Source organism: Micromonospora sp. NPDC049240, from assembly GCF_040647835.1.
GTDB lineage: Bacteria > Actinomycetota > Actinomycetes > Mycobacteriales > Micromonosporaceae > Micromonospora.
The window spans coordinates 283,127-340,797 of the sequence record NZ_JBEZCX010000003.1 but is presented as its reverse complement, the minus strand read 5'-3'; the positions used below and the strand labels follow the sequence as shown (position 1 = coordinate 340,797).

Annotated in this window: 46 protein-coding genes, 1 pseudogene and 1 riboswitch; of the genes and pseudogenes, 19 read left to right on the top strand and 28 right to left on the bottom strand. The window is 73.4% G+C overall.

The features are described 5' to 3' along the window. Positions 1-251 precede the first annotated feature (251 nt). Genes AB0B02_RS06810 through AB0B02_RS06800 form a run of 3 tightly spaced genes read left to right on the top strand, consistent with a single transcriptional unit; the run spans position 252 to position 2,522 of the window. Complete coding sequence (locus tag AB0B02_RS06810; RefSeq protein WP_357297527.1) at positions 252-1,118, top strand: ABC transporter permease; 867 nt, start codon at positions 252-254, stop codon at positions 1,116-1,118. Then, positions 1,111-2,244, top strand: a complete 1,134-nt coding sequence (locus AB0B02_RS06805) for an asparagine synthase-related protein (protein ID WP_357297524.1) — start codon at positions 1,111-1,113, stop codon at positions 2,242-2,244. Before AB0B02_RS06810 ends, AB0B02_RS06805 begins: the two co-directional genes overlap by 8 nt. Beyond that, a complete protein-coding gene (locus tag AB0B02_RS06800) occupies positions 2,241-2,522 on the top strand; it encodes a PqqD family protein (RefSeq protein WP_281942081.1) in 282 nt (93 codons plus the stop codon). The genes AB0B02_RS06805 and AB0B02_RS06800 overlap by 4 nt, the downstream gene beginning before the upstream one ends. A 6-nt stretch (positions 2,523-2,528) precedes the next feature. Here the strand turns inward: AB0B02_RS06800 and AB0B02_RS06795 are convergent, their stop codons facing one another. Together AB0B02_RS06795 and AB0B02_RS06790 are read right to left on the bottom strand one after the other, a co-directional pair. Beyond that, positions 2,529-2,936, bottom strand: a complete 408-nt coding sequence (locus AB0B02_RS06795; RefSeq protein ID WP_281942079.1) for a lasso peptide biosynthesis protein — start codon at positions 2,934-2,936, stop codon at positions 2,529-2,531. Further along, positions 2,929-3,849 (bottom strand): nucleotidyltransferase family protein, encoded by a 921-nt coding sequence (locus AB0B02_RS06790; RefSeq protein WP_357297519.1) that lies wholly within the window; start codon positions 3,847-3,849, stop codon positions 2,929-2,931. Before AB0B02_RS06790 ends, AB0B02_RS06795 begins: the two co-directional genes overlap by 8 nt. 187 nt (positions 3,850-4,036) lie before the next feature. Between AB0B02_RS06790 and AB0B02_RS06785 the strand changes: the two genes are divergently transcribed. Then, on the top strand, positions 4,037-4,651 hold the full coding sequence (locus AB0B02_RS06785) for an ABC transporter ATP-binding protein (protein ID WP_357297516.1): 615 nt from the start codon (positions 4,037-4,039) through the stop codon (positions 4,649-4,651). 434 nt (positions 4,652-5,085) lie between these two features. On the opposite strand, the gene AB0B02_RS06780 is transcribed toward AB0B02_RS06785, so the two are convergent. The 4 genes from AB0B02_RS06780 to AB0B02_RS06765 form a co-directional block, all read right to left on the bottom strand. Continuing rightward, positions 5,086-6,864 (bottom strand): IucA/IucC family siderophore biosynthesis protein, encoded by a 1,779-nt coding sequence (locus tag AB0B02_RS06780; protein WP_357297513.1) that lies wholly within the window; start codon positions 6,862-6,864, stop codon positions 5,086-5,088. Further along, positions 6,861-7,430, bottom strand: coding sequence for a GNAT family N-acetyltransferase (locus AB0B02_RS06775; RefSeq protein ID WP_357297642.1), 570 nt, complete (start codon positions 7,428-7,430; stop codon positions 6,861-6,863). Before AB0B02_RS06775 ends, AB0B02_RS06780 begins: the two co-directional genes overlap by 4 nt. Before the next feature lie 110 nt (positions 7,431-7,540). Then, a complete protein-coding gene (locus AB0B02_RS06770; RefSeq protein ID WP_281942074.1) occupies positions 7,541-8,815 on the bottom strand; it encodes a lysine N(6)-hydroxylase/L-ornithine N(5)-oxygenase family protein in 1,275 nt (424 codons plus the stop codon). An 8-nt stretch (positions 8,816-8,823) separates the two neighbouring features. Beyond that, on the bottom strand, positions 8,824-10,329 hold the full coding sequence (locus AB0B02_RS06765) for an aspartate aminotransferase family protein (RefSeq protein WP_357297510.1): 1,506 nt from the start codon (positions 10,327-10,329) through the stop codon (positions 8,824-8,826). 97 nt (positions 10,330-10,426) lie between these two features. On the opposite strand from AB0B02_RS06765, the pseudogene AB0B02_RS06760 reads away from it, so the two are divergent. Both AB0B02_RS06760 and AB0B02_RS06755 read left to right on the top strand, forming a co-directional pair. Beyond that, positions 10,427-12,427: pseudogene (locus AB0B02_RS06760) on the top strand (penicillin acylase family protein); the annotation flags it as partial. Between the two features lie 33 nt (positions 12,428-12,460). Then, entirely contained in the window at positions 12,461-13,039 is a 579-nt protein-coding gene (locus AB0B02_RS06755; RefSeq protein ID WP_281942701.1) for a GNAT family N-acetyltransferase, read from the top strand. Here the strand turns inward: AB0B02_RS06755 and AB0B02_RS06750 are convergent. From AB0B02_RS06750 to AB0B02_RS06730, 5 genes are all read right to left on the bottom strand, one after another. Further along, positions 13,026-13,991, bottom strand: coding sequence for an N-acetylmuramoyl-L-alanine amidase (locus AB0B02_RS06750; protein ID WP_357297507.1), 966 nt, complete (start codon positions 13,989-13,991; stop codon positions 13,026-13,028). The two genes, AB0B02_RS06755 and AB0B02_RS06750, sit on opposite strands and share 14 nt — an antisense overlap. Next, positions 13,991-14,143, bottom strand: a complete 153-nt coding sequence (locus tag AB0B02_RS06745; RefSeq protein ID WP_281942069.1) for a hypothetical protein — start codon at positions 14,141-14,143, stop codon at positions 13,991-13,993. The genes AB0B02_RS06750 and AB0B02_RS06745 overlap by 1 nt, the downstream gene beginning before the upstream one ends. Positions 14,144-14,343: 200 nt before the next feature. Beyond that, positions 14,344-15,234, bottom strand: coding sequence for an SGNH/GDSL hydrolase family protein (locus tag AB0B02_RS06740; protein ID WP_281942067.1), 891 nt, complete (start codon positions 15,232-15,234; stop codon positions 14,344-14,346). A 147-nt stretch (positions 15,235-15,381) separates the two neighbouring features. Further along, positions 15,382-17,619 (bottom strand): ricin-type beta-trefoil lectin domain protein, encoded by a 2,238-nt coding sequence (locus AB0B02_RS06735; protein ID WP_357297504.1) that lies wholly within the window; start codon positions 17,617-17,619, stop codon positions 15,382-15,384. Positions 17,620-17,784: 165 nt separating this feature from the next. Continuing rightward, positions 17,785-18,924, bottom strand: coding sequence for a helix-turn-helix domain-containing protein (locus AB0B02_RS06730; RefSeq protein ID WP_357297502.1), 1,140 nt, complete (start codon positions 18,922-18,924; stop codon positions 17,785-17,787). A 274-nt stretch (positions 18,925-19,198) separates the two neighbouring features. Between AB0B02_RS06730 and AB0B02_RS06725 the strand changes: the two genes are divergently transcribed. Next, entirely contained in the window at positions 19,199-20,602 is a 1,404-nt protein-coding gene (locus tag AB0B02_RS06725) for a Tat pathway signal protein (protein WP_281942061.1), read from the top strand. Next, positions 20,592-20,777, top strand: a complete 186-nt coding sequence (locus AB0B02_RS06720) for a DUF397 domain-containing protein (protein WP_357297499.1) — start codon at positions 20,592-20,594, stop codon at positions 20,775-20,777. The genes AB0B02_RS06725 and AB0B02_RS06720 overlap by 11 nt, the downstream gene beginning before the upstream one ends. Positions 20,778-20,894: 117 nt before the next feature. Here the strand turns inward: AB0B02_RS06720 and coaD are convergent, their stop codons facing one another. Then, entirely contained in the window at positions 20,895-21,386 is a 492-nt protein-coding gene (gene coaD, locus AB0B02_RS06715) for a pantetheine-phosphate adenylyltransferase (RefSeq protein WP_357297494.1), read from the bottom strand. A 396-nt stretch (positions 21,387-21,782) separates the two neighbouring features. On the opposite strand from coaD, the gene AB0B02_RS06710 reads away from it, so the two are divergent. The 10 genes from AB0B02_RS06710 (at position 21,783) to AB0B02_RS06665 (ending at position 33,364) form a co-directional block, all read left to right on the top strand. Next, positions 21,783-22,946 (top strand): ROK family protein, encoded by a 1,164-nt coding sequence (locus AB0B02_RS06710; protein WP_281942055.1) that lies wholly within the window; start codon positions 21,783-21,785, stop codon positions 22,944-22,946. 37 nt (positions 22,947-22,983) lie between these two features. Next, positions 22,984-24,033, top strand: a complete 1,050-nt coding sequence (locus AB0B02_RS06705; RefSeq protein WP_281942054.1) for an extracellular solute-binding protein — start codon at positions 22,984-22,986, stop codon at positions 24,031-24,033. Positions 24,034-24,142: 109 nt separating this feature from the next. Continuing rightward, positions 24,143-25,216: an ABC transporter ATP-binding protein gene (locus AB0B02_RS06700; protein WP_281942052.1), complete on the top strand. Its 1,074-nt coding sequence runs from the start codon at positions 24,143-24,145 to the stop codon at positions 25,214-25,216. Positions 25,217-25,271: 55 nt separating this feature from the next. Beyond that, positions 25,272-27,056: an iron ABC transporter permease gene (locus AB0B02_RS06695; protein ID WP_281942051.1), complete on the top strand. Its 1,785-nt coding sequence runs from the start codon at positions 25,272-25,274 to the stop codon at positions 27,054-27,056. Beyond that, on the top strand, positions 27,053-27,871 hold the full coding sequence (locus AB0B02_RS06690; RefSeq protein ID WP_357297485.1) for a creatininase family protein: 819 nt from the start codon (positions 27,053-27,055) through the stop codon (positions 27,869-27,871). The genes AB0B02_RS06695 and AB0B02_RS06690 overlap by 4 nt, the downstream gene beginning before the upstream one ends. Continuing rightward, positions 27,868-28,839, top strand: coding sequence for an amidohydrolase family protein (locus AB0B02_RS06685; protein ID WP_281942047.1), 972 nt, complete (start codon positions 27,868-27,870; stop codon positions 28,837-28,839). Before AB0B02_RS06690 ends, AB0B02_RS06685 begins: the two co-directional genes overlap by 4 nt. Next, positions 28,836-30,287, top strand: coding sequence for a lyase family protein (locus tag AB0B02_RS06680; protein ID WP_281942045.1), 1,452 nt, complete (start codon positions 28,836-28,838; stop codon positions 30,285-30,287). Before AB0B02_RS06685 ends, AB0B02_RS06680 begins: the two co-directional genes overlap by 4 nt. Beyond that, a complete protein-coding gene (locus AB0B02_RS06675; protein ID WP_281942043.1) occupies positions 30,284-31,204 on the top strand; it encodes an ROK family protein in 921 nt (306 codons plus the stop codon). The genes AB0B02_RS06680 and AB0B02_RS06675 overlap by 4 nt, the downstream gene beginning before the upstream one ends. Positions 31,205-31,469: 265 nt before the next feature. Further along, on the top strand, positions 31,470-32,471 hold the full coding sequence (locus tag AB0B02_RS06670) for a hypothetical protein (RefSeq protein WP_281942042.1): 1,002 nt from the start codon (positions 31,470-31,472) through the stop codon (positions 32,469-32,471). 128 nt (positions 32,472-32,599) lie between these two features. Beyond that, positions 32,600-33,364: a helix-turn-helix transcriptional regulator gene (locus AB0B02_RS06665; protein WP_281942039.1), complete on the top strand. Its 765-nt coding sequence runs from the start codon at positions 32,600-32,602 to the stop codon at positions 33,362-33,364. Here AB0B02_RS06665 and AB0B02_RS06660 read toward each other — a convergent pair. From AB0B02_RS06660 to AB0B02_RS06625, 8 genes are all read right to left on the bottom strand, one after another. Then, positions 33,361-33,888: a hypothetical protein gene (locus AB0B02_RS06660; RefSeq protein WP_281942037.1), complete on the bottom strand. Its 528-nt coding sequence runs from the start codon at positions 33,886-33,888 to the stop codon at positions 33,361-33,363. The genes AB0B02_RS06665 and AB0B02_RS06660 overlap by 4 nt on opposite strands. Further along, entirely contained in the window at positions 33,882-36,116 is a 2,235-nt protein-coding gene (locus AB0B02_RS06655) for a hypothetical protein (protein WP_357297476.1), read from the bottom strand. The genes AB0B02_RS06660 and AB0B02_RS06655 overlap by 7 nt, the downstream gene beginning before the upstream one ends. Before the next feature lie 151 nt (positions 36,117-36,267). After that, on the bottom strand, positions 36,268-37,263 hold the full coding sequence (locus AB0B02_RS06650; protein ID WP_357297638.1) for a ribonucleotide-diphosphate reductase subunit beta: 996 nt from the start codon (positions 37,261-37,263) through the stop codon (positions 36,268-36,270). A gap of 23 nt (positions 37,264-37,286) precedes the next feature. Continuing rightward, entirely contained in the window at positions 37,287-39,668 is a 2,382-nt protein-coding gene (locus AB0B02_RS06645) for a ribonucleoside-diphosphate reductase subunit alpha (protein WP_357297473.1), read from the bottom strand. 121 nt (positions 39,669-39,789) lie between these two features. Continuing rightward, positions 39,790-39,999, bottom strand: a riboswitch (cobalamin riboswitch). 146 nt (positions 40,000-40,145) lie between these two features. After that, complete coding sequence (locus AB0B02_RS06640) at positions 40,146-41,096, bottom strand: acetylhydrolase (protein WP_357297470.1); 951 nt, start codon at positions 41,094-41,096, stop codon at positions 40,146-40,148. After that, a complete protein-coding gene (locus AB0B02_RS06635) occupies positions 41,096-41,356 on the bottom strand; it encodes a hypothetical protein (protein ID WP_357297467.1) in 261 nt (86 codons plus the stop codon). Before AB0B02_RS06635 ends, AB0B02_RS06640 begins: the two co-directional genes overlap by 1 nt. 91 nt (positions 41,357-41,447) lie before the next feature. Beyond that, complete coding sequence (locus AB0B02_RS06630; RefSeq protein WP_357297464.1) at positions 41,448-42,671, bottom strand: cytochrome P450; 1,224 nt, start codon at positions 42,669-42,671, stop codon at positions 41,448-41,450. 58 nt (positions 42,672-42,729) lie between these two features. Further along, positions 42,730-43,743, bottom strand: coding sequence for a hypothetical protein (locus tag AB0B02_RS06625; RefSeq protein WP_281942029.1), 1,014 nt, complete (start codon positions 43,741-43,743; stop codon positions 42,730-42,732). A 68-nt stretch (positions 43,744-43,811) separates the two neighbouring features. Here AB0B02_RS06625 and AB0B02_RS06620 point away from each other — a divergent pair, with 68 nt between their 5' ends. Beyond that, positions 43,812-44,393, top strand: a complete 582-nt coding sequence (locus tag AB0B02_RS06620) for a TetR/AcrR family transcriptional regulator (RefSeq protein WP_281942027.1) — start codon at positions 43,812-43,814, stop codon at positions 44,391-44,393. 87 nt (positions 44,394-44,480) lie between these two features. On the opposite strand, the gene AB0B02_RS06615 is transcribed toward AB0B02_RS06620, so the two are convergent. The 8 genes from AB0B02_RS06615 to AB0B02_RS06580 all read right to left on the bottom strand — a co-directional run bounded on the left by AB0B02_RS06615 (position 44,481) and on the right by AB0B02_RS06580 (position 57,223). Beyond that, the gene (locus tag AB0B02_RS06615; RefSeq protein WP_357297457.1) at positions 44,481-45,929 is read right to left on the bottom strand and encodes a PepSY-associated TM helix domain-containing protein; all 1,449 of its coding nucleotides are present in this window, start codon (positions 45,927-45,929) and stop codon (positions 44,481-44,483) included. Between the two features lie 136 nt (positions 45,930-46,065). Continuing rightward, positions 46,066-48,012 (bottom strand): bifunctional copper resistance protein CopD/cytochrome c oxidase assembly protein, encoded by a 1,947-nt coding sequence (locus AB0B02_RS06610; protein ID WP_357297452.1) that lies wholly within the window; start codon positions 48,010-48,012, stop codon positions 46,066-46,068. A gap of 238 nt (positions 48,013-48,250) precedes the next feature. Continuing rightward, complete coding sequence (locus AB0B02_RS06605) at positions 48,251-48,802, bottom strand: copper resistance CopC family protein (protein ID WP_281942022.1); 552 nt, start codon at positions 48,800-48,802, stop codon at positions 48,251-48,253. A gap of 26 nt (positions 48,803-48,828) precedes the next feature. Then, on the bottom strand, positions 48,829-50,061 hold the full coding sequence (locus tag AB0B02_RS06600; protein WP_357297447.1) for a Dyp-type peroxidase: 1,233 nt from the start codon (positions 50,059-50,061) through the stop codon (positions 48,829-48,831). After that, positions 50,058-50,642, bottom strand: a complete 585-nt coding sequence (locus AB0B02_RS06595) for a copper chaperone PCu(A)C (RefSeq protein WP_281942018.1) — start codon at positions 50,640-50,642, stop codon at positions 50,058-50,060. The genes AB0B02_RS06600 and AB0B02_RS06595 overlap by 4 nt, the downstream gene beginning before the upstream one ends. A gap of 129 nt (positions 50,643-50,771) precedes the next feature. Further along, entirely contained in the window at positions 50,772-51,164 is a 393-nt protein-coding gene (locus tag AB0B02_RS06590; RefSeq protein ID WP_281942016.1) for an SCO5389 family protein, read from the bottom strand. A gap of 148 nt (positions 51,165-51,312) precedes the next feature. Continuing rightward, positions 51,313-56,772: a carboxyl transferase domain-containing protein gene (locus tag AB0B02_RS06585; RefSeq protein WP_357297442.1), complete on the bottom strand. Its 5,460-nt coding sequence runs from the start codon at positions 56,770-56,772 to the stop codon at positions 51,313-51,315. 220 nt (positions 56,773-56,992) lie between these two features. Beyond that, positions 56,993-57,223 (bottom strand): DUF2188 domain-containing protein, encoded by a 231-nt coding sequence (locus AB0B02_RS06580; RefSeq protein WP_089154306.1) that lies wholly within the window; start codon positions 57,221-57,223, stop codon positions 56,993-56,995. Positions 57,224-57,671 lie beyond the last annotated feature (448 nt).

The following is a 57,671-nucleotide window of genomic DNA, read 5'->3' as shown; positions in this document are numbered from 1 at the left end:
TCAGGACGGGAGAAAACGACAATGTGGTTACGCAGTGCGACGGGCGAGATTGTCGGGTAGCTGACTGTTCGGACGTTCCGGCGGGCGTCGTCGCCCGGTTCTAACGTCTGCCCTGTCCGAGCCGTTGCACCCGGCCCGGCGCAGACGGCCGGCCGATCGGAGTCACGCGACGATGCCGACCCCGGTCGGCCGGTCCCCGCCCCGCAAGGGTCGCGGTCCGGTCGGGTGCTCACCGCCGGGAGGAGATGCGGATGAGGGGCGTCGAGGCACCGGTCGCCGTACCCGGGACTCCGGCTGCCCGCGGCGTGCCGTCCCGGTGGCGGCTCGCCGGGCGCGCGGTGGCGGCGCTGCTGCGTCGGGACCTCACCGAGCGCCGTGGGCTGCGTGTGCCGTTCCTGCTGGACCTGGTGTTCGGCGTGCTGAACCTGCTGGCGTTCCTGTTCGTCTCCCGGGTGCTCGTCCCGCACCCGGGCGCCGGCTTCACCGGCCCCGGCGGCTACTTCGACTACGTCGCGGTGGGCATCGTGTTCCTGCTGGTGCTCCAGTCCGCGATCGTGCAGGTGGTCACGCGGGTGGCCGCCGAGCAGCGGGACGGGATGCTGGAGCTGTGGGCGGCGCAGCCGGCGCCGGGCTGGTCGCTGGCGCTGGGGCTGGTGGCGTACCCGTTCGCGTTCGCGCTGCTGCGCGCCGGCCTCTACCTGGGCCTGCTGGCCGGCGTCCTGGGCCTGCACGTCGCCGACACGTCCTGGCCCGGGGCGGTGGTGATGCTGGTCCTCGCCGTGCTGGGCGCGCTGCCGTTCGGAATGGCGCTGATGGGCCTCACCGTGGCGGTCGGGTACGGCGACCCGGCGGCCCGGCTGCTGGTGGTGGCGCTGTCGTTCCTGTCCGGTACCTACTTCCCGATCTCGGCGCTGCCCGGCGTCCTGCACCCGGTGTGCGCGGTGCTGCCCACCCGGGTCGCGCTGGACGGGCTGCGGGCCGCGCTCGCCGGCGGCGACTGGGGCCGGGCCGCCGGGACGCTGGCCGTCGCCGCCGCGGTGCTGCTGCCGCTCGCCGCCTGGATCTTCGACCGTGCGCTGTGGCTGGCCCGGCGCAGAGGGGTGCTCACCCGTGACTGACCTGATCCCGCGTCCCACCGCCCGCGACGTGGCGTACGGCGTCGTGCTCGGCCTGGACCCGGCCGCGCCCACGCCGGCTGCCCGGTCCGGTCCGGCGCTGTCGCCGCTGGTGGCCCTGGAACGGGCCGTGCTGCCGGCGCTGCGCCGGCCGCCCTGCCTGGTCAGCTTCTCCGGCGGGCTGGACTCCTCGCTGGTGCTGGCCATCGCCGCCCGGGTGGCGCGGCGGGAGGGGCTGCCCGACCCGGTGCCGGTCACCTGGCGGTTCACCGACGCGCCCCGTGCGCAGGAGACGCCCTGGCAAGCCAAGATCATCGCGGAGCTGGACCTGACCCGGCAGTGGCAGATCCTCCAGGCCGGTGACGACCTGGACCTGGTCGGGCTGGTCGCCCGCCGGCTGCTGACCCGGTACGGCCAGGTGCACCCGCCGAGCCGGCACCTACACCTGCCGATCGTGGAGCTGGCCCGCGGCGGCGCGCTGCTCACCGGCGTCGGCGGCGACCAGATTCTCGACGGTTGGCGGCGGCGTCCGGCCTCGCTGCGGGGCCGGCTCGGCCGGCTCCGGGCCGGGCTGCGACGCCGGCCGCCGGATCCGCTGCCCTGGCTGCGCCCGGAGGTGGCCCGGCAGGCGCGCCGCGCGTTCGTCGCCGAGCAGCGCGCCGAGCCCCACCGGCTGGCCGCCCGGATCGCCTGGCACCTGCGTCGCCGGGACCTCACCATGACCCGGGTCGGCCTGGCCGCGATCGCCGCCGACCACGACGTGCTGGCCGTGGCGCCGCTGCTGGACGAGCGGTTCGCCGCCGCGCTGGCCGCCCGCCACGGCCGGCTGCGGTCCCCGTCGCGTCGGGAGCTGCTCGCGGTGATCGCCGACGCCGCGCTGCCCCCGGTGATCATCACGCCGCGCCGCAAGGCCACCTTCGACGAGGTGTTCCTCCGGGCGGCCACCCGCGAGCTGGTGAGCGCCTGGGACGGCAGCGGTGTCGACGACTCGCTCGTCGACGTGGCGGCACTGCGTCGGGAGTGGTCGCGCTGGCGGTTCGACTCACGCACGGCGGCGCTGGTGCAGCAGGTGTGGCTGGCCGGCCTGTCGGCCACCGAGGGACGACCCGATCTGGAGGCGCCGAGATGACCAGTGAACCGTCCGTGTTGTACCGGGTCCGCGGCGACCGGGTGGCGTGGCGGACCAACGGCGACGAGACGGTGCTGCTGGACGTCGGGCAGTCCGTCTACTTCGCGCTGGACCGCGCCGCCACCGCGCTGTGGCCGTATCTCGTGGCCGGCGCCTCCACCGCCCAACTGGCCGAGGTGCTGGTCGGCCAGGCCGAGGTCGAGCGGGAGCGAGCGGTCGCCGATGTGCGCTCGTTCCTGGCCGACCTGGAGGCCGCCGGGCTGCTCGAACGGCTCTGACTCCGGTCAGGGCAGCCAGGCGGGCGGCACGGGCCGGCGCAGGATCTCCGCCAGCTCGTGCCGGTGCGGGTCGGGGTCGCCGTCCAGCCAGGCGTGCGCGTGGAAGCCGGTGCCCGGCGCGCTGACCCCGATCACCACGGTCCGCAGCACCCGCCGCCGGGCCAGGAAACGCTGGCGCACCAGCGCGCTCTCCAGGCAGTTGCCGCCGCCGCGTCGCAACGCCTGCCGGACCAGCGCGTCGGTGCCGCCGGGCGGCGGCGCGGGCAGACGCACCGCGCCCAGCCCGCCGCGGGCGAGTTGCCGGCGCACCCGTCGGCAGGCCAGCAGCGTCCACGCCACCAGCGCCAGGCCGAGCGGCCCGTGCCGGCGCGTCACCCGGGCCAGCGCGCGCAGCGCGCGTACCGGGTCAGCCATGACGCCGCCGCGCGGTCCGCAGCTCCCGCACCCCCCGGGGCAGCCACCGGACGTGCCGCCAGGTCCGGCGGGCGTACGCCCGCACCAGGCGCCACCGGCCGCCGCGCGCCGCCGGGTCGACCTGCCGGAGGTACGCCGGTGCCGGCAGCGCCAGCCGGGCGAGCAGGCGCAGCCGGCGGGGCCACGGGCCGGGCACTTCCACCGCGCCGGCCAGCCCGACCGTGGTGGGGGTGGCGCGTCGGGCGGCGAGCCACGCCGACGCCGGCTCGGCCGTGGCGGACAGACCGAGCCGGTCGGCGACCGTCGCGCCGGCCGGCCGCAGCCGCATTCCGACGGTGAACGCCGGGACGGCGTCGCAGCGGGTGGCCAGTCGACCGGCGACGGCCCAGGCGGACGGCGGCAGCACCGCCAGCGCGTGGTCCAGATCGAGCGCGGGTTTGTCGCTGCCGCCCGGGCAGGCGGCGTGCAGCGCGGCCAGCAGCGCGGTCCCGGCCTCGTCGGGGACGAGGACCCGTCCGCCGGCGAGGTCGAGCGGTTCCGCCGGGTCGCGCAGCGACCGCCACAGCGCGTCCGGGTCGCCGACGCCGGCGAAGCCGCGGTGCAGGTCCACGGTCAACGGCAGCGCGCCGGGGGCGGTGAAGGGCTGTTCGTGCCAGCGCGCCGCGACGTCGTACGGCTCGGGCGGCAGCGTCGGTCGGTAGCCGGCGGCGTGCAGGGCGTCCCGCACGGCGGGCACGGTCGCCGGCGCGACGAGCAGGTCCACGTCCCCGTAGACCCGGTCGACGCCGAGCCGGCGGGCCAGGCCGGCGCCCTTGAGCAGCAGGCAGTCGACGCCGTGCCGGCGCAGCAGGTCGCTGGTGGCCACCGCGAGGGCGTCCAGGGCCAGGCAGCGCATCGCGAGGCCGGCGGTCACGACCGCGCCCCGACGGACCCGGGGTGGCGTCCAGGCGCCGCCGGGGTGGCGCCCGGTGCGGTCCGGTCGCGGAGACGGAGCAGCGGTGACATCGAGCGCGCCTTCCGAGTCGGATTCACATAAATCGATACTGTGCTATCTCCGATATACCACTTCGGCCGGCCCGGCTCGCTAGGATCGGCAGGTCATGCTGCGACTGCACGATGCCGGGCGCGCCTTCGGACGGCGCGCGATCTTCTCGGGCCTCGATCTGGAGGTCGCGCCCGGCACCCGGCTGCTGCTCGCCGGCGGCAACGGCACGGGCAAGACCACGCTGCTGCGCTGCCTGGCCGGCGTCCTCACGCTGAGCCGCGGCCGGGCCACCGTCGCCGGTCACCCGGCCGGCTCGGCCGCCGCCCGCCGCCTGGTCGGCGTCGCGCTCGCCCCGGAGCAGACGCTCTGCGGCGGGCTCTCCGCGCACGACAACCTGATGCTGGTGGCCCGGATGCGCCTGCCCACCCGCCGTGCCGCCGACGCGGTCGCCCGGGTCGAGCAGGAGTTCGCCATCACCTCGTACGCCCGGCAGCCGGCGAGCCGCTGCTCGGCCGGTATGCGGGCCCGGGTCAGCGTCGCCCGCGCCCTGCTCGGCGACCCGCCGGTGATCCTGCTGGACGAGCCAGGCCGGTCCCTCGACGCGACGGCGCGGGCGCTGTTCTGGGCCGCGCTGGACCGCCGTCCGGAGTCGACGGTCGTGCTCGCCTCGCACCTGCCCGAGGACCGGTCCCACTGCGACCGGACCCTGGCCATGCCGATCCGCCACTGACCGCCGCACGCCACACCTCCCCGAAGGTGAACCGGAGTGCTGTCGCCACCATCGGCCCGGAGCGCGGGGTGCAGTGCAAGCGGTGGGGTGGAACGGCATGAACGTCAAACGGGCGCGGAGACAGCCATGCCGTTCCACCCACTCGGCCTGCGCGCCATGAGTGGAACGGCGTGGACGTCAAACGCCGGCCGGTCCGTTGTCGTCATCGGACCTGCCCTGCCCGCCGTGACGAGCAGAGATTTTGGCATCCGGCTAGCTGCGGGGCTCGCCGTCGACATGGCCGAGCTGCTGCACGAGGCTCGGCTGGGTCCGCCGCCTGACGGTTGACCGGCCACCGTGCCACCCCCCCCGTTTCCGGGGTGGCGGGCGAGATCTTGGAAAGGAACGGCCCCCATAGGGGCCTTTTCCTACCAAGATCTCCACGGCGGGGGCGCCTAGCGTGGCGGCGCGAAGCGGGCGATCGGGTTGGTCAGCGTGCCGGCGAACTGGAGGGCGGCGGACGGGTCGGTCAGGTCCACCATCTGCTGGTTGTTGCGGAGCTGGAGCCGGTTGAGGCAGGACAGCGGGAACTCCGGCGCGAACAGGTCGTGCCGCCGCATCCGCTCGGCCAGGTGCGGCACCGTCGCGGCGTAGCCGGCGGCGCACTCGGCGACCGTGCGCCAGAAGTCGTCCTGATCGAGCACGCCGGCGGTGTGCAGGGTGGCGCTCAGGTGCCGCAGGAAGCAGTCGAACACGTCGGTGAAGATGGCCAGGATCTTCTCGTCGTCCGGCACCGTCGCCCGTACCCGGCGGACCCGCTCCGGCAGGTCGGCGTTCGGGTCCATGACCACGATCTCCTCGGCGATGTCCTTGAACACCACCCGCTCCACGATGCCGCCGTCCAGCACCAGGATGACGTTCTCGCCGTGCGGCATGAACGCCAGGTCGTAGGCGTACAGGCTGTGCAGCAGCGGCACCAGGTAGGCGTCCAGGTAGCGGCGCAGCCAGTCCACCGGCGTCAGCCCGGAGGCCGCGATCAGCGCGCCGGCCAACGGGCGGCCGTCCCGGTCGGCGTGCAGCAGCGAGGCCATGGTGGCCAGGCGCCGGCCCGGCGCGAGGCCGGGAACCGGGCTCTCCCGCCAGAGCGCGGCCAGCATCTTCCGGTACGGCGAACCCGGCGCGGTCGCCGCCTCGTACTGCCGGTGCCGGTAGCCGATCGCGGCCCGCTCCCGCAGGATGGTCAGCCCGGCGCGGGTGAACACCGGGTCGTCGGCGACCAGCGCGGCCAGCCAGTCGTTGATGGCCGGCGTCGCCTCCATGTACGCGGCGGACAGCCCGCGCATGAAGCCCATGTTCAGCACCGACAGCGCGGTCTTGACGTAGTGCTTCGCCGGGTCGGTGACGTTGAAGAAGGTCCGGACGGACTGCTGGGCGAGATACTCGTCGGGCCCCTCGCCGAGGCAGACCAGCCGCCGCGCGGCGACCTCACCGGCGAACGTGACGGCGAGCTTGTGCCACCACTGCCACGGGTGCACCGGGACGAGCAGGTAGTCGGTCGGGTCGAGACCGAGCCCGGCCAGCGTGGCGGCGAACCGGGCGAGCGTCTCCGCGCCCAGCTCGGCCCGGACCAGCGTGTCGTAGTCCAGGTCGTCGGCGCTGGTGAACGTGGTGTGGTCGCGGTGCGCGGCGAGCCAGAGCAGCCGGACCGGTGCGGCGGCCTCCGGGGCGTACCGGTGATGGTCGTGGACGCCGAAGCCGAGCCGGCCGTTGTTGGCCACGAAGCACGGGTGTCCCTCGGTCATGCCGGTCTCGACGGCCTGGAAGTCGGCGGCGGCCAGCTCGGCGGCGGTGACCGCCGGCCGGCCCAGCTTGTACGCGGTGCCGGCCAGCGTGGAGGTGATCTCCTCCAGGTAGACCGGCAGGACCGCGTCGCTGAGGCCGAGCTGGCCGCGCAGCTCCAGGCAGAGGTCGACCGCGTCGGGAGGCAGCTCCCGGCCGTCGCGGCGCCGCGTGATGCTGGCCGCGTCGACGTGCCAGTGGTCCAGCGCGAGGCGCTGCGCCGCGAAGCGGTATTCCACCGCGTCGCCGCGCACCAGCCACCACCCGTCGCCGGCCGGCTCGGGGGTGATCAGACGTTCGTGGGCGAACTCGGCGAGCGCCTTGCGGACCAGCAGCCGGTTGGCGGTCGCCCACGCCTCGGGGGTCAGGTGGTCGACGGATGCGAGGGGGTTCACGCCGGCTTGTCTCCTTCGGTGGCGTCGCGGAACTGGTCCCGGGTGACGACGCTGAGCAGCGCGTCCTTCTCCGGCTTGCGGATCTCGCCGACGACGGTGAAGCCGACGGCGGCGTTGAGCGCGTGCACGGCGTGGTTGTGCACGTCCGGCTCCACCACCACCCGGCGGGTGGCCGGGTCGGCGAAGAGCCACGCCAGGACCGTGGTGATGACGGCGCGGGTGAAGCCGTGCGCGGGCGTGTCGGTGGGCGCGCAGAGGAAGTGCATGCCGACGTCGCCGGGCTCCGGCGGGTAGAGGCCGACCAGTTCCACCCGGGCCGGGTCGTAGCGTTCGGCCAGGAACGCCGGTCGGCCGCGCCAGGATCCGAGGTACGCGTCGTGGTGCGGGTGGGCGGCGATCCGCCGGTACTCCTCGGCGACGCCGGCCACGTCGGCGTCCTGCATCAGCCAGAACGCCGCCTTCGGGTGGGTGACCCAGCGGTGCAGCAGCGGCGCGTCGGCGTCCGGGTCCAGCGGGCGCAGCGCGAACAGTCCGAGTCGCGCGTCGATCCGCGTGAACACGCTCATGCTGTGCCGGCTGGGCATGCGCTCACGGCCCTCGCTGCGCTCGGTGCATTCGCTCATGCTGTGCCGGCTGGGCATGCGCTCACGGCCCTCGCTGCGCTCGGTGCATTCGCTCATGCCGGCACCCCGAACTCCTGGAACGCGATGGCCTTCTCGATCGGGTAGTGCTCCCGGCCGGTCAGCTCCCGGATGATCCACGAGTTGCGGTACGCGCCCATGCCCAGGTCGGGCGAGGTGATGCTGTGCGTGTGGGTGCCGCCGTTCTGGAGGAACACGCCCCGCCCGGTGCGGTCGACGCTGTAGTTGCGGGCCACGTCGAGGCGGCCGTGCGTGTCGAAGCGCAGCCGGTCGCGCACCGGCGCGAGGAAATCCGGCAGCCGGTGGCGGTAGCCGGTGGCCAGCACCAGACCTTCGGTGTCCAGCGTGAACGGGCGGTCCTGCTCGGTGTGGCGCAGCTCCAGCCGGTAGCGCCCGTCGGCGTACGCGGCGTCGACCAGTTCGGTGTTGGTGAGCAGCCGGGTCGGGGCCGGGCCGGTCAGGCTCCTGGCGTAGAGCGTGTCGTAGATGTCGTTGATCAGGTCGGCGTTGACGCCCTTGAACAGCGGCTTCTGCGCGGCCTCCAGCCGGTAGCGGGTCTCCTCCGGCAGCGCGTGGAAGTAGTCCACGTAGTCCGGTGACGTCATCTCCAGCGTCAGCTTGGTGTACTCCAGCGGGAAGAACCGCGGCGAGCGGGTCACCCAGTTGAGCTGGTAGCCGTAGGTGTCGATGTCGTTGAGCAGCTCGTGGTAGATCTCGGCGGCGCTCTGCCCGCTGCCGACGACGGTGATGCTGCGCTTGGCCCGCAACGCCGCCCGGTGCTCCCGGTACCGCGAGGTGTGGATCAGGTCGCCGCCCAGGCCCGCGCACGCCGGCGGCAGGTGCGGCGGGGTGCCGGTGCCCAGCACCAGGTGCCGGGCCCGGTGGGTGACCGGCCCGTCCGGCGTGTCCGCGTGCACCACATAGCGGTCGTCGGTGTCGTCGTACTCGACCCGGGTGACGGTGTGCCGGAAGCGCAGGTTCGCCAGCTTGGCGGCGGCCCAGCGGCAGTAGGCGCTGTACTCGGCGCGCAGCGGGAAGAAGCTCTCCCGGATGTAGAACGGGTAGAGCCGACCGGTCTCCTTGAGGTAGCTCAGGAACGAGTACGGCGAGGTCGGGTCCGCGAGCGTGACCAGGTCGGCCAGGAACGGCGTCTGCAACCGCGCCGATTCGAGCAGCATCCCGGGATGCCAGTCGACGTCGTCGCGGGTCTCCAGGAACAGCCCGTCCAGGTCGTCGATCGGCGCGGTCAGGCAGGCCAGACCGAGGTTGTACGGGCCCAGCCCGACGGCGATGAAGTCGTACGTCGACATGGTGCTCCTCAACCGACCGGGGACAGCGTGGCCGCGGTGCGGGCGTACCAGGCGGCGTGCTCGGCGATCAGGTCGCGCACCGCGAGCACGTCGTCCACGGTGGTCTCCGGGTTGAGCAGCGTCAGCTTCAGCCAGTGCGCGCCGTCCACCTTCGTGCCGGCGACAAGCGCCGCGCCGGAGGCGGCCAGCGCCTCCCGGGCGTGCAGGTTCGCCTCGTCCACCAGGTGCGGCGGCGCGTCGGGTGGCACGTACCGGAAGACCACGGTGCTCAACTGGGCGGGGGCCGCCACCTCGAAGCGGGGATCGGCGTCGAGGTGTCGCCAGGCGTCGGCGGCCAGGTCGACGACGCGGTCGAACAGCGCGCCGATCGCGTCCGGTCCCATGATCCGCAGCGTCAGCCAGAGCTTGCCCGCGTCGAAGCGTCGGGTGGTCTGGAGGCTCTTGTCCACCTGGTTCGGGATGCCCTGCTCGGCCGCGCGGGCCGGGTTGAGGTAGTCGGCGTGCCAGGTGGCGTGCCGCAGCGTCCGGCCGTCGCGCACCAGCAGCGCGCTGGAGCTGACCGGCTGGAAGAACGACTTGTGGTAGTCGACGGTCACCGAGGCGGCCCGCTCGATGCCGTCGAGCAGGTGCCGGCGGGTGGGGGAGACCAGCAACCCGCAGCCGTACGCGGCGTCCACGTGCAGCCAGACGCCGGCGGCGGTGCAGATGTCGGCGATCTCCGGCAGTGGGTCGATGGTGCCGAAGTCGGTGGTGCCGGCGGTGGCGACGACCGCCATCACCACCTGACCGTCGCGCCGGCAGCGGTCGATGGTGCGGGCCAGCTCGTCGGTGCGCATCCGCCGGCCGGCGTCGGTGGGCACGGTGAGCACCGCGTCGGCGGCGAGGCCGAGCAGCTTGGCGGCCTTCTGCACGCTGAAGTGACCGGCCGCCGAGGTGACGACGCGCAGCCGGGCCAGCACCTCCGGCCGGGCCGGCCGGGTGGCGGCCGAGCCCACCTCCCGCCGGTACGCCTCCTCCCGGGCCAGCAGCATCGCCTGGAGGTTCGACTGGGTGCCACCGCTGGTGAACACGCCGTCGGCGGTGGCGCCGAGGCCGATCCGTTCGGCCGTCCAGTCGATCAGCCGGCGTTCCATCAGCGTCGCGCCGGCGCTCTGGTCCCAGGTGTCCAGCGAGGAGTTGACGGCGCTGAGCACCGCTTCGCCGAGCAGCGCCGGGATGACCACCGGGCAGTTCAGGTGGGCCAGGTAGCGCGGGTGGTGGAACCAGATCGCGTCGCGTAGCCAGATGTCGTGCAGCTCGTCCAGGGCGGCGTCGGTGTCGCCCAGCGGCCGGTCCAGGTCGATGCCGCCGACCAGCGGCGCGAGCGCCTCGGGCCGGACGCCGGTGCCCGGTCGGTCCACTTCGGCGACCCGGCGGGCGACCCGTTCGACGCCGCGGGTCAGCACGTCCCGGTACCGCTCGACGGATCCGGTGTGGAACAGGTGGGCGCGCGCGGCGCTGACGGTCGAACTCATGCGGCTTCCCGGTGGTCGTGCGGACAGGGGCGCGGCGACGGCCACGCGGCAGTCAGATTAGGTTAGGCTCACCTAACTATCAAGGAGGGGTGGTCGGATGCGTGTCGAACGCGACCGGTGGGGCGTACCGCAGCTGTGGGCCGACGACGTGGACGCGCTCGCGTACCTCCAGGGCCGCGTCACCGCGGGCGACCGGGCCTGGCAGCTCAGCGTCGAACGGTGGCGGGCCGAGGGGCGACTCGCCGCCCACGTCGGCGCCACGGAGCTGCCGTGGGACCGGTTCGCCAGGCGCGCCCGCCTGGACGACACCGCCCGCCGCTGCCACGACCGACTCGACCCGGCCACCCGCCGGTGGGTCGCGGCGTACGTCGACGGCGTCAACGACGGGCTCGCCGAGGGTGCTGCCGCCACGCCCGAGTTCGCCGCCACCGGCAGCGCGCCGGAGCCGTGGCGGCCGTGGACGCCGCTCGGCGTGTTCCTGGTCCAGCACGCGCTGTTCTCCACGTTCCCGAACAAGCTCTGGCACGCGCACGTCGCCCGCACGCTCGGCCCCGACGCGGTCGGCCGGTTCGCGGTGGAGGGGCCGGCGTCCGCCGGCAGCAACGCCTGGGCGCTGCCCGCCGACCCGGCCACCGGACGCGGCCCGCTGATCGCCGGTGACCCGCACCGGCTGCTCGAACTACCCGGCGTCTACCAGCAGATCCGGCTCGCCTGCCCGGAGTTCGACGTGGTCGGGCTGGCCTTTCCCGGCGTACCCGGGTTGCCGCACTTCGGTCATGCCGGCGGGGTCGCCTGGGCCGTCACCAACGCGATGGCCGACTACCAGGACGTCTACCGCGAACAGCTCCGCCGCGACGGTGACCGGCTGCTGGCGCGCGACGCCGCCGGCTGGGTGCCGGTCGCGCGGCACGTCGAGGAGATCGAGGTGCGCGGCGGCCCGGTCGAACGCGTCGAGATCGTGGAGACGGCGCGCGGCCCGGTCGTCGACCACGACCGGGTCACCGGCGAGGCGCTCAGCCTGCGCACGCCGAGCCGTGTCGAGGCCCGGCTCGGGTTCGAGGCGCTGCTGCCGCTGCTGCGCGCCCGACACGCCGGCGACGTCGCGGACGCGCTGCGCGACTGGGTCGAGCCGGTCAACAGCGTGCTCGTCGCCGACGCCGGCGGCACGGTCCGTCGCCTGGTCGCCGGCCTGGTCCCGGTACGCGACGACCGCTGCCGCCGCGAGCCGGTGCCCGGCTGGGACCCGCGCCACCACTGGCGCGGCGACTACCTGCCGATGGTGGACGACAAGGTCGAAGGGGTCGCGGTCTGCGCCAACGACCGTCGCCCGGACGTCGCCGCGCACGGCGTCGACTTCGCGCCGCCGCACCGCGCCCGGCGGATCCGCGCCCTGCTCGCCGACGGCGTCGAGGCGTCCACCGTACACACCGACGTCCGCCTCCCCGCGACCCCGACGTACCGGCTGCTGCGCCGGCTCGACGCCGTCGGGCTCGGCGCGCCGGCCCGCGCGCTGTGCGACAGGCTGCTGGCCTGGGACCGCGAGATGGTGGCCGAATCGCCCGACGCCGGTGCGTACGCGGCCTGGCGTGCCGCGCTCGCCCGCCGGTTGATCACCCATCCGTCGCTGCGGGCGTTGCACGAGCCGTCCGGGTACGACGAGCTGTTCACCCCCTGGACCGACCCGGCTACCCGGATCGGCCTGGCCCTGGACCACCTCGTCGAGGAGCCCGGCGTCGACGTCGTGTCGCTCGGCGTCGACGCGCTGGTCGAGGTGGCCGCCGGGCCGCCGCCCGAGCCGTGGGGTCGCCGGCACCTGCCGCACCCACTGCACCTGGGCGTGGCCGCCGGGACCTCGGCCGCCGTCGCCGCGATGCGGGAGCGGGCGGCGCTCGGCGGGGACACCGACTGCGTGCTGGCCACGTCCGGTGTTCCCGGCGTCTTCGACACCTGCTGGCGGGGCCCGGTCGCCCGCTACGTCTGGGACCTGACCGACCGGGCGGCCAGCCGCTGGATCGTCCCGTTCGGCGCGTCCGGGCGGCCCGGCGACCCGCACTTCACCGACCAGTTTCCGCACTGGGCCGCCGGGACGCTGATCCCGGTGCCCGCCGACCCTCTTCCGAAGGACGACACCATGACGATTCCCCTGGAGCGCGACCCCGACCTCGGTGAGCTGGCGCTGGCGCCGGTGCGCCCGGACCGGCACGCCGAGCTGCTGCACGGCTGGGTCACGTTGCCCCGCAACCGGTTCTGGGGCATGGGCGCGCACACCCGCGACGAGGTGCGCGAGGTCTACGCCTTCCTGGACGGGCTGGACACCCACCACGCCTACCTGATCATGCTGGACGACGAGCCGGTCGGCCTGTTCCAGACCTACCGGCCGGAGGCGGACCCGGTGGGGGAGCGGTACCCGGTCCGGCCCGGTGACGTCGGCATGCACCTGCTGCTCAACCCGCCCCGACGGTACGCGCGCGGCCTCACCTCGGCGGTGGTGCCCGCGCTGATCCGGTTCCTGCTGCGCGACCCGGCGGCGCGGCGGGTGGTGGTCGAGCCGGACGTACGCAACGAGGCCGCACTGCGTCGTCTGCGGACCGAGGGCTTCGAGCCGGCCGCCGAGATCGACCTGCCGGGCAAGCGCGCCCAGTTGGCGTTCCTCACCCGCGAACGGTTCGAGGCCGCCGCCCCGGCAGACGACCCGGTCAGACCTCGGTGAGCCGGACCGCGTCGGCGATGACCAGGCCGGCGGCGGAACTCCACCGGCTCACCGCCACCCGGTCGGCGTCGCCGGCGGCCAGCGTGAACGTGCCGAGGGTGCGCCACTGCCCGCCGGTCGCCCGCTGGTCGACGTAGACGGTCCGGTTGCCGGTGGTGGTGGCCACGACGTACGGCGTCGAGGCGTTGTAGCCCGCGTTCGCCGGCCACCACGCCTCGACCCGGTAGTTGCCGGTGCGCGGGACGTTGAACCTGTACCAGGCGGCGTCGCTGGCGGCGACCGGGTCGGCGTAGCGGTAGTCGGCGCCGTAGCGCTGCCCGGAGAAGGACGAGACGCCCCAGTTGCCGCTGGCGGAGAAGCGGCCGGCGGTCGCGTTGTCCACGATCGAGGACCAGCCGCCGCCAGCGCCGGACATCTTCGCCGCGACGTCGGCCCGCATCGTGTTCAGGTCGATGAAGGACGGGTCGATCTTGCCGGTGGTGCTGGTCTCCCGGTGCCCACGGGCATAGCTGGAGTCCTTGCCGAGCCGGGTGAGCACGGCGGCGGTGGCGGCGATGCTGGCGGTGTACTGCGCGGTGGTCATCCGCTGGTCCACGCCGTTGTAGTCGATCTCCCACCCGATCATCAGGGTGTTGCCGTCGCCGGCCGGGATCGGCCCGCTGCCGCCGCTGACACCGGCGTGGTTGCACCGGCCGGCGGAGATCACGTGGAACACGCCGTGGTAGTCGACGAGCGCCTGGCAGAGCGGGCCGGCCAGGTCGGGGCGACCGTTGATGCAGATGTTCAACGCCGGGTGCGGGTTGGTGGCGCTGGAGGTGGCCGCGGTGTGGTGCCACAGCACGCCGATCGGGTCGAACGAGCCGGGGCGGGCCCGGTTGAGCCAGTCGCCCTCCACGACGACCTGCACGCCGGCGGCCCGCAGCACGTCCACCAGCCAGGGAATCGTGGCCATCACCGCTCCTGGAGCAGGTCGGCCAGGCACTCCGCCTTCGGCGCGGCGACGGCCGCGCCGGGACGGGCGACCACGGTCAGCGCGGCGGCCACCAGGGCCGGGATGCCGAGCAGACCTCGGCGCCGCAGACGGACGGATCGGGACGTGGGCATGGCGCTCCTTCGGCGACGACGCTCGGCATCCGATCAATCGACGGATGTGAGTGCGGGCACGCTATCCCGACGCGGGCCCCTCTGTCGATACCCTTCACCCCTACTCTTCCGAGCGAAAATATCTGCCGGCGATCGGGGTGCGCCGAACGGCGACGAGCCGGCCCCGCCGCTCGGCGGGACCGGCTCGGCCGGGAATCGACTCAGTTCAGGTGCGCCAGCAGCGCGGTGGCCATGCCCTGCTCGCCCCGGGCGTTCGGGTGGAACGGCGCGGCCGAGTTCTGCGGCACCAGGCCCTCCACCCAGCGGGTGCCGCTGCTCTTGCACGCGTCCTTGCCGATCGACGGGGTGTAGACGTCGGCGTAGCTCGCGCCGTTGGCCGCCGCGGTGTCGGCCAGCATGCTGTTCAGCGCCTTCTCCACCCCGCGCAGGTACGGCACGTCCTGGTAGGCGATCGGCACCACCGGCCAGCAGCCGTACCCGCTGTCCGGCAGGATCGCCGGGTAGCCGAGCACCACGACCCGCGCGTTCGGCGCGGCCTGCCGGACCGAGCGCAGCACGGTGGTCACCTTCGGCACGGTGGCCGCGATCCGGGCCCGGAGCTGGTCGGTGCCGCCGGCGGTGAACCGGTCCTTGCACGGCGAGCCGAGCGGGCTGCTGACGCTCGCCTCCGCGCAGTCGCTGATGATCCCGGAGAACCCGATGTCGTTGCCGCCGATCTGCACCGTCACCAGCGCCGTGGCCGAGGTGACGGCGTTGAGCTGCGGCGGCAGGTTGATGCCGAGCTGGCCGTCGCCGCCGTACAGGATGTCGTCGGTGGTGGCGCCGGAGCAGCTCACGTCCGCGAACGACGACGACCCGGCCGACGCGGCGACAAGCGTCGGGTAGTTGCGGTTGGACCGCAGGCAGTTCAGGTCGACCTGCGTGGGGATCAGCGGGCCGGCGGTGTACGAGTCGCCGAGCGCCACGTAGCGCCCGGCGGGCACGGCGGCGTTGGCGGGCGCGGTGACGGCGAGCAGCACGCCGGCGGTGGCCGCGGCGAGCGCGGCCAGTCGTGCGGCCGTACGCCTCAGCGGCAGGTGGGGACGGTTCATGGCGCCCTCCCGGGAGCGGGATCGGGGGTGGTGGTGGTCCGAGAGTCTGCCGCTGCCGGTGATATCCGTCAATATGGACGAACGCCATTAAGGGGTGGTCGGGGTGGTGGGCCGGCCCCGAGGAGGGGCCGGCCCACGCCGATCCCGTCAGGGACCGCTGACGATGCTTGTCACCTGGTGACCGCTGTCGACGGCGGCCCCGGTGTCGTTGATGACGTGGCTGATGGTGCCGACACCGCCCAGCGAGACCGTCACCATGTTGCGGAACCGCACCCCCGGGCGTGCCGGCACCTCGAACGCGCGGGCGCTCACCACGGCCGGGTTGACGTTGAAGAAGCAGTAGCTGCCCAACCCCCACGCCTGGTGGTTGGTGACCGAGTCGGCCACCTTGTACGCCGCCCAGCCCCGGGTCGACCCGTTCATCCAGGCGGCCTGGTTCGGCGGGTCGTAGGGCATCTCGTTCTGATAGAAGTAGGTCCGCCCGTTCTCGCCGTTCCAGATGGTCTGGTACTGCTGGTAGTGCTCCACGAACAGGCCGTAGAACGTGACGTCGTCGCCGTCGACGACCAGCCCGTTGCGGCCGGTGTTGACGGTCCAGCCGACCGTGCCGCTGTTGCCGTGGTCGGCCCGCCAGATCCAGGCGTGGTCACCGATCACGTCGTCGCTGTTGATCTGCATGCTCACGGTCGCCCGGCCGGCGATCGCGCCGCCGACCCGGACGAAGACGTCGGAGAGCACGGTCGGGTCGGCGGCGTGGTCGGCGCTCGACCCGGGCGGACCGACCTGGAGCAGCACGTTCGAGTTCGTGGTGCCGGCGTCGAAGAGCACGCCGGCCAGCCGTACCCCGTCGACGTCGGCGATCGTCATCGCGGTGACCCCGTTACGCGGCACGAACGTGGCCAGGCCCAGGCCGAGCACGACGGTGCCCGGCCGGGTCACGTTCAGCGTCTGGTCGAGCTGGTAGACGCCGGGGGTGACCAGCAGGTGCCGCCCGGCGGCCAGCGCCGCGTTGATGCTCGCCGCGGTGTCGCCGGGCCGCACGATCTGGAACTGGCTCAGCGAGATCGACCGGCCGGCCGGGGTGCCGGCGGCCCAGGTGGTGCCGGCGGTGTCGGTGCGCTTCGCGGGCACGAACACGCGGTACGCGCCGGCCGCGTCCACGTACAGGTAGGGCTTCTCGGCCACCACCGGCGCGGTGCCGATCGTGGTGTACGGCGGGGTCGGGAAGCTGTTGCCCGGCGCGCCCTGCACCCCCACGAAGACCTGGTTCCAGTTGGACCCGGTCCAGCCGCCGATCTGCGAGCTGCGGGTGATCCACTGCTGCTGCGAGCCGGACTGGATCTGCCCGTCGACCTTGGTGTCGGAGATCCAACCCCCGGAGGACCAGCCGCCGTCGGAGAGCGCCAGGTTGCCGCGCACGTGCATCCGGCGGTACGGCGCGGCCTGCGACACCGACCACCGCTCCAGCCCACCGGTCGGGTTGACGGTCAGCCCCTCCGCCGAGCGCCAGAAGTTCTGGGTGGCGTTCTGCGAGCCGTCCGGCCACCAGTCCGCCTCGACGTGCACCCGGCCGTTGACGGTGGTCTGGCCGGGGGTGAGGCCCAGGCCGGCGACCTGGGTGAAGAAGCCGACGTTGGCGTCCACCGCGTAGCTGCCGGGCTTGAACAGCAACGCGTACCGGGCGTTGCCGAACTGGTTGGTCTCCTGCTGGGCGAAGACCGTGTTCAGCCGGTTCTGGATGGTCGAGGTCGACATCGACGGGTCGAAGACGCTGACGTTCGGGCCGAGGTCCGGATTGGTCACCGGCGTGTCCGAGGGGGGTGGCCCGGCGGGAGTGACGGTCGGCGGCGGGGTGGTCGGGGTGCTCACGCCGGTGAGTGTCCACTTCTGGTTGGCCGAGCCGGCGCACGACCAGATCTGCATGGTCGCGCCGTCGGCCTGGTTGTTGTCGCGGATGTCGAGGCACTTGCCGGACGCGGCGTTGACCAGGTCCCCGGCGGCGGTGAGCGTCCAGCGCTGGGTGGTGACCGTGGCGTAGCAGGTCCAGATGTGCACGGCGGCGCCGTTGGCGGTTCCGTTGTTCGCGACGTCCAGGCACTTGCCCTGGGACCGCACCGAGCCGTCGTCGGCGAGCGTCCACTTCTGGCTGGCGACGGTCGGGTAGCAGGTCCACATGTGCACGGTCGCGCCGTCGGCGGTGGAGTTGTCCGCCACGTCGAGGCACTTGCCGTTCGCGGCGCTCACCAGCGAGCCGGTGCTGGCGGCGTACGCCCCGGTCGGGGCGAGGACGGCGACCGCGCCGACCGCGCCGAGCACGGCGGCGACCGCGCCGCACGCGGTGAGCCGGCCGGGCCATCGTCGGTACGCCGCTCCGAATCGCATCATTTCGGGCACCTTTCGTCGCCGGCACGCGGCGCGGGCGGCACGTGTGCCGTGGGGGTGGTGGGGTGGGGTGCTACCGCCACGTAACCGCGTGAGAGTGACCGGAGTCAATGAAATCGGACGGTTCCGGAACTCGGTACACGCTCGGTCACCGCCGCGCGACGATACTCAGCGGGTCAGGCCGACGAGCGCCGCGATCCGGGCGACGTCGGCCGCCGCCGGGTCGCGCCGGGCGATGTCGGCGAGCAGGGTACGCGCGACCGGGCGGCACCGGACCTCGGCGGGCGCGATCCGATCGGCGTCGACGAGCGCCCGCCCGGCGGCGGTGAGATCGCCGGTGGCGAGCTGGGCGCCGGCGGCGTCGACCAGATGGGCTGCTCGGTGCTCGGCCGGAAGCCGCCGCCACCCGTCGGTGCGGACGGCGTGCTGGTGCCGGCGCACCGCCTCGGCGTCGTCGCCCAGGGCGAGTGCGGCGAGGAAGCGGCCCAGCAGCACGACGGTGGGGCAGAACCCGACGTGGTGCGGGTCGTTGTCGGGCGTACCCCGGTCGGCCAGTGCGGCGGCGCGGCCGAGCAGGTCGTCGGCGTGGTGGCGGTCGTCGGCACCGGCGGCGGCGATGCCGGCCTGCACCAGCAGCGTGCCGCGTACCCCCGGATCGGTGGTGGTGTCGACGGCCGCGAGGGCGGCGGTGCGGGCGAGGCGGTGGCGGCCCAGCGCGCGCAGCGCCTGCGCGACGGCGATGCTCGCGGTGGCGGCGCGGGTCGGGTCGTCGTTGGCGGTGGCGACGGCCTGGTCCGCGGCCAGCCAGGCCAGATCGGCCTCGCCGAGCTTGACGAGCACCGAGGCGGTGATCCGGTACGCCGGCAGCAGCAGGGCGGGGGTGCCGTGGGCGGCGTCGAGCAGGGCGGGCAGCGCGCGCAGAAGCTGGGCGTAGTGAGCGTGCTGGTAGGTCAGCCAGGCGTGCGCGACGTGCCGTCGCACCTGCTCCGCCTCCGCTGTCGGGGAGGGTGGACGGTGGTAGCGGGCGAGCGCGGCGCGGACCGCCTCCACACCGTCCAACCCGGACTCCGCCGTCGGCACGGATCGGCGCGGATCGAGCAGGGCCGCCGGGTCCACGCGGAGCACCTCGGCGATCTCCTGGATGACCGAGTAGCGGTCCAGTGCGGGTACGCCGCGTTCGACCTTGTCGACCCAGCTCTTCGACTTGCCGAGCCGGTCGGCCAGCATCTGCTGGGTCATCCCCCGCCAACGGGCCACCCGCCGCCCGATCGGCGCCTCGTCGGTCTCCCGTAGGCGCTGCCCGCTCACCGCTGCCGCCCCATTGGCGGGCGCATCGCCTCGGTTGACGCTCCACAGCGCGGACACCAGCGGGACTTCACCCGGAACGCGAGCAGCCCGAGCAGAAAGCCCGGCACCAGCCCACCGAGGACGATCGACACGACTACCGAAGCCAGTGCCCTCACCTCCTGTGTCGTAGGTTCTACTTAGAGTGAAATCCGGTGCGCTGATGGTCGGTAGACCGGCTAGCCATCGGGCATGTTGAACGCGTTGAACAGAGACCAGTGGCACGGAAGGCCGGCGAATGACGCGGGCACCGAAGCAGCGCAACGAGCGGTTGCGGAACGCGATCTCGGAGTGCAGATGGTCGTACGAGTCGTGCGCTTCGGCCGTACGCACCGTCGCCCGCGAGAACGGCGAGGCGCAATTCTCGTGCGACCGATCCCATGTCGGACATTGGATCGCCGGCGTGAAGCCCCTCGGTGGCACCGCCCGATATCTGGCCGAAGCGATCTCCCGCCGACTCGGTCGGGTGGTTGATCCGGCCTGTCTGGGGCTTCTCACAGGCGGTAGTCTTGAGGCCGACCTAGGCGGCCTGGATTGGTGGGGACGTGCACCGGCCATCGATCTCCTGACAGTCGGGAGGGCCGACTTGGAGCGACGAGCGTTCGGGCGCACCGCCCTGTACTCGCTGGCGGCACTCGCCGTCCCACTCGAATCCTGGCAGGAGATTGCGGATCGGGGCCGGCGTGCGCAGGGTGGCGACGCTGCCGTCGGCCGTCGAGAGATCGACGCCGTGCGGGACATGCTGACGGTGTTCAGCACGGCTGACGAACGGTTTGGGGGAGGGCACGCCCGTCTCGCCGTGGTCCAGTACCTCACCTCCGATGTGGCCGGTCTTCTTCAGGGGCGTTTCTCTACCGATCGCGACCGGGTGGCGATGTTCAGTGCTGCCGCCGAAATGACCTACCTCGCCGGCTGGAAAGCCTTCGACTCATCCCTGCACGGGCTGGCCCAGCGCTACTACGTCCAGTCGCTGCGCCTCGCGAACGAAGCAGACGATCGGGCCCTCGCCGGCTTCACGCTGCGCGCGATGGCACACCAGGCGGTGGACCTCGGCCACGGGCAGGAGGCACTAAGACTCGCCACCTCCTCCCTCGAATGGTCGAAGGGAAGAACGACCCCCGCCGCGACCGCGCTCTTCACCATCCTTGCCGCCCGGGGGCACGGTGCGACGGGTGACCGCGCACGCGCGTCAGCGGCGATCCGCGCGGCGGAGGCACATCTCGCGGACGCCTCGCCCGACGACGAGCCGACCTGGATCAGGACCAGCGGCTTCACCGAAACCTCCCTCGCCAGCCAGGCCGGCCAGGCGTTGCGGGACCTCGGTGACCTTCCTGCGGCCGAAACTCAGCTCCAGCGGTCGATCGCCACGCGGGACACCGAGGCGTACCGCCGCACTCACACGCTGACGCTTGCCAACCTCGCCGACGTCCAATGCGCTCAGGGACGGCTACGGGACGCCGCCGAGAACTGGAACCATGCGATGGACGCGATGGCGGGGGTTCGGTCCGGGCGGGCATCCGCAGCGGTGACGAACATTCGGACGCGCCTTGGCAGCCTCGGCCAGCGGCTGCCCTCCTTCGCCAAGCGACTCGATCAGCGAGCCGCCGCATTCATCAAGGAGTTGAGCAAGCATGGAACGTGACGCCTGGCGCAAGTCGAGCCGCTCCGGGAGCAACGGGCAGTGCGTCGAGGTGCGCGATCGGGGCGTCATGGTCGACGTGCGCGACTCCAAGGCCCCCGCGACCGGGGTGTTGAGCTTCGACGCCGCAGCCTGGAGCGCGTTCGTCGACAACCTGAAGCAGCGGTCCGCGCTCTGAGAGATCTTGGTACGGGATGGCCCCTATCGGGGCCGTTCTCTTCCAAGATCTCCAGACTTCTCACGCAGTGGAACATTTGATCCAGCATTCGAGAAGGTGGGGCGAGGTGGGGGCCGGCTACGCGGATGCCTCTCCTCGCGTGCGCGCTGCCGTGGACGACGTCGCGGCCAGTTCGGGCCGCGCCGGTAGGAAGACGGTGGGGACGCCCAACGACTGGTTCATCGCGGCGAGCCGCTGTTCGGCCTGGAGGTCGGTGGTGTTCCGCACGCCACGGATGATCACTCCCGCACCGTGGCGACGGCAGTAGTCGGCGGTCAACCCGCGCCACGCCGCCACGGTGACGCTGGTCCACCCGGCCGGCAGGGCGGCCCGGACGGTGGCTGCCCGCTGCTCCTCGCCGCTGCCCGGCTGTTTGTCGCCGTTGACCGCGACGAGCACGACCACCTCGTCGAAGAGGCCGCGCGCCCGGTCCACCACGTCCAGGTGTCCGGGCGTGACGGGATCGAAGGTGCCGGGATAGACGGCCCGGACGGGCGCGCGCCCCGCAATCGCCCGCGCCGGATGTGAACCTGCCGCTGGTTCGGCTGTCCCGGCCGTGTCGGTCCGCATGGCCCGACTGTAGGTGGCCGGCGTCCCGGCCTGATGATCGGCCGGAGCGAGGCAGGGGCCGGTCGAAGGTGCGGCCGGTGAGTCGTTTCTGCTCTCAGCTCGACAGGCGCCGGGCGTCGGAGAGTTGCCGGCGGCTGGTCGACGCCCCGGCCGGAAGGGTGACTGTCCTCAATGGCAGGGTCATCACGGCGCTCAGGAGAAGGGCGCGACGGTATTTCTTCGTGACGCGAACTAAAGGCGGGTTGATCGTGGGTGCCGAGGTGGTGGCATCGACGGAACCAGCCCCGTCCGGACGCGTCCAACACTGCCATTTGTCCAGTTCGCGGCTCGGGGTGCCGCGCCCGCGAGACCAGATCGTGACTTGACGCAATAGTTCGTTCGCCGTAGGAAGGAAGTGTGACAGACGTGGTGACCCCACCGACGAGCCCGGTCAGCCGGGAGCGGTCGAAGGAGATCAAGCGCAGCAGCGTCATCTCCGCCGCCCGCTCCGCCCGGGTGCTGTCCCGTGCCGAGCTGACCGAGCTGACCGGGCTGAGCCCCGCCACGCTCACCCCGCTGGTCCGGGACCTGATTGCCGAGGGCTACCTGATCGAGCGCGGCCCCGGCGCCTCCCGGGCCGGCCGCCCCCGCGCCATCCTCGAGTTCAACCCCCGCGCCGAGCTGGTCGCCGCCGTCGCGCTGGAACCGGCCCGGATCAGCTGCGAGATCGCCGACAGCGACGGCGCCGTCATCGCCCACCGCACGGTGCGGCGTACCGGCGACATCGTCGACCTGATCTGCACCGCCGTGCCGGAACTGGCCGGCGACGGGCTGCCCGCGCTGCGGGGCGTGGCCATCGCCGCGCCCGGCGTCTCCACCGGCGGCGCGGTCCGGCTCGCCCCCTCGGTCGGGCTGGTCGAGGCGCGCCCGGTGGGGGAGTCGGTGCAGCGGCGGCTCGGCGTGCCGGTGGTGGTCGACAACGACGTGAACCTGATGGCCGCCGGTGAGCACGCGGCCGGCGCCGGGACCGACGTCGCCGACCTGCTCCTGCTGCACGTCGCCGACGGCATCGGCGCCGGGCTGGTGCTGGACGGGCAGGTCCGTCGCGGCTCCGGCGGCGCGGCCGGCGAGGTCGGCTTCCTGCCGCTCGACCCGGCCGACCGGGGGCACGACGGCATCGGTCCGTTCGAGGCCCGCTGGTCCGCCGGCGCCATCGCCGAGCGGGTGGTGGCCCTGGCCCCGGGCCGACGGCCGGCCGCGCCGGTACGGGCGCTCGTCGAGCTGGCCGCCGCCGACGAGCGGGCCGGCGCGTACCTGGCCGAGGTGCTCGCCGCCTGGGCCCGGCTCATCGTCTCCTGCGCCTGCGTGATCGACCCGGGCCGGGTGCTGCTCAGCGGCGCCGCGGCCGACCTCGACGACGCCGCCGTGGACCGGCTCCAGGCGCTGGTGTCCGCCGGCGCGCCCAGCCCGACCGAGGTCCGCCGCGCGGTCCTCGGCGACCAGGCGGTGCTGCACGGCGCGGTCAGCTACGCGCTGTCGGCCGCCGCGTCCGGCCTGTCCACCCTGCTACCCGCTCCCTGACCGCTCCACCCCCCACAACACCCCTCGGAGGTACCCCATGAGACGTCGACTCCTGCTCGCCGGTGCGCTCGCCACCGTCCTCGCCGCCGGCACCGCCTGCGGCGGCGGCTCCGGTGACTCCGGCTCCGGCTCCGGCGAGGCCGAGAAGCTGACGATCTACACGGCCCGCGACAAGAAGGTCACCACCTTCGTCGTCGACAAGTTCACCGCCAAGTACCCCGAGTACAAGGGCAAGGTCGAGGTGCTCAACCTGGGCGCCCAGGAGATCCTGGAGCGGGTCCGGGCGGAGAAGGCCAACCCGCAGGCCGACGTCTGGTGGGGCGGCACCCAGCAGGGTCTCGCGTCGGGCGCCTCCGAGGACCTGCTCACGAGCTGGAAGCCGTCGTTCGCCGACAAGATGGACGAGAAGTACAAGGACCCGCAGGGCCGGTGGTTCGGCGAGATCCTGCTGCCCGAGGTCATCATGTACAACAACAAGGCGCTCACCCCGGAGCAGGCCCCGAAGGACTGGGACGACCTGCTGAAGCCGGAGTTCAAGGACAAGATCATCATCCGGGACGTGGCCGCGTCCGGCACCATGCGGTCGATCTACGCCTCGATGATCGTGCGGCAGTCACCGGACGGCAGCAACCCGCAGCCCGGCTACGACTGGCTGAAGAAGCTCGACGCCAACACCGGCGCGTACGCCGCCAACCCCACCGACCTCTACCTGAAGCTGTCCCGCCAGCAGGGCACGCTGAGCGCCTGGAACCTCCAGGACATCCTGCTCCAGGCCAACCAGGCCAACATGCCGTTCGGCTACGTGATGCCGACCTCCGGCGCCCCGGTGCTGGTCGACGGTCTGGCCCAGGTCAAGGGCGGCAACAGCGAGGGCGCGCAGAAGTTCCTGGAGTTCCTCTTCGACGACTCGCTCCGCGCCGAGCTGGCCAAGGACTACTACCAGATCCCGGCCGTGGACATCGCGGAGAAGCCGGAGTGGCTGGCCCAGCTCAACCTCAAGCCGCTGGACGTCGACTGGGACGTGATCGGCAAGAACGAGACCGAGTGGATCAACCACTGGAACAGCCAGATCAAGAACAAGGGCTGACCGGCCGGGACGCCGGGTGCCACGCGCGCCCGGCGTCCCGCCGTCGCCGTCCCGCACCACCCACCCCGTCACCGGTCCGATCCGGTTACCGGACGCAAGGAGAGACATCATGATCGATGTCACGCTGGAGTCGGTGAGCAAGCGCTTCCCGCGTGCCGGCGACACCGCGGCGGTCGACGACGTCGACCTCCGCATCGGCGCGGGGGAGTTCTTCACCCTGCTCGGCCCGAGCGGCTGCGGCAAGACCACCACCCTGCGCATGGTCGCCGGCTTCTACTTCCCCAGCTCGGGCCGGATCCGGTTCGGCGCCGAGGACGTCACCAACCGCCCGCCGAACAAGCGCGACACCGGCATGGTGTTCCAGAACTACGCGCTCTTCCCGCACCTTAGCGTCGCCCAGAACGTCGCGTACGGCCTGAAGATCCGCAAGGTCGGTCGGGCCGAGGCGAAGCGCCGCATCGACGAGGCGCTCGGGCAGGTCCACCTCGCCGGGTACGGCGACCGCCGCATCGACCAGCTCTCCGGCGGCCAGCAGCAGCGCGTCGCGCTGGCCCGGGCGCTGGTGATCCGGCCGCGCACGCTGCTGCTCGACGAGCCGCTGTCCAACCTCGACGCCAAGCTGCGCGAGGAGACCCGGGTCGAGATCCGCCGGATCCAGAAGGAGTCCGGCACCACCGCGCTCTACGTCACCCACGACCAGGCCGAGGCGATGGCCATGTCCGACCGGATCGCCGTGATGGAGTCCGGCCGGGTCCGGCAGGTAGGCACGCCGCAGGAGATCTACCACCGGCCGGCCACCTCGTTCGTGGCCCGGTTCATCGGCCGCAGCAACGTGCTCAGCCTGCCGGTGGTGACCGCCGGCCCGGAGCGCCTGACGGTGTCGCTGCCCGGCGGCTGGGAGGTCCCGGTCGCCGCGCCTGTCGACCACGGGCTCCGCGAGGGCGGCACCGCGCTGGTCAGCGTGCGGCCCGAGCACATCACGCTCGGTTCGGCCACCGACGAGGGCGCGCTGCCCGGCCGGGTCACCGAGCTGGAGTTCACCGGCATGGCCACCAACCTGCTGGTCGACGTCGCCGGCGAGCCGGTGCAGGTGGCCGCGATCGACGTCCCGGCCGGGCTGGCCGTGGGCGACCAGGTCGGGCTGCGTCTACCGCCGGAGCGGATGTGGGTGGTGGGGGCGTGAGCGCGAGGAGTGAGCCGGGTTTGCGAGCCCCGCAGTCGCGAACTGAGGTGACGCTGTGAGCACCATCCCCGCGACCCCGAGCGCGGCCACCGTCCCGCCGATCACCGAGGACCCGACGCCCCCGGGCGGCCGGCGCTCCCGCCGCCCGCAGCTCAACGCCAACTCGCGCTGGTTCCCGTACCTCCTGGTGTTCCCGCTGGTCCTGATCCTCTTCGGCTACGTGGTGCAGCCGATGCTCGCCACGTTCGGCGAGAGCGTCGGCGTGGACGGCCCGGAGAACTGGGCCAGCTTCCTCACCGGCGACGGCGTGGCCCGCTCCGCGCTGCTCACCTCGCTGATGATCAGCGCCGCGAGCGTGTTCCTGTGCGGCGTCGTCGGCGTGGCCATGGCGTTCCTGCTGAAGCGGTTCTCGTTCCCCGGCCGCCGGCTCATCGAGGCGATCATCCTGGTGCCGGCGGCGCTGCCGCCGCTGATCGGGGCGATCTCGTTCCAGCTCCTCTACAGCGAGACCGGCATCCTGCCCCGGGCGCTGCAACAGCTCCTCGGCACCGAGAACCCGGTGCTGCCGTTCAGCGGCATCGCCGGTGTGCTGGTGGTGCACACGTTCACCATGTACCCGTTCTTCTACCTGGCCACGTCCGCCGCGCTGATGGGCATGGACCCGTCGGTGGAGGAGGCCGCCTACAACCTGGGCGCCGGCCGGGTGCGGGTGTGGCGGACCGTGCTGCTGCCGATGCTCACCCCGGCGCTGGTCTCCGCCTCACTGCTGGTCTTCATGACGTCGCTGGCGTCGTACACCGCTCCGCTGCTGTTCGGGGTGGACCGCACCATGACCATGCAGATCTACATCAACCGCACCAACGGTGACCTGCCGATGGCCTCGACCTACGCGTCGGTGCTGGCGGTCGTCTCGGTGCTGTTCCTGCTCGGCATGCGCTGGTACGAGGGGCGGCGCAGCTACCGCTCCCAGTCCAAGGGCGTGGCCAGCCACCGCCGCGAGCTGACCAACCCGTTCGCCCGCTGGCTGGCGCTGGCCGCCTCGCTGCTCGCCGTGGTGGTGCTGCTCGCCCCGGTGGCGACCATCGCGCTGGTGGCGTTCTCCGAGGACGGGACGTGGACCACCGAGGTGATCCCGTCCGGCTACACCACGCAGAACTTCGTCACCATCTTCTCCGACCCGGACGCGTACCGGCCGATCGTCAACTCGCTCCAGATGAGCCTGCTGGCCACCGTCGGCTGCGTCGTGGTCGGCGTGCTCATCGCGTACGCGGTGCGCCGGCTCGACTTCCGCGGGCGTGGCCTGCTCGACGTCGCGGTCATGCTGGCCTGGGCGCTGCCCGGCACGGTGGTGGCGATCAACCTGATCTCGGCGTTCAGCACCGGTAACGCGTTCAGTTTCGGTCAGGTGCTGATCGGCACGTTCTGGATCATGCCGCTGGCGTACTTCGTGCGGTTCCTGCCGCTGGTGTTCCGGTCCAGCTCGGCCACGCTGGCCCAGCTCGACCCGTCGCTGGAGGAGGCCGCCCGCAACCTCGGCGCGTCCTGGGCGCGGGCGTTCGGCACGGTCACGCTGCGGCTGATGCTGCCGGGCGTGCTGGCCGGCGCGCTGCTCGCGTTCGTCAACGGCGTCGGCGAGTTCGTCGCCTCGGTGCTCATCTACACCTCGGAGACCGCGCCGATCTCGGTGGAGATCAACAACCGGATGTACTCGTTCGAGGTCGGCACCGCCGCCGCGTACGGCATGCTCCAGGTTGTGTTGATCTTCGTGGTGATGGTGGTCTCCGGCCGTTTGCAGAACGGCGGCCGGGCCGCCCGGGAGGCGACGAAGTGGACGGCGTGACGAACCTGTGGCCGGCCGGCGGTGGGCTGCTGCCCGCCGCCGAGGTCCCCGGCGGCGAACTGGCCGACGTCGTGGCGGCGGCCGACTTCGCGGTGCTGCCGGTCGGCGCCGTCGAGTGGCACGGGCCGCACCTGCCGCTCGGCGCCGACCTCATCCTGGCCGAGGGCTTCGCCGGCGAGAGCGCCGCGCCCGGGCCCGGCCCGCGCGGCGTGCTGTTCCCGCCGGTCGCGTACGCGGCCTGCCCCGGCCAGACCCGCCCCTGGCCCGGCACGGTGGCGATCCGGCCGGAGATCGCGGTCGGCTACCTCGCCGACGTGATCGAGGGCATCGTGGCGGCCGGTTTCCCCCGACTGCTGGTGGTCAACGGCCACGACGCCAACATGTCCACCGTGCGGGCCGCCATGGAGTGGGTCTCCGGGCGGCGCACCGCCAGCCTGCTGCTGGTCAACTGGTTCCAACTGGTCACCCCGGCGGAGACCGGCGCGCTCTACGGCGACGTGGTCGCCCGCGGGCACGGCGGCGCGTACGAGACGTCCGGCGTGCTCGGCTTCGCGCCGCAGACCGTACGCCTGGACGCCGCCACCGACCTGCCGCCGCGCCCCAAGCTGCCGGTGACCCACCCGTACGTGCTCGTCGAGTCGCGCCCCGACCCGTGGCAGGGCTGGTCCGGGCACGTGTCGCGGGCCAGCGAGGAGGCCGGCCGGACGGTGCGCGCCACGGCCGGCGCGCGGCTGCGCGAGATCGTGGCCGCCTGGGTGGCCGCCCCGATGCCGGCCCCGCCCACCGCCGACCCGCTACCTCAGGAGGACGTGTGACAGTCGACCGGGGACTGGACGTCGTCGACTTCCACCTGCACTTCCGCATCGGCGCCGACGAGACGATCCACGCCTGCGAGGACGCGGCCGGGATGCACCCGGGCGGCACGCACGAACGCGAGGTGCGGGCCGCCGGGTCCGCGCCGTACGCCCGGCAGTGGCGTCGGGCCTGGAGCTTCCCCGACCCGGAGCCGCCCGCCGAGCGCTGGCAGGACGAGGCGGACCGGTGGGCCGAGGAGCTGCGCGCGGTGCGCGTACGTCGGGCGGTCTTCGTCACCGGCGGCGGCAACGACGCGCTCGCCGACGTGGTCGACCGCCACCCCGACCTGCTGCTCGGCCTCGCCCACCACGACCCCTACGGCGCAGCCGCGGCGGCCGAGCTGGAGCGTGCGGTCACCGAGCGGGGGCTGCGCGGGCTGAAGCTGTTCGCGCCGCTGCTGCGCGGCCCGCTCGACCACGCCGACCTCGATCCGCTCTGGGCCACCGCCCAGCGTCTCGGCGTGCCGGTGCTGATCCACATCGGTCACTACGGCAGCGCCGGCGGCTTGTCCGTCGGCCGGTACGGCGGCCCGGACGAGCTGGTCCGGATGGCCCGCCGGTTCCCCGAGCTGAACGTGGTGGTGCCGCACTTCGGCGTCCAGCACGTGCAGGAGCTGTTCTTCGCCGCCTGGGGCTGCCCCAACATCTCCATCGACACGTCCGGCTCGAACCAGTGGGTGCGCTGGATGCCGTACCGGCTCACGCTGGAGGACCTGTTCCGCCGCTGCTACGAGACGATCGGCCCGCACCGCATCGTCTACGGCAGCGACTCGTCCTGGTTCCCGCGCGGCTACGTCACCCGCTACCTCGACGACCAGCTCCGCGTCTGCCACGAGCTGGGCCTGCCCGAGGACCACCTGCGCGCGATCTTCGCCGGGAACGCCGAGCGGCTGCTCGGCCTGACCGCGAACCGGAAGGAAACCCGATGAGCACGCTGACCACCTACCAGCGCCACCACCTGGCCCCGACCTACGACCACCACGTCGGGCACCTCTACCCGGCCATGGTGCGCGCCAGCCAGGCGCACGTGGTGATGCTGACCGAGCAGCGGCTGATCCCCGCCGACCGCGGGGCCCGGCTGCTGCGCGGCCTGGCCGAGCTGCGCGCCGACACCACCGCCCTGCCGGCGTACGACGGCAGCTTCGAGGACACCTACTACCTGCTGGAGAAGCGGCTCGCCGCGGCGTGCGGCATTCCCACCTCGGAACTGGACGTGCAGCTCGCCCGCAGCCGCAACGACCTGGACGCCGGCGTGTTCCGGATGCTGCTGCGCGACCAGCTCGTCGAGGTGCTCCAGCGGGTGCTGGACACCGGCCGCACCGCGCTGGCCCAGGCCGACCGGTACGCCGACGTGGTCATCACCGGCTACACCCATCGCCGGCCGGCCCAGCCCACCACCATCGGGCACGCGCTGGCCGGCTACGCCGAGGCGCTTGTCAACCAGGCCGCCGCGTACGCCGACGTGATCGACCAGCTCAACGTCTCGCCGCTGGGCTCCTGCGCGTTCGCCGGCACCGACCTGGACATCGACCCGGCCCGGGTGGCCGAGCTGCTCGGCTTCGCCGGCCTGGTCACCAACTCGTACGAGGCGGTGGCCGGCGCCGACCACCTGGTCCGGGTCGGCACGCTCAACGCGCGGGCGCTGGCCACCGGCGCCCGGCTGGCCCGCACGCTGATGGACTGGCTGAGCTGGCAGTGGGTCACCACGCCGGGGGACTTCACCCAGGGCAGCAGCATCATGCCGCAGAAGCGCAACCCGGTGGTGCTGGAGCACCTCGTCTCGTACGCCGGGCAGGCCGCGGCGGACGCCGCGTCGGTGCTCAACAACGTGGGCGCCGCCTGGTGGGAGGACTCCAACAACGCCACCACCGACGTGCAGGTGCGGCTCTGGGAGAGCAACGACCGGGCCGAGCGGTTCTTCGCGCTGGTCGGCGGCTTCCTCGCCGAGATCGCGCCGCTGAGCCCGCCCAGCCGGGAGGAGATCGTCGCCTCCGGCGCGACCACCACCGCGGCGGCGGACGCGTTGACCCGCCACGGCGTGCCGTTCCGGGCCGCGCACTCGCTGGTCGGCCGGCTGGTGCGCGACGGCGGGCCGGACACCTGGACCCCGGACGGTGTCCGCGCCGCCGCCGACGGGATCACCGGTGCGCTCGACGACACGGCGGTCGCCGACCTCATCGCCGCCGCGGTCCGGCCGGAGCTGGTGCTCCAGCGGGCGCAGGCCGACGGGCCGGGCGCCCGCGCGGTCCGTACCCAGGTGGGGGTGCTCTCCGCCGCGCTCGACCCGGTCGCCGACCGGCTGAGCGCCGTCCGGGGGTTGCTGCGCCAGGCGGACGACCTGCTGGACGCCGTGGCCGCCGAGCTGGGGGCGCGGTGACCGTGCGGCTGTCCGATCCGTCCGTCACCGGCACGCGCACGCCAGGGCTGCTGCTCGGCATCGACTTCGGCGGCACGAAGATGGCGGTCGGGGTGTCCGACGCCGACGGCCGGCTGCTGGCCCACCGGCGGGTGCCCACGCACGCCGAGCAGGGCGCGCCGCAGGCGCTGTCCCGGGCGCTGAAGCTCGCCGGTGACCTGGTCGGTGAGGTCGGCGGCCCGCTCGCCGCCGCGGGCGTGGCGTCGCCCGGCGTGGTCCGCCCGGACGGCATCGACCTGGCGCCCAACGTGCCCGGCTGGGAACGGCTGCGACTGGCCGACGCGGTCCGTGACGCGCTGGACGTGCCCCGGGTCGCGGTGGACAACGACCTGAACGCCGCCGCGCTGGCCGAGCTGCGGCTGGGCGCGCTGCGCGGCGTCGACCCCGGGCTGGTGGTGGGCATCGGCACCGGGATCGCGGCGGCCGTGACGGTCGGCGGCGCGGTGCTGCCGGGCCATCGCGGCGCGGCCGGCGAGATCGGGTACGCGGTGGCCGGCGCGCCCTGGCCGGGGACGATGCTGGAGCTGGACTTCTCCGGCCGGGCGCTGGACCGGCTCGCCGCCGACCTCGGCGTGCCGGACGGGGCGGCCGGCCTCACCGCCGCCGCCGAGGCGCCGGGCGCGGCGCGCGACGCGCTGGCCGCCCGCGTCGACGAGGCGGCCCGGACGCTGGTGACCTGCTGCCTGCTGCTCGATCCGCAGCGGATCGTGCTGGTCGGCGGCGTGACGCGCAGCGCGGTGATCCGGCGGATGCTCGTCGACCGGCTGACCGAGGCGCTGCCGCACCCGCCCGACGTGGTGCGTTCCCGCTTCGCCGACGACTCGGCGTTGTACGGCGCGCTGGCGCTGGCCCGGGACACGGTGCCCGTCCCATACTGAGCGCTTTACCGATGTAGCGTGTGTCACAGTTTTGTATACCCCCGGTGACCGGCCCCGACGTCGACATCCGTTGTGCCGCAACGGATCCGGCCTGGTGGGGTGCGGTCGCCGGGCGGGCCACGCGCCGCGCCGGGCACGCACCGGAACCGACCCGGCACCGGTGGTGAAGACCGATCGAACTTCGGTGATCGCGGATTTGCACCCGTCATTACGCTGCGGGGTGGTTGATCGCCGGAACCACGGACGACAGGTGGAAGAACCTCAGATGAGTGACAATCACCCTCCCTACGGAGGTTATCCGGACCCGAACGCCGGAGCGTGGGGCAACCAGCCCGACCCCAACGCGCCGTACGGCCAGCAGCCGGCCTCCGGTGCGCCCTACGGCCAGCAGCCGGCGTCGGGTGCCCCGTACGGCACGCCGCCCGCGTCCGGCGCGCCCTACGGCACGCAGCCGGCCTCCGGTGCGCCGTTCGGCGCCCAGCCGGGTGCGCCGTACCAGGGGCAGCCCGGCTATCCCCCGCCGGCGCCGTTCGCGCCGGTCCCGCCGCCGGCCAAGTCGAAGAAGGGGCTGATCGTCGGCCTCGCCGCCGGCGCGGTGACGCTCACGCTGCTGTGCTGCGGCGGTGGGCTCGCCTACGTCGCGTTCGGTGGGGACGACAAGGACGACCCGACGCCGATCGCGTCCGGCAGCACGACTCCCGGGCCCGACACCTCGACGCCCGTCCCGAGCCAGTCCGGGCCGGAGTCGACCGGGCCGGACGAGCCGTCCAACAACGACGCGCTGACCGCCCGCTACTCCAGCGAGATGTCCGCGGTCTGCGACGGCGGGGCGATCCTCAACGCCGCCCCGTACACCACCCCGGCGAACGCGAAGGCGTACGTCTTCTCGAACTCCCCGGACCGGCCGTCGTACTGGTCGCAGAAGTCCTTCAGCTCGGAGAAGCCGTACTACGCCAAGTCGGCGGACTTCGCCACCGTCTCGGTGATCGGCTGCCTCAAGATGGTCGACGGCAGCGAGGGCACGCCGAAGAAGTGCCAGTACAAGGCCAGCGACGGCAAGGCCGTCACGGTCGACTACATCTCCTCGCGGTACACGCTGACGTTCCACGCGGCGAAGACCGGCGAGAAGATCGGCGACGGCGGCACCGTGACCGCGCCGGCCGCCCGCTGCCCGAGCTTCATCTCCTACAACAAGGTGACGATGAGGTCGTACGCGGCGCCGGACAGCGGCACCATGGAGGCGGCGCTCGACCGCTTCCTCAAGTAGGCAGGTGTTAACCGGGGGCCCCGCTCATGCGCAATGCGCTGGGCGGGGCCCCCTCCTTTCCTGTTGGGAAGGCGACCGGTGTCGGCTTGCCGACGTGGGAATCCCGTGCCGACTCCTAGGGTCCGCTCGTGACGCTTCCCACCGCCGCGGCGGACCAGGCGTGGATACGCGAGATGGCGACCGGGATCGGGGCGCTGCGCGGCGCCGCGCTCGTCGACACCGTGCTCGCCGCCGTCGCCCGCCGGCTCGACAGCGAGCTGTCCACCTACGCCGAACTCGACCTGGCCACGCTGCGCCTGCCCGACCTCGCCGCCGACCGGCCGGTGGACCGGGCGCTGGTCCACCGGATGCACCACCAGGTGACCGACCATCCGCTGTTCGCGCCGACGGTCCGCCGCTCGCACCGATACCCGGGGGAGCCGGCGCAGGTGACCGACGTGCTGTCGGAGCGGCAGTGGCGGCAGCACGCGCTCTACCGCGAGGTGCTCGCCCCGCGTGGCATCGGCGCGCACACCGTCACCCTGGTGGTCGCGCCCACCCCGGTGCTGAGCTGGTACCAGTTCAACCGCGACCGCGCCTTCGACGCGCGTGAGATGGACCTGCTCACCCGCCTGCAACCGGCGCTGATCCCGGTGCACCGGCGGGCCTGCCTGCCCGCCGGCGTCGCCCTCCCCGGCGGCGCGACGCTCACCGGGCGGGAGGTGGAGGTGCTGCGCGGCATCGCCGACGGGCTGACCGTGCCGGCCACCGCCCGCCGGCTGGGCCTGGCCGCCGGCACGGTCCGCAAGCACCTGGAACACGTGCACCGCAAGCTGGGCACCTCCGGGCCGGTCGCCACCGTCATGAAGGCGGTCGAACTCGGCATCCTGGAGGTGCCCGGCCGGCGGTCCTAGATGGTGGCGCAGGGCAGCGGCGCGCCCTGGCAGGCCCGGATCAGCGACCCGATCTCGACCTGGCCGACCCGCCGGTCGGCCAGGATCACGTCCACCACGGCCGCGGTGTCGGCGACCGGCAGGTCCACCACCACGTCCGCCTCCTTGACCCGGGGCGTGTCGTGCGCGTTGCGCTTGCTGTCGTACACCCGGACCGCGAGCGGGTCGTCGAGCGCCAGCGTGTCCAGCACCGCCCCGGCGGCGTCGCGCACCACGAGCTGGAACGGCCCGCCGGAGTCGCGCAGCGACGAGGGGAAGCCCCGGTCGATCTCCAGCAGGGTCGGGGTGGCGGCCCGCGCCGACACGCGCAGCCCGAGCCGCAGGTGGGTGCCGGTGGTCGGGTTCGCCGGGTCGACGGTCGGCGCCGGCACCACCGGCGCCGCGCCGGCCGCCGTCGGCGCGGCCTGCGAGGCGACCGCCACGGCCCCGAGGAACGGCAGCGCCAGTGCGGCCACCACCAGGGTACGGAGACGTCGGTTCAGCATTGCCCTCTCCCGCATCGTGCGAAGGTCGCCTCGGCGGCCCGGATGTCGTCGGCCCGCTCGACCGAGTTGTCGATCATGACGTCGGCCATCGGGCCGTCGCTGCGCCACCAGCCGGTCGGGGTCACGCCGTCGGTGATCTCGTTGCAGGTGCCCGCGTCCGACCCGCCCCGCCGGCAGTCCGTCAACGAGTGGTAGGTGTTCTTCCCCTCGCCGTACCAGTAGCCGCCGTCGCAGCAGTACTCGTCGCCCTCGTGGTAGGCGCTGTGGTGCAGCTCGTGCCAGCCCACGGTCGGCGAGTCGGCGCTGAACACCGAGCCGGAGGCGTTGTCCCGGCAGTTGACGGTGTGCAGCACGCCGTTGGTCTCGGCGAAGCTGACCGGGCTGAAGGCGCCGCGCCGGCACAACGCGTCGCCGTCCGGGCTGACCGTCACCTCGACCGGCACGTTCTGCACCCAGATCCCCACCTGCGACCAGTGCGTGCCGATCGAGCTGGGGAACACCCGCGACCGGATGCCCAGCAACTGCCACGCGTTGTCGTCCACCGCGTTGCCGAACTGCCGCGCGCCGTCCAGCGTGGTGGTGTCGTAGCCGGTGCCCGGCGCGTACGCCACGTCGATGCTCTGGTTCAGCGGCCGGGTGTTCACCCGCCCGTTCCCGTCCACCACCGCCGGCACGCTGGCCCGCCACAGCGGCACCAGGGTCACCTCCGGGGTCTGCGACGGCGCCGGCGGGTTCAGGTCGGTGATCCGCCAGTCCGCCGTCGCGGTGCGTGCCTCCGGCACCCCGTCCGCCTCGCTGGCGGTCACCCGGTAGGCGACCGCCGCGCCGGCCAGGATGTCCGCCGGGATCACCGCCTGGCACTCGCTGGTCTGCTCGCAGGTCTTCACCACGCGGGGCGCGAGCGTCACCGGGCGTCCGATCCAGCCGGCCGGGCTCATCTCCACGGTGATCCGGGCCGCCGGCCGGGCGGTGTGGTCGGTGGCGACCACCTTGGCGCGGATCGACGTGCCGGGCACCGCCTGCGGGTTGACCGCCGGGACGCCCGGCTCGGCCAGCGCGTACACCTCCAGGCCGGGCGGCGGGTCGCTGACCGGCACGGTACGGGAGGCGGCCGGGAAGGCCCGCCCGTCGTCGGCGGTGCCCTCCAGCGTGAACACGTAGCTGCCGGGCGTGGCCCAGGAGCCGTCGGCGTGCCGGCCGGTCCAGGAGAACGAGATCGGGCCGGCGGCGCGGCGCTGGTCGGCGCTGCGGAACACCTCGACGCCGCCGCGCGTCACCCGCATCCGGAACGTGCCGGCGGCCGTCGCCACCGCGCTCACCACGATCGGGCCGCTGCGGTACTGCCAGTTCGTGGCCGGCTGGCTGGTCATGCCGGTGAACGCCAGCCCGACCCGCTGGATGACCCGGGCCTGGGTGGTCCGTGCCGAGCCGGCGTCGACCGGGTCGACCACCGTGATCGTGTACCCGCCCACGGCCGCGTACGACCCGTCGGACCAGCGGCCGTCCCAGTCGATGTTGAACGCGCCGCCGTAGAACGGCGCCTCGGCCAGCACGATCGATGCCCCGGTGGCCTGCGAGGTGACGGTGAACCGCAGCGCCGACGGCACCGACAGCGATCCGCTGATCATCAGCCGCTCGCCGAGCCGCGGGTCGAACTCGCGCGGCGTGCCGGTCGGCGACGGCGACGAGATGGCGATGCTCGTCGGTCGGGCCGCGACCGTCACCGTGAAGATCGCCCGGGACGGCCCGCCGCTGGTGGTCCACCGGGACACCCCGGCCCGGCCGCCGAGCAGGTTCGTGGTCGCCCAGTCCTTCGCCGTGCCCGGGTTGAGGTCGGCCTGCTCACGGCTGCCGCCCTCGGTGGAGTCGTCCTCCCACAGCTCGAAGTTGACCCGGAAGTTGCCGGTGACCGACCGCCCGGCGCAGACCGTGCGGTCGCCGACGATGTCCGTGCCGGAGGCCGCCGGCAGCGCCATCTCACAGCGTTGCTGCTGGCCGTCGTCCTGCGTGATGATCGCGACGCCGAACAGCTCCGGCGGGTCGCAGACGACCAGCCAGACCCGGTCCAGGCACTCCGTGGTGTGCATCTCGTTCGCCGTGACGGTGACCGTGGAGCCGTAACTCGCCGCGGCCGGCGCGGCCGGCAGCGCGGCGGCGAACGTCACCCCGACCACCGTGGCCAGTGCCGCCGCCAGCAACGGCCGCAGCCGTCGACGTATCCGTTTCATGGTGCGGTTCCCCCCTCGTCCGCCGACGCCCGGGTGGGGATCGGCGCAGACAACTGTGCGGATCGGAGGCGCCGCGGGCGATACGCGCATGCGCGTATCCGGGGACGGTCCCGTCCCGGCCGTGGACGGCGGCCGGGACGGGGACGCGGGGTCAGAAGTCGTCGTCGAACGTGACGCTGCCGGTCACCCCGACCTGGTACGCCGACACCCGCCGCTCGAAGAAGTTCGACAGCTCCTGCACGTCCTGCAACTCCATGAACGCGAACGGGTTGCCGCTGCCGTACATCGGCGCGAGGCCCAGCGCCGCCAGCCGCCGGTCCGCCACGTGTTGCAGGTACTGCCGCATGTCGGCCGGCGACATCCCGGAGACGCCCTGGTCGAGCAGGTCCTCGGCGAACTGCGCCTCGCACTCCACCGCCTCGGCGAGCATGTCCCGGACCTGCTGCTCCAGCTCGGCGTCGAACAGCTCCGGCTCCTCGGCGCGGACGGTCTCCACCACGTCGAACGCGAACGCCATGTGCATCGACTCGTCCCGGAACACCCAGTTGGTGCCGGAGGCCAACCCGTTGAGCAGCCCCCGGGACCGCAGGAAGTAGACGTAGGCGAACGCGCCGTAGAAGAACAGCCCCTCGATGCACGCGGCGAAGCAGATGAGGTTGAGCAGGAACGCCCGCCGGTCGGACCGGGTGCGCAGCTCCCGCAGCTCGTGGATCGAGTCGATCCAGCGGAAGCAGAACTCCGCCTTGCGGGCGATCGACGGGATGTTCTCCACCGCCGCGAACGCGGCGAACCGCTCCCGCTCGTCCGGCACGTACGTGTCCAGCAGGTTCAGGTAGAACTGGACGTGCACCGCCTCCTCGAAGAGCTGGCGGGACAGGTAGAGCCGCCCCTCCGGCGAGTTGACGTGCTGGTAGAGGTTGAGCACCAGGTTGTTGGCGACGATGGTGTCGCCGGTGGCGAAGAACGCGACCAGTCGGGACACCAGGTGCCGCTCGGCCGGCGAGAGCCGCTCCAGGTCGGCCAGGTCGGCGTGCAGGTCCACCTCCTCGACGGTCCAGGTGTTGCGGATGGCGTCGCGGAACCGGTCGAAGAAGTGCGGGTAGCGCATCGGCCGCAGGGTCAGGTCCATGCCCGGGTCGAGCAGCATCGGGCGGTTCTCGGGCACGGTGGTCACTGGCAGGCCTCGCAGCTCTCGGGGTTCTCCAGGGAGCAGGCGAGCGCCTCGTCGTCGCGGGCGGGCACCGGGGCGAGCACCGGGGCCACGGTGGCCTGCTGGATCCGGGTCGCCGGACGCGACCGCAGGTAGTAGGTGGTCTTCAGCCCGGCCTTCCAGGCGTACCGGTACATCGAGGAGAGCTTGCCGATGGTCGGCGCGCTCAGGAACAGGTTCAACGACTGGGACTGGTCGACGTAGGGCGCCCGCGCGGCGGCCAGGTCGATCAGCGCCCGCTGCGGCAGCTCCCACGCGGTCCGGAACAACTCCCGCACCTCGGCGGGCAGCTCGGTGACGCCCTGCACCGAGCCCTCGGCCCGCTTGATCCGGTCGCGGACCTGCGGCGTCCACAGGCCACGCGCCTTCAGCTCCCGCACCAGGTACGTGTTGACCTGGAGGAACTCGCCGGACATGGTCTCCCGTTTGAACAGGTTCGACACCTGCGGCTCGACGCACTCGTAGCAGCCGGCGATCGAGGCGATGGTGGCCGTCGGCGCGATGGCCACCAGCAGCGAGTTGCGCAGCCCGTACGCGGCGATCCGCGCCCGCAACGCCGCCCACCTGTCGACCTGGGTCGGCGTCGCGCCCCACAGGTCCGGGTGCAGGTCGCCCTTCGCGGCCCGGGTCCGCGGGTACGCGGGATGCGGCCCGAACCGCTCGGCCAGCCCGGCGGAGGTCTCCAACGCGGTCAGCAGGATCTCCTCCTGCACCCGGGTGGACAGCTCCCGCGCCGCCGGTGAGTCGAACGGCAGGCGCAGCGTGAACAACGCGTCCTGGAGGCCCATCAGTCCCAGCCCGACCGGCCGCCAGCGCGGATTCGACGCCGCCGCCTGCGCGGCCGGGTAGTAGTTGATGTCGATCACCCGGTCCAGGAACACCACCGCGGTGCGCACCGTGGCCCGCAGCTTCTCCCAGTCGACCCCGTCGGCGGTGACGTGCGCGCCGAGGTTCACCGAACCGAGGTTGCACACCGCGGTCTCGGCGTCGTCGTTGACCTCCAGGATCTCGGTGCACAGGTTGGACAGGTGGATCACGTTGCCCGGCTCGCCGGTCTGGTTGGACAGCCGGTTCGCGGCGTCCTTGAACGTCATCCACCCGTTGCCGGTCTGCGCGAGCGTGCGCATCATCCGCCCGTACAGGTCACGGGCCCGGACCGTGCGGACCGCCTTCTTCTCGGCCGCCCGGTACGCGGCGTCGAACGCCTCGCCGTACAGGTCGGGCAGTTCCGGCGCGTCGGACGGGTCGATCAGCGACCAGTCCTCGTCCGCCTCGACCCGGCGCATGAACTCGTCCGGGATCCAGTTGGCCAGGTTGAGGTTGTGGGTCCGCCGGGACTCCTCGCCGGTGTTGTCCCGCAGCTCCAGGAACTCCTCCACGTCCGGGTGCCACGGCTCCAGGTAGACGCAGGCCGCGCCCTTGCGCCGGCCGCCCTGGTTCACCGCCGCCACCCCGGCGTCGAGCGTCTTGAGGAACGGCACGATGCCGTTCGACCGCCCGTTCGTGCCCCGGATCAGCGCGCCCCGGCCGCGCACCCGGGACCAGGAGATGCCGATGCCGCCGGAGAACTTCGACAGCTTCGCCACCTGGTGGTAGCGCTCGTAGATGGAGTCCAGCTCGTCGCGGGGCGAGTCCACCAGGAAGCACGACGACATCTGGGTGTGCCGGGTGCCCGAGTTGAACAGCGTGGGGGAGCTGGGCAGGTAGGCCAGGCTGGACATCAGCCGGTAGAGACCGACCGCCTCGGCCGGGGTGTGCGACAGCCCGCAGGCCACCCGCAACAGCCAGTACTGCGGCGTCTCCACCACCAGCCGCGACTCCGGGTGCCGCAGCAGGTAACGGTCCGCCACGGTACGCAGTCCGAAGTACTCGAACCGCAGGTCACCGGCCGGGTCCACGGCGTCGTCCAGCTCACCGGCGTGGCGGGCCACGAACGCGGCGGTGTCGTCACCGATCAGCCCCAGCCCGTGCGCGTACCCGATCGACTCGCTGAAGCGCGTCACCTGCTGCCCGCGGACCTCCTCGGCCACGTACGCGGCCAGCAGCCGGGCCGCCAACCTGGAATATTGCGGCTCCTCGCCGATCAGCTCCGCCGCGGTCCGGATCGACAACCGGTCCAGCTCCGCGGTGCTCGCCCCGTCGTAGAGCCCGCTGATGGTCCTGGTGGCGACCCGCAGCGGATCGACCTCGTCCAGGTCGGCGACCCAGCGCTCGACCGCCCGGACGATCCGGTTGACGTCGACCGGCTCGGTGTCGCCGTCCCGCTTGCGGACCCGCATCGCCAGCCGGCGCTGCTCCGGCCCGGTGGCACCGGACCGCTGACTCTCCCGCACGACCGTCATGACCTCTCCCTCGCTGTCACCGATGGTCTCGGCCGGCGGGAGAACGCCAACGGGCACGGCACGCAGGACCGGCCCGGCTGCTGGCGTCGGTCGTCCCGCGCGACCTTCGACCGCCGCGCGCGGCAGCGCACGGCGCGCTGGCAGGTCTTCGGACTCGCGGGCGTGACACGAGGTCGCCTACTGGCCGTCGCTTCCCAGGCCGGTGGCCCAGTGCTGATGACGGCGGTCGTTCCCACTCACCGCTGCGGGGCAGTCCCGGACTTCCACCGGGTTCCCTCTTGCCTCGGCCGCGCCGTTCAGGCGCGGCCGAACCAGCTGCGGGGACACCATATATGGCGGCGATGGCCGGTGGGCAACACCAGATGTCGCGTCGGGCGTGTCGGCTGCGTCTCACCGCTGGAGGTGAAGGCGGGGCCCCTTGTTAACGCCTCCGGTAGAGGAGGGGGCCCCGCTTAACACCGCCGCCCACCGATCGGCTCAGGCCACGAACGACACCTCGGGGAAGGAGCGGCTCGGGCCGCGCAGCAGGTGACCCCGGTGCCGCAGGTGCCTGTCGAAGAAGGCCAACGGGTACGCCTGTTGGATGCGTACCGCGCGGGCGGGGTCGAGGGTGCCGATCCAGCCGGTGAGCTCCTCGTCGCTCATCCCGATCACCCGCGCCAGTTGCGGCACCAGCCACTGGTTGTCGCCGTACGACTGGTGGAGCGCGCCAGCGGCCTGAACGTTGAGCCGCCAGCCGCGCAGGTGCGACCAGAACTCGGCGACGGCGGGCTCGGTGACGCGCGTGTACTCCGCCGTCATCAGCATGAACGGCCGGTCCAGGTCGATGGTGGGCCGCGGCTGTGACAGCATCGGCCCGTCGAAGCTCAGTCCGGCGCGTACCCGCGGGTCGGTGCCCATGGTGAGCGCGGTCGCGGTGCCCCCCTTCGACCAGCCGAACATGCCGATCCGGTGCGGGTCCAGCGCCGCGCCCAGCCCGACCGGGAGCGGCCGGCGGTCGACGTCGGGGTTGCCCCCGGCGGCGAGGACGCCGATCTGGTCCAGCACGAACCGAACGTCCCGCGTGTAGGTCCAGGGCGTCGAGTCGTACGCGTCCTCCCGCACGGTCACCCGGCCGTCCGGGAACTCGACGGGCCCGTCGTACGTGTGGTCCACGGTGACCACCGCGTATCCGTGGCTGGCGAGTTCCTGGACCGCGATGGTGGTGTCCGAGCGGTGGCTGCCCGCGCCGTGCGAGTAGACCACCACCGGCAGCCGACGGGCGGCACGTCGCACCGGCGCGCCCTCGTGTCCGGCGGTCAGCGGCGCCCGCACCGCGTCGGGGTCGAACCCGGAGGACTCCAGCAGCGCACGTAGCGACGCGGCGGTCATCCACTCGGCGCGGGGGTGCCGCCACACGTCCCGGGCCGGATACCAGACGTTGACCATCAGCTCTCGATACCGTTCCGGCCCGGCGAGGGGGTCCGGTTGTGACCGGTCGACCAGGTGCAGCGCAACGGTGCCGACCGGGTGGGGTCCGGTCGGTGTGGGCAGTGTGAGCCGGGCCGGCCCCGGTTGGGCCGTGGCCGCCGGCGTGCCGCCGGCGTGCCGCCGGCGACGCCGATCGACGCGCCGGCTCCCACCGCCAACGCGGCCCGGACCAGGGTGCGGCGGGTCATGCCGTGTTCGGGGACGGATGTCTCGGTCATCAGTGATCCTCCTCGGCAGCTTATTCACTCAGTATATATACCGAGTGTATAGATGCAAGTGCGTGCCCCGGTCCACGGCCGGGTGCCGCGCCTACCAGGTGACCGGCAGCCCGACCGGGCCGAGGATGGCGTGGCCCGGCTTCCACGGCACCTCGTCCGGCGGCACCGCGAGGCGCAGGCCGGGCAGCTCCCGCAGCAGCAGGGCGAGCGCGGTGCGGACCTCCAGCGCGCCCAGGTGGGCCCCGATGCAGTAGTGCGCGCCGTGCCCGAAGGACAGGTGCGGGGTGGGCGCGCGGTCGAAGTCCATCCGTTCCGGGTCCGGGAACACCGCCGGGTCGCGGTTGGCGGCGTCGTGCGAGGGGACCACGATGTCGCCCGCCGCCAGTCGGGCGCCGCTGGGCAGCGTCACGTCCGTCATCACCCGCCGCGGCATCTCGTCGCCGTTCGCGGTGGAGTGCAGCCGCTCCAGTTCGGCGACCGCGCCGTCCAGCCGCTCGGGGTGCGCGACAAGGTACGTCCAACCGGTGCCGGCCGGCCCGTACGGCTCGGTCTGGAGCACGTGGACGAACGTGGCGATCGAGCTGGCCGTGGTCTCCCAGCCACCCACCACGAGTGAGATCGGCAGCTTGATCTGGACGTCCACCGGCTGGTCGGCGGCGGCGGTCGCGATCCGGCCGAGCAGGTCGTCGCCGGGTCGGCGGCGTCGCTGTTCGAGTTGCTCCCACAGGTAGCCGCCCATCTCCTCGGCGGACCGGGCCGCCTCCTCGCGGCTCAGGTCGCCGGCGCCGAGGAACATGTCGCCCCACCGGCGGAACCGCATCCGGTCGTCGGCCGGCAGACCGAGCAGGTCGCAGATCACGTCCAGTGCGAACGGGACGGCGAAGTCGCGGACCAGGTCCGCCGGTGCACCCCGGCCCACCATGGCGGTGAGCCGCTCCTCGGCCGCGGTGCGGACCGCGTCGCGCAGCCCGTCGACGGCCGGTCGGGTGAACGCGTCCTTCACGGTGCCGCGCACCCGGGCGTGCTCGGCCCCGTCCATGCCGAGCATGGTGCCGGACACGTCGACCTCGTCGGCGTACGCGGCGGCGGCCCGGGAGAAGACGTCCTGCCGGCGCAGCACCTCGCGTACGTCGGCGTACCGGCAGATCAGCAGCGCCGGAACCGGCTCGCCGCGGACCCGGCGCACGATCGGCACCACCGGAGAGCCGGCGGCGAACCGGGCGTAGTCGGGGTGCTTGCGCGGGCCGGGCGGCCGGTTGACGCCGTCGGCGTCCTGGTAGAAGGGGTGGGGCCGGCGGGCGTCGGTGTCCGTCATCCGTCCACAGTGCCAGCTCGGTCCCGACGGCGGGGGCCCCGCCGTCGGGGTCGGACGCCTAGCCGGCCGACCGGCTCGACGCGCGGGCGCGGCCGTACTCGGCGAGGGCGTGGAAGGCAGCCTTGGGTGTCCACGAGCCGTCCGGCAGCACCCGCACGATGCCCCGGGCCGCCAGGTCGTAGTCGTGCTCCGGGTCCCCGGTGGTGGGCAGGTGCCGGTTCGCGAACGTGTAGACGAACGCCGCCTCCACCCCGCCCGCCTCGTAGTCGCGCAGCAGGTCGACGAGGTAGCGGGCCTGGCCCTCCTCGTCGCGCTCCAGCGTCGCGGTGAGCTTCTCCGCCCGGCCGTGCTCGTCGTAGGTCACCGGTTCCGTCGCGCCCGCGACGTCGGCGGCGCCCCGATACGTGCAGCAGCCGAACTCCGTGGCGGCGTACGGCTTGCCCTGGCCGACCGCCGCCGCGAGGCTCTGCGGAAACGCTGCCGCGTTCGTGGCGTCGCGGTAGCCGGCGTCGCTGGCGATGATGTCGAACGGAGTCCAGTCGACGCCTTCGAGGGGGATCGAGGCGTATCCGACCGGGCCACCGAACCGCTCGCGCACCGCGGGAACCGCGTCGGCGAAGAAGTCGCGCACCGCGGCCCGCGCGACCGGGACCGCCTCCCGCATCCGCATCGGATCGGTGAACAGCGTCAGGCGCTCGGTCAGGTCGCGGCCGGGCAGGAAGCCCTCGGTGAACATGGAGATCTCGGAGCCGGTGAGGTAGACGACCGAGGCGCCCTCGCGTCGCAGCCGCTCGGCCCGTTCGGCGCCGTCGAGCAGGAACGCCATGAGCCCGGCGCGGTCCAGGCCGTTGGTGAACGGGCAGTACCACACCTCCAGCCCCGTCTCGGCCGCCAGGCGCGCGGTCAGCTCCAGCCGGTCCTGGACGCCGCCGGTGATCCGCACCGCGTCGCAGTGCAGCTCGTCCCGGATGACCCGCAGGTCGCGCCGTACGGTCGCCGGGTCGAAGGGTTCGTGGGTGGTGGACCCGGCGCTCACGAAGCCGGTGTCGTAGTTCATGCCGAAGACGCGCATCTCGCGTTCCTCCCCGTTCGTAAGGTACGCCGCGTACCCTACAGGGTACGTCGAGTACCCTGCAAGCCATGGGCACGAGGCGCCGGGGCGAGGAACTGGAACGGGCGATCCTGCACGCCGCCGCGGCGGAGCTGCGCGAATCCGGATATTCGGGGATGACGATGGACCGGGTCGCCGCCCGTGCCGGCACCAACAAGAACGCCATCTACCGCCGGTGGCCGCACCGGGCGGCGCTGGGCATCGCGGCGTACCGCCACCTGTCCGACGCCGCCATGCCGAACCCGGACACCGGAACGTTGCGCGGCGACGCGCTGGAGATGCTCCGGCGGGCCAACGAGACGTGGTCCTCGCCGCACGGGACGATCCTGCGCGGCCTGCTCGCCGCCGCGGCCGACGACCCGGAGCTGCTCACCCTGATGCGGGAGCGGTCCGGTGCGGACACCATGGACCGCGCGTGGCTCGGGATGCTGGAGCGGGCCGCGGCCCGGGGCGAGGCGCCGGCGGCGGCCGCCCGGCCCCGGGTGGCGACGGCGCCGATGATGCTGCTCCGCGCCGAGTACGCGATGCGCGGCATCCCCTCGGTCCCCGACGAGGTGCTTGTCGAGATCGTGGACGAGGTGTTCCTGCCCCTGGTGCGCGGCCACGGCTGACCCGGCGCCGACCCGCACGGCGGCCCCGGCTGGACCGGCAGTGGCACCGGCCCGCCGGACGGTTCGCGGATCGGCGGTCGCGCGGCCTCAGGACCCGCTCGGCACCGGGGCCGGGCGTCGCCGGCGGAGCAGCCCGAGCACGCCGTCGAGCACGAGGAAGCCGAGCAACGGGCCGCCGAACCAGGGCAGCGCCCAGCCGAGCGCCACCACCACCGGCACCCCGACCAGCAGCACCCCCCGGCGCACCCCGCGTACCGCCCCACGGGTCGGCGGCGCGCCCAGCGGGGTCCGGCGGTCGGTGCGGGTGGGGCGGCGCTGCCACCACATCCGGTACCCCCAGACGACGACGCAGAGCAGACCGAGCGCGAGCGCGGCGAGCAGGGCCTGGTTGACCGGTCCGAAGAGCCGGCCCATGTGTGCCTGGATGCCGAGTTTGCTGAGCTTCGCCAAGACCGGCCAGTCGGCGAAGTCGCTGCGGGCGGTGACCGTGCCGGCGACCGGGTCGACGGCGACCCGGTCGTACCCGACCGGCCACACGTCGTCGGTCTGCGCGACCGTCCACGCGGTGCCGTCCTCAGCCGCGGGGGTGATCGCGACCGGCCCGGACAGGCCGGCGGCGCGGGCACTGCCCAGCACCCGGTCGTAGGTCGCCGGGTCCGCCGCCGGGGCGACGGACGACCCGCCGTGCTGGTGTCCGCCACCGGCGGCCGGTGGCGGGCCGGCGAGTGCGGTGGAGATCGCGGGGGCACCGGCGCGCAGCGCGTCCAGGCCGGCGCCGAAGTTCGCCCCGGCGTAGCGCGACCAGGTCAGGCCGGTGGCGGAGAGGAACAGCAGGCCGACGGAGAGCCAGACGCCGGTCGTGGCGTGCCAGCCCCGGGTGCGCCGCACGCCCCGACCGGCGGACAGGTCGGGTACCAGCAGGTGCCGGACGCGGGCCCGGCCGGCGGCGCGCCGACGCCACCACAGCACCACGCCGCCCAGCGCCAGCACCCACAGCCAGCTCGCCGCGATCTCCGAGTAGTGCCGGCCGACATCGCCCAGGTGCAGGTTACGGTGCAGGTCGTCCAGCCAGGTGGTGGCCGGCGTCGAGCCGAACCAGGTGGTCAGCTGCCCGGACACCCGGGCGGTGTACGGGTCGACGTAGACGGTGTGCTGCCGGTCGCCGAGGTCGTCGCGGGCGAACACCACCCGGGTCGTCCGGTCGCCGTCGCCGGGCTGCACCCCGGTGAGCGTGCCGTCGGGGTGCGCGGCACGGGCGGCGGCGATCTGCTCGGCGAGCGGTCGGGGCTGCTCGCCGACGGTGGAGACGGTGAGCTTGTCGCCGTAGAGCGCGTCGTCGAGCTGCGGGGTGAGCGTGTAGGCCAGCCCGGTGAGCGCGGCGACCAGCAGGAACGGCGCGACGAGGATGCCGGCGTAGAAGTGCAGGCGGGTCAGCAGCGCGGTCAGCGGCGTGGGCCGACGCGCCGGCCGGGCCGGGTCGGCCGGCGCGGTGGGGGAAGCCGGCGCGCGGTCGCCGGGCAGTTCGGTCACGGACACGTGGGCAACTCCGATCGGAACGAGGAACGGGGAATGGCCGGCCCGCTGCCCGTCGAGCCGTGCCGTGGTGCGCGGTTGCCGCCTCCCGGGTGGATGGTCGGGCCGGGTCGCGCGGAAGTTCCCGCCGATGTGCCGATCAGTTCCGGTCGGGCTCGCGTGCGGCGGCGGCGAGGAACGCGTTGTAGCGGGCCAGGTCGTCGTCCTCCCCGGTGGCCTCGGCCCGGTCCGCGGCCCGGTCGAGGCGGCGCTGCTCGCGCTGGTCGGCTCGGATCCACTGCCGGACCAGCAGGACCATGACGACGGCGGCCGGAATCTCGCCGAACGCCCAGGCGATGCCGGCGCCCAGCCTCTGGTCCTCCAATGGTGATGCGGCCCAGCCGGGGTGCACACCGAGGTACCAGTCCGGGGCGATGACGGTGGTGGTCTGCATCAGCGCGAGCCCGAAGAAGCCGTGCGCCATCATCGAGGCCAGGTGGATGAGCACCAGGATCGGGTGGGGGAGCCGGGGTCGGCCCGGATCGGTGCCGACGAGCACCCAGAACAGCAGGTAGCCGGAGACCACGAAGTGCCCCAGCATGGCCAGGTGCCCGAGGTGGGACCGCATCAGCGTGCCGAGCAGGTCGCTGAAGTAGAGCCCGAACAGGCCGGCGGTGTAGCTGCCGAGCGCCACCAGCGGGTTCGTGAGCAGCCGGGTGGCCCGGCTGTGCAGGGCGCGCAGCAGCCACTCCCGGGCGCCGCGTACGCCTGGTTCGGTCGGACGGCGCAGCGCCCGCAGGGCGAGCGTGACCGGGGCGCCGCCGACCAGCAGGATCGGCACCACCATGGACAGCACCATGTGCTGCGCCATGTGCGCGCTGAACAGCACGTAGGCGTAGCGGGCGAAGCCGAGGCCGGTGGCGGCGGCCAGCACCAGCAGCCCGCCGACCCAGCTCGCGGTGCGGGCCACCGGCCAGTGGTGCCCGCCCCGGCGCAGCCGGCGCACCCCGGCCAGGTAGCCGCCGACACCGACCACGGTCACGGTCAGGAGGAACAGGTCGGGCAGCGGCTGCCCGAGCAGGTGTGCCGCGGTGGGCGCGGCCGGCATCGGGAAGCCGAGCACCTCGGTCACCGGGTCGGCGTCGACTGGTTCGGCAACCGGGGCCGGGCTGCGTGACAGCGCCACGGCCAGGCCGACCGTGGCGGCGAAGACCACCAGTTCCCCGGCGGCGAGCCGAGCGAACGCACCGCGCCGCCCGGCGCTGAGGTCCGGCAGGGTGCGCGTGCGGTGGGCGGCGCCGAGCAGGCCGAGCAGCACGAGCGCGGCCAGCTTGCCGAGCACCAGCCACCCGTACCGGGACTGCCAGAGCTGGTCCACCGCGCCGAGGCGGACCGCGGCGTTGGCCAGGCCGCTGACCGTGACGGCGACGAAGCAGGCGAGGGCGAGCCGGCTGTAGCGCCCGGCGGCGCCGGGCAGGTGCCGGCTGCGGCGGACGGTCAGGAGCGCGGCCAGGCCGCCGGCCCACAGCGCGGCGGCGAGCACGTGCAGCGCGAGGCTGGACACCGCGATCTGGTGGTTGCCCGCGCCGGCGGCGTGGCCGGTCAGCGCCGGAGGGAGCAGACCGACCAGCGCCAACCCGGCGGCGACCGCGGCCGTGCGACGGGACACGCCGACCCGGGCCGCCACCGCCACGACCGCCGCCAGTCCGGCCTGCACCAGCAACGACCGCCCCTGCGTGATGTCGACGCCGAAGCTGACCACGCTCACCGCGCCGAGCCGGTCGAGCGGCACGCCGAGCAGGTCGGACACGGTGAGCACCAGCAGCGTCAGGGCGGCCACGGCCCAGCCGGCCGCGGCCAGGCCGGCACGGCGCAGCAGCAACCAGCCGTGCGCGGAGACGCTTGTGCCGTCGCCGGGCAGCAGGAACGCGGCGGTCACCGCGAAGCCGACGGTGAGCGTGGCCAGCCCGTCGACTGACAGCCGTACCGCCGGTAGCGCCCAGGTGGTCACCGGGCCGGGATCGGGCAGGCCGGGGATCGCGGCGGCGAGCGCGCCACCGGCCCGCAGCGCGAGCAGCAGCACGGCCACCGCCGAACCGGCCGCCACCAGCCCGACGAGCCAGCCATGCGGACCATCTCCCAGCGGTCCGGCTCCGGCCCCGGGACGGCTGGCCCCGGGCGCGTCGGCGGTCGCCGCTGGGCCGGCTGCGGACGCGGCGACGCCCGTCGCGGCCGGGACGGCCACGGCGGGATCGGACCGGTGGTGGGACGAGGGCGACGTGGGCTGGTGCACGGTGCGGAACCTGGTTTCGAATCGGGGTGCCGGGACGGCTCCGGCCGGTGACTCAGGAGGCGCGGCGGCGCCGCATCAGCAGCGCGAACGCGCACAACACGGACAGGCCGGCGACCGCCCCGCCGGCCAGGAGCGCCATCGGCGGGCCGTCGTCGGCGCCGCCGGTGATGGCCACCGGGCTCGCCGCGGTGTCGCCGCGGGGCGTGCCGGCCGCGTCGGGTGCGGTCGACCCGGCGGTCGGGTCGGCGACGGTGAACCGGTACGAGCCCTGCACGGGGTGACCGTCGGCGGAGACCACCCGGTAGGCGACGGTGTAGGTGCCGTCGGGCAGCGCCTGGTCGACGGTGATCGTGCCGGTGGTGCCGTCGACGGCGGGTGCGCCGGTGGGGATCTTCCGTCGGTCGGCGTCGCTGAGGACGATGGTGGTGAACTCCGGGTTGAGTCGCTGGAGGAAGCGCAGCGTGACCGAGGCCGGCGCGGTGGTGAGTCGGGCGTCCGGGGCCGGCGTGGCCGTCTGGAGCGCGTTGTGCGCCGAGGCCGGCGTGGCGGGCAGCAGCAGCGCGGCGATCACCAGGGCCACGACGGCGGCGGATCGGGTGCGCATCAGGGTAGGAGCCTTCCTGGTGGTGGTCAGTCCAGCACCTGCTGGCCGAGCCAGCCGCCGTCGGGGCAGCCGGGCGGTACGGCGAACACGGCGGAGCCGATCGGGGTGGTCCACTCGTTGAGCAGGTCCCGTTCGGCGAGGCGGCGCTGGATGGGCAGGAACTGGCGGGTGATGTCGGCCTGGTACGCGGCGAAGATGAGGCCGCTGTCGGCGTGCCCCTCGGCGGTCGGTACGCCGTCGTAGTTGTAGGGCCGGCGCAGGAGCTTGAGCCGGTCGTCGGTGATGTGGGCGCGGGTCAGGTGGGAGAAGTCGGGGATGACGGTGAGCCCATCCGGTCCGAGGGCGGCGAAGTCCGGCTCGTCATGCTCGGCGGTGCCGGTCAGCGGCGCGCCGGTGTCCAGTCGTCGACCCACCGCGATCTCCCGGTCGGTGCGGCCGAGCAGGTCCCAGGTCTCCAGGTTCATGCTGATCCGCCGCACCACGAGGGTGGTGGAGTCGCGCAGCCAGGCCGGCCCGTCGGTGACCCACACGGCGGTGTCCGCGGGGGCGCCGGGTTTCGGGTTGGCGGTGCCGTCGAGTTGGCCGAACAGGTTGCGTTGGGTGCGTCCCGGTTCGGCGCCGGCGGCCCGCCGGAAGCCCTGCTGCACCCAGCGCACGGTGGCGAACGGTCGGCTGTCCTTGACCAGGACGCGCTGGGCGTGGGCGACGGTGAGCGGGTCGTCGGCGCAGATCTGCAGCAGCAGGTCCCCGCCGGTCCAGCGGGGTTGCAGCCGGTCGATGCGGAAGGCGGGCAGGTCGGCCACCGACGCCGGGCGGCGGTCGGTGCGCCCGGCGGCGGCGTAGAGGCCGGGGCCGAAGCCGAACGTGACGGTGAGTCGGGCGGGCAGCAGGCCGAGTTCCGGCTCCGTGTCGGCCAGCGACGGCCGACCCTGGGTGAGCCGGGCGGCGTCGTCGGAGAGCAGGCGCAGCATCCGGCCGAGCGCGGCCCGGTCGATGCCTGGTTGCAGGGTGAGCGCGACGAACGCGGCGTGCGCCTGCGGCTCGGTGGTCACCCCGGACTGTCGCGCGCCGTGGAAAGGCTCGACCGCGCTGCCGAGCTGCGCCACCGGTACCGGCTGGTCGCGGCGTATCCCCGGGTCGGCGGGACGGGCGGCGGCGGTCGCGGCGCCGCCGGCCAGCGCGCCCCCGACGGTGAGCGCGCCGCCGGTGAGCAGGCCACGCCGACTCACCGCACGGCCCGTGGCGTAATCCTCCGTCATGAGGTCGGGCTCATGCTCATCTCCGGCATTGGGGAGTCGCCGTGGCCCGGGGCATAGGACTCCTGGGCGCCGGTGAACGGCTTCGCGACGGCGGTGAACGTCTGGGTGCGGCCGTCGGTGAAGGTGAGTGTGAAGCTGAGTTCGTCGCCGGCCTTCACGGGCTTGGCGATGTTCATCAGCATCAGGTGGTCGCCGCCGGGCTCCAGCGTGGTGCGGGAGTGCGCCTTGACCACGATGCCGCCCGCCTTGGGCTGCATGACCATCTTCCCGTCCTTCATGGTCATCTCGTGCAGCTCCATCGGGGAGACCTCGGTGGTCGCCCTGGTGATCGTCACGTCCGCGTCGCCGTCGTTGACCAGGGTGCCGAACGCGGCGGTCATGCCCTTGTCGGCGGCCTTCACCCACGGGTCGCTGACGCCGAGCACCCCGGCCGCCGCGCTCGCGGAAGTGGTCACCGAGGCCGACGGCGCGGCCGTCGTCGAGCCGTCGGCGGAGCCGCAGGCGGCGACAGTCACGGCCAGCAGGGTCGCGCCGATCAGGGCCGCCGGGCGCCGAAGCCGGTCGATGGTGGTGCTGGGCATGACAGTGTCCCCTCGACGATCGGTGTTCGAACCGTTGGTCGGGACGCCGGGGGAGATAGTTCCGGCCGGTGTGACCGGTCACGTCGGCCGGCGGCGAGCCGGCAGGGCATGCCGGCTCGCCGCGCGGGGTCAGCAGTTGCGCAGCGTCGGGGACTGGTTCAGCAGTTGGCCGCGGCTGGAGGTGAACCGGCGGTACGCGTCGGAGCCGGCGGCGGACGGCCGGAACGCGGCCACCCGGTGACAGTTCTGGAACGCCAGCCGCACCCCGAAGTGACGCTCCAGGCCGGCGCGGATCGCGTCGCTGGCCAGCGCGCGCAGCAGTTGCCCGCGCTCGGTCTCGCCCGGCGGCGGGACGACGTTGTCGGTGAAGTCGGCGTCGGACGTCGCCAGGTCGGCGACCACCCGGCTGACGGTCTCCCAGGCGTACGGCAGGGAGTCGCGGACGCAGGCGACGAACGCCTCCTCGTCGACGGGGCCGGACTCGGCGGCGCGGAGCAGGGCGGGCGGCACGGTGAGCGACATGTCTCCTCCACTTCCGGAAACGACAATCGTTTCCATTAAGATGATGTGGTGAGCACATCACGGCGGGTCACCACCGGTCAAGCACCGCCACACGCGAAGCGGCGGACGGGCCCCGTGGCCCGTCCGCCGCCGTCGGCGCGTCGTGGGGTCAGCCCAGGCGGGCCTCGATCGCCTCGATGATCCGGGGCCGCAGCTCGGCGGCGCGGATCACCGCGTCCACGGAACCGACCTCGACGGCACGCTGGATGCTGTGCACCCGGTCGAACTCGGTGGCCACCTCGCCCAGCTTCTCGGCCCGCACCGACGACCGCAGCTCGTCCAGCTCCCCGGTGAGCGTCGCGCGCTCGGTGCCGGTGGCGGCCCCGACCCGGCTCTCCAGCTCGCGTACCCGCGGATCGGCGGCGGTGCGCGCGGCGACCTCGCCGGCGAAGACCACGGCGGCGGCCGGCGCGCCACCGAGCACCGAGGCGAACGAGCCCTCGATCGCCAGCACCGTCATGGCCGGGTTGAGCGCCTTGGAGAACACCACGAACGCGCCGCCGTGGTAGCGCGAGATCACGCAGAACACGATCGGGCCGCGGAAGTTCACGATCGCCCGGCCGATCTCCGCGCCGTACTCCAGTTGCAGCTTGCGCATCGACTCCGGCGAGCCGTCGAAGCCGGACAGGTTCGCCAGCACCACCAGCGGCCGGTTGCCGCTGGCCGCGTTGATCGCCCGCGCGGCCTTCTTCGACGACCGGGGGAACAGCGTGCCGGCGGTGTAGGTGTCCGGGCCGTCGGTGGGCGGGAAACCGTGCCGGGGCACCGACCGGGACTCGATGCCGAGCAGGCACACCGGGATGCCGCCGAGGTGCACGTCCTGCACCACCGCGGTCTCCGCGTCGGCCATGCCCGCCCACCGCTCCAGCACCGGGTGGTCCTGGTCCGCGAGGGCCCGCATCACGGTACGGATGTCGAACGGCTTCTTCCGGTCCGGGTTCGCGGTGGCGGAGAAGATCTCCCCGACCGTGGTGAAGTCGCTGCCGGCCACCGTGTGCGGGAACGTCGACACGTCCCGGTCCACCGGGTCGGTGGTGGTGGCCCGACGCGGCGCGTCCTCACCCGGCGCCACGTACGTGTGGTCGTAGTGCGCCATCAGCACCTCGTGCGCGGCCGGCAGGTTAGGCGCCCAGTACTGCGCCTGCCCGTTCGGGCCCATCACCCGGTCGTAGCCGCCGATGCCGAAGTTGTCCTCGGCGGACACGCCGCCGGAGAAGTCCAGCGACTGCTTGCCGGTCAGCACCATCGCCGAGTCCGGCGTCATCACCAGCACACCCTTGGTGTGCATGAGCATCGTCGCCTCGGCGTTCCAGTACGGCTGGGCGCCGACGGTGATGCCCGCCACCACGATGTTGATCTCGCCGCCGTCCTGGGTGAACTCGACGATCCGCTTGAGCGCGGCGGCCACCCAGTCCATGTTCTCGGTGCCCGAGGTCATCGAGATCCGGGCACCGGCGGAGAGCGCGTACCACTCCAGCGGCACGCCCATCCGCTGCGCCAGGTCCAGCGCGGCGATCACCCGCCGGCACTCCGGCTCGGAGAGCGCGCCGAGCGACTTGGTCGGGTCGCCCAGCAGCACCACCCGCGTCACCCCGTCCGGGTGCCGTGGCGTCGGCGTACGGACCACGCCGGCCACGATCGCGGCGGTGTTGCGCCCCTTCGGCCGGTCCACCGGCACCAGCGTGTGCTCGGCGTCCAGGTCGTGCTCGGTGAACTCGCCGAGCAGCCCGGTCAGCTCGTACGGGTAGACCGTGTTGCGGCTGGCCGCCCGCAGCACCTTGAGCCGGTAGTCGTCGAGCGGCTCGACCGGCTCGGTCGGCGGCTCCCCGACGGAGAGCCGGGCCTGCCCGGTGACGTCGAACGCGATCCGCACGCCGACCTTGGTCAACTCCCCGGTGCGGCGGTCCCGCTGCCGCCCGATGAACAGGATCTCCTCCAGATCCGCGCCGACCGTGGTCGGGCGCACCCGGGCCGCGATCCGCTCCATCTCCTCGCGGGTCAGCTCGCTCGGCGGCCAGACGTAGATGACGATCCGGTTGGTCGGGAACCGGACCTTCGACGGTCGCCGGGACTGCGCCCGACGGATCGAGTCGATGCAGGCGGTGACCGCGTCCTCGGTGGTCGGCAGCGCCACCAGCCGGCCGTCCTGCTCGCGCAGCTCGGTCAGGTCCCGGACCTGGGCGAACGCGACGAGCCGCTGGTCCGTCGGGTTCTCCTGGGCGACCGCCTGGAAGAGGTAGACCTCCTCGTCCAGCGACGGCAGCCGGGTCAGGTCGAACCGGTGCAGCCGCTCCAACTGCATCCGCTGCGCGATGTACGGGTGCAGGCCCCGGATCAGCCGCTCCTCGACCATCGCGGTGCCGTCCGGACGGAACGTGAAGTGGTGGTGCATCACCGCGCCGCCGCGCCCGGCCACCGTGGTGGTGAGCCGGCGCACCCGGTCCGGCAGCGGATGCGCGTTGATCACGTCGAGCAGCGCGGCGGCGGTGGCGTCGAACTCCTCGGGCTGGTTCTCCCAGGCCAGGTAGACGTCCGCGTCGACGGCCGCGCAGTCCGCGGCGACCTCGGCCAGCCCGCGCAGCGCGTCGCCGAGCGCGTCGAACCGCACCGCGGCCGACACCACGCTCGACTCGGCGCGGTCGGCCACCACGAACACGCAACCCCCGGCCGTACGGGTGCGGACGCCGGTGAGCGCCTTGTTGCCGTAGTAGCGGCGGGTCAGCACCTCCAGCATGGTCGCGTTGTCCAGGTTGTCCCGGACCAGCCGCTGACCGAGCAGCCGGACCAGCGGCTCGGTGCTGCGGACCATCTCGGCGACCCGCTCGTCGCGGTCCGGCGCGTCCGGCTGGCGGTCGAGGTGACGCAGGTGCGACCGGACCCGCGCGTACACCCGGGCCCGGTTGCGGCGCAGCAGCGGCTGGGCGAACCAGGCGAACACCACGCCCCGGGCCAGGTCCGCGACGACCGGGAAGCGGACCTGGGTGGCCGCGATCAGCCGCTCCAACGCGAGGCCGGCGGGCTCGCGCAGTGCCTCGTCCGGCGGCAGCTCCCGCAGCCAGGAGCGGAGCAGCGCGGCGATCACGGCGGCGTCGACGGTGGCCCGCTGCTGGGCCAGGAAGATCCGGAACACCGCGGCCTCGAGCGCGGGGGAGCGGTCCAGCTCGCTCACGCCGTAGTGACCGAGCGCCTTGGCCAGCCGGGCCCGGAACGCCTCCGGCGAACCGGCCCGCTCCACGTCGAGGCTCTGGAGGTAGATGTGGAAGTGCTCGCGGGCGCTGTGCAGGTGCCCGCCGGGACCGTCGTCCCCGCCCGGCCGGTTGCGGCTCAGCTCGGCCAGGTCGGCGAAGACGTCGACAAGTTCCAACTCCTCGGCCAGTGGCCGGTGCCCGGCCTCGGTGGCCGCCCGGCGCGCGTCGAGGTAGTCGTCGAGGACGCGGCGCTCGTCGTGCGGGTCCACGTCGAAGCCGAGCAGCAGCCCGCGCAGGTCCTCCTGGCCACGCTCGACCCGGGTCCGCGCCGGGACGTCCGCGGGCGCGTCCGGCAGGTCCAGCTCCACGGCCGCCTCGGCCGGGGCGGCGGCCTCGGCGCCCTCCTCGGCGACCGGCTCCAGGCGCAGCAGCGGCGCGCCGGCCTCCACCTGGGTGCCGACCGCGACGGCGCACTCCTTCAGGCGGGCCCGGAACGGCGCCCGCAGCACCGTCTCCATCTTCATCGCCTCCAGCACCAGCACCGGCGCGCCGGCCTCGACCTCCGCGCCGACCTCCAGCGGCGTGGCGACGACGAGCGCCGGCATCGGGGAGCGCAGCACGCCGCCCTCGTCACGGCTGATCCGGTGCGTGACGCCGTCCACCTCGACCAGGTGGACCGGCCCGTGGGTGCCGGTGAGCAGGCGGTAGCGGACGCCGTTGACGGCGATCTGCCCGGTGTGCCGGTCGAAGCGGTCCAGTTCGACGTCGGCGGTACGCGCGTCGCCGCCGGCCTCGATGCCGACCCGGAACCGGTGCGCGCCGACCCGGGCCACCCGCATCCGGTAGCTCGCGCCGCGCAGCTTCAGGTCCAGCGGCCGGCCGCTGCGGTGCTGCACCTGGGGCCGGCCGCCGGCCGCGGTGGAGAGCAGTCGCTGCCGCTCGGCGCTCTCGTCCTCCTCGTACGCCTCGATCGCGGCGGCGGCCAGCGCCACCGCGGAGTGCCGGTGCCCGACCAGCCGGCCCTCGCCGCGGACCCGGTCGATCCAGCCGGTGTCCGCGCTGGCGTCGATCACCTCGGGCTGGTCGAGCAGGTCGAGCACGAAGCTCTTGTTGGTCGCCCCGCCCTCGATGACGACGATGGTGTCCGCCATGGCGCGGCGCAGCCGGCCGAGCGCCTCGTCCCGGTCCCGGCCGTACGCGATGATCTTGGCGATCATGGAGTCGAAGTCGGCGGGGATGGTGTCGCCCTCGCTGACTCCGGTGTCCACCCGGATGCCGGGGCCGGCCGGGAGGTCCAGGCGGGTGATCCGCCCGGGGGAGGGGGCGAAGTCCCGGTCCGGGTCCTCCGCGTTGAGTCGCGCCTCGATGGCGTGCCCGCGCTCGGCCGGCGGGGCGCCGGTGAGCCGGCCCCCGCCGGCCACGTGCAGCTGCGCCTTGACCAGGTCGAAGCCGGTGGTCGACTCGGTGATCGGGTGTTCGACCTGGAGCCGGGTGTTCACCTCCAGGAAGGCGAAGAGCCGGTCGCCGGGGTGGTAGAGGAACTCCACCGTGGCCGCGCCGCGGTAGCCGACCGCGACCGCCAGCCGTTCCGCCGACGTCTTCAGCTCGGCGACCTGCGCCGCGTCGAGCAGCGGCGAGGCCGACTCCTCGATCACCTTCTGGTTGCGCCGCTGCACCGAGCAGTCCCGGACGCCGAGCGCCCACGCGGTGCCCTGCCCGTCCGCGATCACCTGCACCTCGACGTGGCGGGCGCCGGTGACCAGGCGCTCCAGGAACACCACGCCGCTGCCGAACGCCCGGGCCGCCTCCTGGCTGGTGCGCTCGTACGCGTCGGCCAGCTCCGCGTCGCTGCGGACCACCCGGATGCCGCGCCCGCCGCCGCCGGCGGTCGCCTTCAGCATCAGCGGGTAGCCGATCTGCGCCGCCGCGGCCACCGCCGCCTCCAGGCTCTCCACCGCGCCGCGGCTCCACGGCGCGACCGGCACGCCGACCTCCTCGGCGATCAGCTTGGCGCCGATCTTGTCGCCGAGCTTGCGCATCGCGTCCGCGCTCGGCCCGACGAACGTGACACCGACCTTCTCGCACAGCTCGGCGAAGGCCGGGTCCTCGGCCACGAAACCCCAACCCACCCACGCGGCGTCCGCGCGGGTCTCCACCAGCGCGCGTTCCAGCGCCTTGAGGTCGAGGTACGGGCGGGCGGACGCGGGCCCGAGGTCGTACGCGACGTCCGCCTCGCGGACGAAGGTGGCGGTGCGGTCGACGTCGGTGTACAGCGCGACGGTCTCGATCCGGCTGCCGGTCTCCGCGGCCAGTTCCCGGACCGCGTGGATGAGCCGCATGGCGGCCTCACCACGGTTGACGATGGCGACACGGGTGAACACGTGACCGTCCCCTTCGGTAGACCCACGGTGTTGCGCCGGGTGGCGGCGGTGCCCCCGGCTTGCCTCACCCTGCCGTCTGCCAGCGGGCCGCGCCATGTCGTAATCGCCGAACCCTGAGCGGCGACCGTTGTAGGAACCACACAAAAGTTTTTATGCCAATACGCTGGACAGCGCCGTCCCCGAGAGGGGGCCGGCGCTGTCCAGCGGTGACGTGGGCGGTTCAGCCCGGGATCTCGCGCGGGTCGCGGCTGCGCGGGTAGGTGTTCTTCTCTCCGATCGTGCCGTCCTGCTTCTTGATCACGTGCTCGGTGCCACGCTCGGCCGCCATCTCCCGGCCGGCGGCCTCCGCCTCGGCCTTCGTGTCGTGCCGGCTGCTGGCGCGCTCGTTGCCCTCCGGGCGGTTCTTCCACTGCCCGTCCTGCTGGTAGGTGTCGATGTCACCCTTCGCCATGTCGTCAGCTCCCTCGAATCCGTGGTCGATGACGAATGTCTGCCCCCACCCCCGCCCCCCTAATCCTTCCGCCCCCTCCCACCGCGCGCAGATTCACGGAAAGAGTGGCCATTCCGGTGGCAACAGCCACTCTTTCCGTGAAACAGGCGTCGGGTGGGTGGATGGGCGCGCCGGGGCGGCGCGATTTTGTGGGTTTCGATCTCGTCCCGGTATCTGGTCGGGGAGCCGCGCCGGGGGGTCGGCGGGGGTGGTGCGGAGCGTGTTACTGACCAGTAAGGACGCGCGTGAATGCCGCCAACCGCCCGAGTCGCCGTCGATCGGTCCTACCCGACCCAAGTGCTGAGATCGGGGCCAGTCGACGCAAGCGGAACTCTTGCCATCAATGACAAACGTGTGACAACTTCGACGAAGCCCGATCGGCCGAGCCTCACCGGCCGAACGGCTGCCC

What these genes read in the sequence shown, in the direction of transcription:
- AB0B02_RS06810 (WP_357297527.1), top strand. Translation starts at nt 252, where the DNA reads ATGAGGGGCGTCGAGGCACCGGTCGCCGTACCCGGGACTCCGGCTGCC.
- AB0B02_RS06800 (WP_281942081.1), top strand. Translation starts at nt 2,241, where the DNA reads ATGACCAGTGAACCGTCCGTGTTGTACCGGGTCCGCGGCGACCGGGTG.
- AB0B02_RS06795 (WP_281942079.1), bottom strand. Translation starts at nt 2,936, where the DNA reads ATGGCTGACCCGGTACGCGCGCTGCGCGCGCTGGCCCGGGTGACGCGC.
- AB0B02_RS06785 (WP_357297516.1), top strand. Translation starts at nt 4,037, where the DNA reads ATGCTGCGACTGCACGATGCCGGGCGCGCCTTCGGACGGCGCGCGATC.
- AB0B02_RS06775 (WP_357297642.1), bottom strand. Translation starts at nt 7,430, where the DNA reads ATGAGCGTGTTCACGCGGATCGACGCGCGACTCGGACTGTTCGCGCTG.
- AB0B02_RS06770 (WP_281942074.1), bottom strand. Translation starts at nt 8,815, where the DNA reads ATGTCGACGTACGACTTCATCGCCGTCGGGCTGGGCCCGTACAACCTC.
- AB0B02_RS06765 (WP_357297510.1), bottom strand. Translation starts at nt 10,329, where the DNA reads ATGAGTTCGACCGTCAGCGCCGCGCGCGCCCACCTGTTCCACACCGGA.
- AB0B02_RS06755 (WP_281942701.1), top strand. Translation starts at nt 12,461, where the DNA reads ATGACGATTCCCCTGGAGCGCGACCCCGACCTCGGTGAGCTGGCGCTG.
- AB0B02_RS06750 (WP_357297507.1), bottom strand. Translation starts at nt 13,991, where the DNA reads ATGGCCACGATTCCCTGGCTGGTGGACGTGCTGCGGGCCGCCGGCGTG.
- AB0B02_RS06745 (WP_281942069.1), bottom strand. Translation starts at nt 14,143, where the DNA reads ATGCCCACGTCCCGATCCGTCCGTCTGCGGCGCCGAGGTCTGCTCGGC.
- AB0B02_RS06740 (WP_281942067.1), bottom strand. Translation starts at nt 15,234, where the DNA reads ATGAACCGTCCCCACCTGCCGCTGAGGCGTACGGCCGCACGACTGGCC.
- AB0B02_RS06735 (WP_357297504.1), bottom strand. Translation starts at nt 17,619, where the DNA reads ATGATGCGATTCGGAGCGGCGTACCGACGATGGCCCGGCCGGCTCACC.
- AB0B02_RS06725 (WP_281942061.1), top strand. Translation starts at nt 19,199, where the DNA reads ATGACGCGGGCACCGAAGCAGCGCAACGAGCGGTTGCGGAACGCGATC.
- AB0B02_RS06720 (WP_357297499.1), top strand. Translation starts at nt 20,592, where the DNA reads ATGGAACGTGACGCCTGGCGCAAGTCGAGCCGCTCCGGGAGCAACGGG.
- coaD (WP_357297494.1), bottom strand. Translation starts at nt 21,386, where the DNA reads ATGCGGACCGACACGGCCGGGACAGCCGAACCAGCGGCAGGTTCACAT.
- AB0B02_RS06705 (WP_281942054.1), top strand. Translation starts at nt 22,984, where the DNA reads ATGAGACGTCGACTCCTGCTCGCCGGTGCGCTCGCCACCGTCCTCGCC.
- AB0B02_RS06700 (WP_281942052.1), top strand. Translation starts at nt 24,143, where the DNA reads ATGATCGATGTCACGCTGGAGTCGGTGAGCAAGCGCTTCCCGCGTGCC.
- AB0B02_RS06680 (WP_281942045.1), top strand. Translation starts at nt 28,836, where the DNA reads ATGAGCACGCTGACCACCTACCAGCGCCACCACCTGGCCCCGACCTAC.
- AB0B02_RS06670 (WP_281942042.1), top strand. Translation starts at nt 31,470, where the DNA reads ATGAGTGACAATCACCCTCCCTACGGAGGTTATCCGGACCCGAACGCC.
- AB0B02_RS06660 (WP_281942037.1), bottom strand. Translation starts at nt 33,888, where the DNA reads ATGCTGAACCGACGTCTCCGTACCCTGGTGGTGGCCGCACTGGCGCTG.
- AB0B02_RS06655 (WP_357297476.1), bottom strand. Translation starts at nt 36,116, where the DNA reads ATGAAACGGATACGTCGACGGCTGCGGCCGTTGCTGGCGGCGGCACTG.
- AB0B02_RS06650 (WP_357297638.1), bottom strand. Translation starts at nt 37,263, where the DNA reads ATGCTGCTCGACCCGGGCATGGACCTGACCCTGCGGCCGATGCGCTAC.
- AB0B02_RS06645 (WP_357297473.1), bottom strand. Translation starts at nt 39,668, where the DNA reads ATGACGGTCGTGCGGGAGAGTCAGCGGTCCGGTGCCACCGGGCCGGAG.
- AB0B02_RS06640 (WP_357297470.1), bottom strand. Translation starts at nt 41,096, where the DNA reads ATGGTCAACGTCTGGTATCCGGCCCGGGACGTGTGGCGGCACCCCCGC.
- AB0B02_RS06635 (WP_357297467.1), bottom strand. Translation starts at nt 41,356, where the DNA reads ATGACCGAGACATCCGTCCCCGAACACGGCATGACCCGCCGCACCCTG.
- AB0B02_RS06630 (WP_357297464.1), bottom strand. Translation starts at nt 42,671, where the DNA reads ATGACGGACACCGACGCCCGCCGGCCCCACCCCTTCTACCAGGACGCC.
- AB0B02_RS06625 (WP_281942029.1), bottom strand. Translation starts at nt 43,743, where the DNA reads ATGCGCGTCTTCGGCATGAACTACGACACCGGCTTCGTGAGCGCCGGG.
- AB0B02_RS06620 (WP_281942027.1), top strand. Translation starts at nt 43,812, where the DNA reads ATGGGCACGAGGCGCCGGGGCGAGGAACTGGAACGGGCGATCCTGCAC.
- AB0B02_RS06605 (WP_281942022.1), bottom strand. Translation starts at nt 48,802, where the DNA reads ATGCGCACCCGATCCGCCGCCGTCGTGGCCCTGGTGATCGCCGCGCTG.
- AB0B02_RS06600 (WP_357297447.1), bottom strand. Translation starts at nt 50,061, where the DNA reads ATGACGGAGGATTACGCCACGGGCCGTGCGGTGAGTCGGCGTGGCCTG.
- AB0B02_RS06595 (WP_281942018.1), bottom strand. Translation starts at nt 50,642, where the DNA reads ATGCCCAGCACCACCATCGACCGGCTTCGGCGCCCGGCGGCCCTGATC.
- AB0B02_RS06590 (WP_281942016.1), bottom strand. Translation starts at nt 51,164, where the DNA reads ATGTCGCTCACCGTGCCGCCCGCCCTGCTCCGCGCCGCCGAGTCCGGC.
- AB0B02_RS06580 (WP_089154306.1), bottom strand. Translation starts at nt 57,223, where the DNA reads ATGGCGAAGGGTGACATCGACACCTACCAGCAGGACGGGCAGTGGAAG.